Origin of the sequence: Pseudomonas sp. 14P_5.3_Bac1 (genome assembly GCF_025466135.1) — a bacterium.
Taxonomy (GTDB): Bacteria; Pseudomonadota; Gammaproteobacteria; order Pseudomonadales; family Pseudomonadaceae; genus Aquipseudomonas.
This window is the reverse complement of sequence record NZ_JANLOF010000056.1, coordinates 228,989-286,659: the sequence shown is the minus strand read 5'-3', so window position 1 is coordinate 286,659 and position 57,671 is coordinate 228,989. Positions and strand designations below refer to the sequence as shown.

General features: G+C 59.0%; 47 protein-coding genes, 1 tRNA gene and 2 pseudogenes (2 of these 50 running past the window's edge). 33 read left to right on the top strand and 17 right to left on the bottom strand.

Annotated elements, in window-relative coordinates; genetic code table 11:
* A protein-coding gene (locus NTD89_RS13655; RefSeq protein ID WP_119738306.1) for a hypothetical protein crosses the window boundary here: on the bottom strand, positions 1–338 show its 5' portion. It extends 250 nt beyond the left edge of the window; only the first 338 of its 588 coding nucleotides appear in the window; its start codon is at positions 336–338; the stop codon falls past the left edge of the window.
* 16 nt (positions 339–354) lie between these two features.
* Positions 355–966: a hypothetical protein gene (locus NTD89_RS13650; protein WP_124416142.1), complete on the bottom strand. Its 612-nt coding sequence runs from the start codon at positions 964–966 to the stop codon at positions 355–357.
* Between the two features lie 198 nt (positions 967–1,164).
* Between NTD89_RS13650 and NTD89_RS13645 the strand changes: the two genes are divergently transcribed.
* From NTD89_RS13645 to NTD89_RS13615, 7 genes are all read left to right on the top strand, one after another.
* Entirely contained in the window at positions 1,165–1,329 is a 165-nt protein-coding gene (locus NTD89_RS13645) for a hypothetical protein (protein WP_262208207.1), read from the top strand.
* 89 nt (positions 1,330–1,418) lie between these two features.
* The gene (locus NTD89_RS13640) at positions 1,419–2,099 is read left to right on the top strand and encodes a CsgG/HfaB family protein (protein WP_010214228.1); all 681 of its coding nucleotides are present in this window, start codon (positions 1,419–1,421) and stop codon (positions 2,097–2,099) included.
* A 29-nt stretch (positions 2,100–2,128) separates the two neighbouring features.
* A complete protein-coding gene (locus NTD89_RS13635) occupies positions 2,129–2,491 on the top strand; it encodes a DUF4810 domain-containing protein (RefSeq protein ID WP_106577341.1) in 363 nt (120 codons plus the stop codon).
* Positions 2,488–3,138, top strand: coding sequence for a DUF799 domain-containing protein (locus NTD89_RS13630; RefSeq protein ID WP_145159672.1), 651 nt, complete (start codon positions 2,488–2,490; stop codon positions 3,136–3,138). Before NTD89_RS13635 ends, NTD89_RS13630 begins: the two co-directional genes overlap by 4 nt.
* Positions 3,139–3,358: 220 nt before the next feature.
* Positions 3,359–4,999, top strand: a complete 1,641-nt coding sequence (locus NTD89_RS13625; RefSeq protein WP_262208204.1) for a vWA domain-containing protein — start codon at positions 3,359–3,361, stop codon at positions 4,997–4,999.
* A 152-nt stretch (positions 5,000–5,151) separates the two neighbouring features.
* The gene (locus tag NTD89_RS13620) at positions 5,152–5,724 is read left to right on the top strand and encodes an RNA polymerase sigma factor (RefSeq protein WP_145159676.1); all 573 of its coding nucleotides are present in this window, start codon (positions 5,152–5,154) and stop codon (positions 5,722–5,724) included.
* On the top strand, positions 5,721–6,314 hold the full coding sequence (locus NTD89_RS13615) for a hypothetical protein (protein WP_262208202.1): 594 nt from the start codon (positions 5,721–5,723) through the stop codon (positions 6,312–6,314). Before NTD89_RS13620 ends, NTD89_RS13615 begins: the two co-directional genes overlap by 4 nt.
* A 198-nt stretch (positions 6,315–6,512) precedes the next feature.
* Here the strand turns inward: NTD89_RS13615 and NTD89_RS13610 are convergent, their stop codons facing one another.
* Complete coding sequence (locus tag NTD89_RS13610; protein ID WP_262208200.1) at positions 6,513–6,734, bottom strand: hypothetical protein; 222 nt, start codon at positions 6,732–6,734, stop codon at positions 6,513–6,515.
* Between the two features lie 1,090 nt (positions 6,735–7,824).
* Between NTD89_RS13610 and NTD89_RS13605 the strand changes: the two genes are divergently transcribed.
* Both NTD89_RS13605 and NTD89_RS13600 read left to right on the top strand, forming a co-directional pair.
* The gene (locus NTD89_RS13605; protein WP_262208199.1) at positions 7,825–13,632 is read left to right on the top strand and encodes an ATP-binding protein; all 5,808 of its coding nucleotides are present in this window, start codon (positions 7,825–7,827) and stop codon (positions 13,630–13,632) included.
* 65 nt (positions 13,633–13,697) lie between these two features.
* Positions 13,698–15,494 carry a hypothetical protein gene (locus NTD89_RS13600; protein ID WP_262208198.1) on the top strand — a complete coding sequence of 599 codons (1,797 nt, stop codon included), beginning with the start codon at positions 13,698–13,700 and terminating at the stop codon, positions 15,492–15,494.
* A gap of 116 nt (positions 15,495–15,610) precedes the next feature.
* Here NTD89_RS13600 and NTD89_RS13595 read toward each other — a convergent pair.
* From NTD89_RS13595 to NTD89_RS13585, 3 genes and pseudogenes are all read right to left on the bottom strand, one after another.
* Positions 15,611–16,450 (bottom strand): annotated as a pseudogene (locus tag NTD89_RS13595) (chromosome segregation protein SMC).
* 91 nt (positions 16,451–16,541) lie between these two features.
* Positions 16,542–17,854: pseudogene (locus NTD89_RS13590) on the bottom strand (DUF927 domain-containing protein); the annotation flags it as partial.
* Positions 17,855–17,952: 98 nt separating this feature from the next.
* Positions 17,953–18,029, bottom strand: a tRNA-Arg gene (locus NTD89_RS13585).
* 371 nt (positions 18,030–18,400) lie between these two features.
* Here NTD89_RS13585 and gabD point away from each other — a divergent pair.
* From gabD to NTD89_RS13570, 3 genes are all read left to right on the top strand, one after another.
* A complete protein-coding gene (gene gabD, locus NTD89_RS13580) occupies positions 18,401–19,843 on the top strand; it encodes an NADP-dependent succinate-semialdehyde dehydrogenase (RefSeq protein WP_262208197.1) in 1,443 nt (480 codons plus the stop codon).
* 179 nt (positions 19,844–20,022) lie between these two features.
* Positions 20,023–21,300, top strand: a complete 1,278-nt coding sequence (gene gabT, locus NTD89_RS13575) for a 4-aminobutyrate--2-oxoglutarate transaminase (protein WP_262208196.1) — start codon at positions 20,023–20,025, stop codon at positions 21,298–21,300.
* 139 nt (positions 21,301–21,439) lie between these two features.
* The gene (locus NTD89_RS13570) at positions 21,440–22,642 is read left to right on the top strand and encodes a response regulator (protein WP_262208195.1); all 1,203 of its coding nucleotides are present in this window, start codon (positions 21,440–21,442) and stop codon (positions 22,640–22,642) included.
* Between the two features lie 52 nt (positions 22,643–22,694).
* On the opposite strand, the gene NTD89_RS13565 is transcribed toward NTD89_RS13570, so the two are convergent.
* On the bottom strand, positions 22,695–23,696 hold the full coding sequence (locus NTD89_RS13565; protein ID WP_145159695.1) for a GGDEF domain-containing protein: 1,002 nt from the start codon (positions 23,694–23,696) through the stop codon (positions 22,695–22,697).
* Positions 23,697–24,153: 457 nt separating this feature from the next.
* A complete protein-coding gene (gene desA, locus NTD89_RS13560) occupies positions 24,154–25,338 on the bottom strand; it encodes a delta-9 fatty acid desaturase DesA (protein ID WP_242201455.1) in 1,185 nt (394 codons plus the stop codon).
* A 165-nt stretch (positions 25,339–25,503) separates the two neighbouring features.
* Between desA and dibA the strand changes: the two genes are divergently transcribed.
* The 6 genes from dibA to NTD89_RS13530 all read left to right on the top strand — a co-directional run bounded on the left by dibA (position 25,504) and on the right by NTD89_RS13530 (position 31,872).
* On the top strand, positions 25,504–27,414 hold the full coding sequence (gene dibA / locus NTD89_RS13555; RefSeq protein ID WP_262208193.1) for a phosphodiesterase DibA: 1,911 nt from the start codon (positions 25,504–25,506) through the stop codon (positions 27,412–27,414).
* A 303-nt stretch (positions 27,415–27,717) separates the two neighbouring features.
* Entirely contained in the window at positions 27,718–27,900 is a 183-nt protein-coding gene (gene oscA / locus NTD89_RS13550; protein ID WP_003170956.1) for a sulfur starvation response protein OscA, read from the top strand.
* A gap of 74 nt (positions 27,901–27,974) precedes the next feature.
* Positions 27,975–28,985 (top strand): sulfate ABC transporter substrate-binding protein, encoded by a 1,011-nt coding sequence (locus tag NTD89_RS13545; RefSeq protein ID WP_106577355.1) that lies wholly within the window; start codon positions 27,975–27,977, stop codon positions 28,983–28,985.
* A gap of 198 nt (positions 28,986–29,183) precedes the next feature.
* Positions 29,184–30,002, top strand: a complete 819-nt coding sequence (cysT, locus tag NTD89_RS13540; protein WP_003218141.1) for a sulfate ABC transporter permease subunit CysT — start codon at positions 29,184–29,186, stop codon at positions 30,000–30,002.
* 13 nt (positions 30,003–30,015) lie between these two features.
* Complete coding sequence (gene cysW / locus NTD89_RS13535; RefSeq protein ID WP_003218139.1) at positions 30,016–30,888, top strand: sulfate ABC transporter permease subunit CysW; 873 nt, start codon at positions 30,016–30,018, stop codon at positions 30,886–30,888.
* 3 nt (positions 30,889–30,891) lie between these two features.
* Positions 30,892–31,872, top strand: coding sequence for a sulfate/molybdate ABC transporter ATP-binding protein (locus tag NTD89_RS13530; protein WP_145159703.1), 981 nt, complete (start codon positions 30,892–30,894; stop codon positions 31,870–31,872).
* A gap of 121 nt (positions 31,873–31,993) precedes the next feature.
* Here NTD89_RS13530 and NTD89_RS13525 read toward each other — a convergent pair whose 3' ends face one another.
* Entirely contained in the window at positions 31,994–32,521 is a 528-nt protein-coding gene (locus NTD89_RS13525) for a DUF962 domain-containing protein (protein ID WP_262208190.1), read from the bottom strand.
* Between the two features lie 83 nt (positions 32,522–32,604).
* Between NTD89_RS13525 and NTD89_RS13520 the strand changes: the two genes are divergently transcribed.
* Together NTD89_RS13520 and NTD89_RS13515 are read left to right on the top strand one after the other, a co-directional pair.
* Entirely contained in the window at positions 32,605–33,291 is a 687-nt protein-coding gene (locus NTD89_RS13520) for a Crp/Fnr family transcriptional regulator (protein ID WP_262208188.1), read from the top strand.
* A 38-nt stretch (positions 33,292–33,329) separates the two neighbouring features.
* Positions 33,330–33,695, top strand: coding sequence for a response regulator (locus NTD89_RS13515; RefSeq protein ID WP_119738264.1), 366 nt, complete (start codon positions 33,330–33,332; stop codon positions 33,693–33,695).
* A gap of 458 nt (positions 33,696–34,153) precedes the next feature.
* Here the strand turns inward: NTD89_RS13515 and NTD89_RS13510 are convergent, their stop codons facing one another.
* A complete protein-coding gene (locus tag NTD89_RS13510; protein ID WP_145159709.1) occupies positions 34,154–35,158 on the bottom strand; it encodes an AraC family transcriptional regulator in 1,005 nt (334 codons plus the stop codon).
* 101 nt (positions 35,159–35,259) lie between these two features.
* Here NTD89_RS13510 and NTD89_RS13505 point away from each other — a divergent pair, with 101 nt between their 5' ends.
* Entirely contained in the window at positions 35,260–36,339 is a 1,080-nt protein-coding gene (locus NTD89_RS13505; protein ID WP_262208184.1) for a fatty acid desaturase, read from the top strand.
* Here NTD89_RS13505 and NTD89_RS13500 read toward each other — a convergent pair.
* The 3 genes from NTD89_RS13500 to NTD89_RS13490 are packed head-to-tail and all read right to left on the bottom strand — an operon-like array spanning position 36,311 to position 40,346.
* Positions 36,311–37,921: an arylsulfatase gene (locus NTD89_RS13500; protein ID WP_262208182.1), complete on the bottom strand. Its 1,611-nt coding sequence runs from the start codon at positions 37,919–37,921 to the stop codon at positions 36,311–36,313. The two genes, NTD89_RS13505 and NTD89_RS13500, sit on opposite strands and share 29 nt — an antisense overlap.
* A gap of 14 nt (positions 37,922–37,935) precedes the next feature.
* On the bottom strand, positions 37,936–38,751 hold the full coding sequence (locus tag NTD89_RS13495; protein ID WP_242201435.1) for an ABC transporter ATP-binding protein: 816 nt from the start codon (positions 38,749–38,751) through the stop codon (positions 37,936–37,938).
* Positions 38,748–40,346, bottom strand: coding sequence for an ABC transporter permease (locus NTD89_RS13490; RefSeq protein WP_262208181.1), 1,599 nt, complete (start codon positions 40,344–40,346; stop codon positions 38,748–38,750). Before NTD89_RS13490 ends, NTD89_RS13495 begins: the two co-directional genes overlap by 4 nt.
* 288 nt (positions 40,347–40,634) lie before the next feature.
* Between NTD89_RS13490 and NTD89_RS13485 the strand changes: the two genes are divergently transcribed.
* Positions 40,635–41,636, top strand: coding sequence for an ABC transporter substrate-binding protein (locus NTD89_RS13485; protein WP_262208179.1), 1,002 nt, complete (start codon positions 40,635–40,637; stop codon positions 41,634–41,636).
* Between the two features lie 97 nt (positions 41,637–41,733).
* On the opposite strand, the gene NTD89_RS13480 is transcribed toward NTD89_RS13485, so the two are convergent.
* Positions 41,734–42,654: a LysR family transcriptional regulator gene (locus NTD89_RS13480; protein WP_262208177.1), complete on the bottom strand. Its 921-nt coding sequence runs from the start codon at positions 42,652–42,654 to the stop codon at positions 41,734–41,736.
* Between the two features lie 182 nt (positions 42,655–42,836).
* Here NTD89_RS13480 and NTD89_RS13475 point away from each other — a divergent pair, with 182 nt between their 5' ends.
* Positions 42,837–43,742, top strand: coding sequence for a TauD/TfdA dioxygenase family protein (locus NTD89_RS13475; RefSeq protein WP_262208175.1), 906 nt, complete (start codon positions 42,837–42,839; stop codon positions 43,740–43,742).
* 134 nt (positions 43,743–43,876) lie between these two features.
* Here NTD89_RS13475 and NTD89_RS13470 read toward each other — a convergent pair whose 3' ends face one another.
* Positions 43,877–45,484, bottom strand: coding sequence for an alkaline phosphatase family protein (locus tag NTD89_RS13470; protein ID WP_262208173.1), 1,608 nt, complete (start codon positions 45,482–45,484; stop codon positions 43,877–43,879).
* A 105-nt stretch (positions 45,485–45,589) separates the two neighbouring features.
* A complete protein-coding gene (locus NTD89_RS13465) occupies positions 45,590–46,534 on the bottom strand; it encodes a LysR family transcriptional regulator (RefSeq protein WP_145159728.1) in 945 nt (314 codons plus the stop codon).
* Between the two features lie 155 nt (positions 46,535–46,689).
* Here NTD89_RS13465 and NTD89_RS13460 point away from each other — a divergent pair, with 155 nt between their 5' ends.
* A complete protein-coding gene (locus NTD89_RS13460; RefSeq protein ID WP_145159730.1) occupies positions 46,690–49,005 on the top strand; it encodes a TonB-dependent receptor in 2,316 nt (771 codons plus the stop codon).
* Here NTD89_RS13460 and NTD89_RS13455 read toward each other — a convergent pair.
* Positions 48,976–50,175, bottom strand: a complete 1,200-nt coding sequence (locus NTD89_RS13455) for a CynX/NimT family MFS transporter (RefSeq protein ID WP_262208171.1) — start codon at positions 50,173–50,175, stop codon at positions 48,976–48,978. The genes NTD89_RS13460 and NTD89_RS13455 overlap by 30 nt on opposite strands.
* A 110-nt stretch (positions 50,176–50,285) precedes the next feature.
* Here NTD89_RS13455 and NTD89_RS13450 point away from each other — a divergent pair, with 110 nt between their 5' ends.
* The 9 genes from NTD89_RS13450 to NTD89_RS13410 form a co-directional block, all read left to right on the top strand.
* Entirely contained in the window at positions 50,286–51,137 is an 852-nt protein-coding gene (locus NTD89_RS13450) for a LysR family transcriptional regulator (protein WP_262208169.1), read from the top strand.
* A 396-nt stretch (positions 51,138–51,533) separates the two neighbouring features.
* Entirely contained in the window at positions 51,534–52,352 is an 819-nt protein-coding gene (locus NTD89_RS13445; protein ID WP_262208167.1) for an energy transducer TonB, read from the top strand.
* Between the two features lie 51 nt (positions 52,353–52,403).
* Positions 52,404–53,126: a MotA/TolQ/ExbB proton channel family protein gene (locus tag NTD89_RS13440; protein WP_262208252.1), complete on the top strand. Its 723-nt coding sequence runs from the start codon at positions 52,404–52,406 to the stop codon at positions 53,124–53,126.
* A gap of 1 nt (position 53,127) precedes the next feature.
* A complete protein-coding gene (locus tag NTD89_RS13435; protein ID WP_145159738.1) occupies positions 53,128–53,529 on the top strand; it encodes an ExbD/TolR family protein in 402 nt (133 codons plus the stop codon).
* A gap of 307 nt (positions 53,530–53,836) precedes the next feature.
* Positions 53,837–54,418, top strand: coding sequence for an alpha/beta hydrolase (locus NTD89_RS13430; RefSeq protein WP_262208165.1), 582 nt, complete (start codon positions 53,837–53,839; stop codon positions 54,416–54,418).
* Between the two features lie 49 nt (positions 54,419–54,467).
* A complete protein-coding gene (locus NTD89_RS13425; RefSeq protein ID WP_262208164.1) occupies positions 54,468–55,406 on the top strand; it encodes a sigma 54-interacting transcriptional regulator in 939 nt (312 codons plus the stop codon).
* Between the two features lie 124 nt (positions 55,407–55,530).
* Entirely contained in the window at positions 55,531–56,313 is a 783-nt protein-coding gene (locus NTD89_RS13420) for a MetQ/NlpA family ABC transporter substrate-binding protein (RefSeq protein ID WP_145159742.1), read from the top strand.
* A 489-nt stretch (positions 56,314–56,802) separates the two neighbouring features.
* The gene (locus NTD89_RS13415; protein ID WP_262208162.1) at positions 56,803–57,468 is read left to right on the top strand and encodes an amino acid ABC transporter permease; all 666 of its coding nucleotides are present in this window, start codon (positions 56,803–56,805) and stop codon (positions 57,466–57,468) included.
* On the top strand, positions 57,449–57,671 hold the beginning of the coding sequence (locus tag NTD89_RS13410; RefSeq protein WP_032884905.1) for an amino acid ABC transporter permease. 437 nt of this gene lie beyond the right edge of the window; the window shows 223 of its 660 coding nt (coding positions 1–223); the start codon lies at positions 57,449–57,451; the stop codon falls past the right edge of the window. Before NTD89_RS13415 ends, NTD89_RS13410 begins: the two co-directional genes overlap by 20 nt.

Here is a 57,671-nt window from a genome sequence, read left to right as displayed (position 1 = left end):
GCCATGCTGAACTGTTCGTTGTTATACAGCTTGGCGTCAGCGTAAATGTCCGAGTCCACTTTGTCAGTGCTTACCCGCGCGAAGCGGTTGGACTGGCGGAAGGCATCCGCCACAGCTTTTTCCCATAGCGCTGCCGGGGCGCCGGCGGCGGCGTTGGCGGGGCCACCGTTGACCTGGTTCAGCGCTGTGGTGCGCACAAATGCGCTGGGTTTCTGTGCTGGCGCGTTGGCGGTCGGCGGCCACGTCTGCACCGGTGGCAGTTCGTGTTGCGAGTAGGACACGCAACCGCTCAGCAAGATCGCGGCGAGGACCAGGCTGTGCTTGATCAATCCTTTCATGTGTTGCTCCTTGAATTCAGGGTTTGGCCAGTTTGGCGGTAGCGGTGTCGAGCAGTTGCGCGACCAGTTTGTTCAGCTGCTGGGCGCCCATCGACGGTGCCCAGTATTCGCCGCCATACAGACCGACGTTGTGTTCGAACTTGAGCGCTTGCTCGGCCGTGGCCAGTTCTTTGCCGTTGCGGTCGACGATCACCAGGTTGCCGGCCACGTCGAAGCTGTCGACGTAGATCGGCCCGTTGACCCAGATCCAGATCGTCAGCGTCAGCAGTGCGCCGGGTATGTAGGCCGGGTGCGGTGCGCGATGGCCTTTGAGTGAGGTCATGTTGAATTTGAGCACCACGTCGTTTTCTTCCAGGCGCGTGGGGTACTCGGTGACCTGCTTGAAGTAACCCGCCGCGCGCACGTACTGGTTGAGCTGGGCCGTGAGCGAGCGGCTGATCGCAGTTTTGTTGGCCTCGTTGACGTCGGCGGCGTTCACCGTCACGTCAGCGATTTGTGCACTGCGCGGGCTGCTGGCAGCAGCCGGGTGGAGCGGGGCACCGATGGGGCCGGTGACGGTGTAGGAGACGCAGCCGGTCATCGACAGCGTCGCGATCAGGGCCGCAGCCCTCAGGAGGGTGTTCAACACGCAATATCCCTATTTAATGAGCAAGCCAAGCCAGTGTCTCGACCGGTGGCTGTGAAACTTGAGGTGGGCGCGCAGCTTAGCAGGCCGCCGTTGGGCGGCGAACTTCACGGTGGCGGCAAAACCGCTTGAGTACATCGGGCAACCCCGTAAAATGCCGCGGCATTGGCTACATCGCATTTTTCAAGGACGAATCAAGCAATGCGCACTTCTGCTTTTCTCCCCGTCACCTGCCTGATGGCGGGCTGCACTTTCCAGCCGGGCCGCTGCGCGTCGGTCATCCTTGCCAAAACACCTGCCTGCTGGCCCGACACCTTTGATGTTGAGGTACTGGGCAAGATCGCGCGTTTTTTCAGCAAGTTCTGATCGCCGCGACAGCGTAGTTGACGTACACAACAGTCCCTCCCGCGGGTTCACCCGCTGCAACCGCGGACCTCTCACCCTAGGAGCACCCTGTGAAAACACTGTCCAAAATCCTGCTGTCTGGCCTCACCGCCGCAGCGCTGCTGACCGTGGCCGGTTGCGCCACGGAGAGCAACCGCGCGATGCCGGTAGAACAAGTCGCCAGCGCCAACGTCGCCTATTCCGGCGTGCGCGTGCCGATTGCCGTGGGCAAGTTCGATAATCGTTCGAGCTACATGCGCGGCATCTTCTCCGACGGCGTTGACCGCCTCGGTGGCCAAGCCAAGACCATCCTGATCACCCACCTGCAGCAGACCAACCGCTTCAGCGTGCTGGACCGCGACAACATGGGCGAAATTTCCCAGGAAGCCGCGATCAAAGGCACCGTACAGAAGCTTAAAGGCGCGGACTACGTAGTGACCGGCGACGTCACCGAGTTCGGCCGCAAAGAGACCGGCGACCGCCAGCTGTTCGGCATTCTTGGCCGTGGTAAAACCCAAGTGGCTTACGCCAAAGTCGCGCTGAACATCGTCAACATCAGCACTTCCGAAGTGGTGTATTCCACCCAGGGCGCCGGTGAATACGCCCTGTCCAACCGTGAAGTCATCGGCTTTGGCGGCACCGCCAGCTACGACTCCACCCTCAATGGCAAGGTCCTGGACCTGGCCATGCGCGAAGCCATCAACCGCCTCGTCGACGGCATCAACGCCGGCGCCTGGAACCCGCGCAACTGATCAGCAGCACCTCAAGGAGCAGTACACGGATGAGCAAGGCAGTGAAGTTGGCGCTGATGCTGACAACAATCGCGACGGTCGCCGGGTGCCAAACGGCGCCCCAACCCCTGTATCAGTGGGAAAGCTACCAGCCGCAGGTTTACGAGTACTTCAAGGGCGAGCCCAAGGAAGCGCAGGTTGAGGCGCTGGAGCGCGATCTGCAAAAGATCAACGCCAGTGGCCGCAAAGCGCCGCCGGGTTACCACGCCCACCTGGGCATGCTGTACATGACCATGGGCAAGGATGACCAGATGGTGCAGGAGTTTCGCACCGAGAAGGCCCTGTTCCCCGAGTCTGCTTCCTACATGGACTTTCTGCTGAAAAACGCCAAGACCGGAGTCGCCACCAAATGAGCCTGTTAAAACTCACGGGCGCCTTGCTGGCCCTGGCCTTGCTCGGCGGTTGCGCAGCGCCCAAGACCATCGATTACACGGCATACAAACAGGCGCGGCCGAAGTCGATCCTGGTACTGCCGCCGATCAATGAGTCGCCGGAAGTGCAGGCGTCCTACAGCCTGGTGTCGCAGGTGACGTACCCGCTGGCCGAAGCGGGCTACTACGTGTTGCCGATTGCCCTGGTGGACGAAACCTTCCGCCAGAACGGCCTGACCACCGCCAACGACATCCAGGGCGTGGCACCGGCCAAGCTGCATGACATCTTTGGTGCGGACGCGGCGCTGTACATCACCGTCAGCGAGTACGGCACCAAGTACATGCTGATCTCAAGCGACACCTCGGTGACGGCCTCGGCCAAACTGGTCGATCTGCGCACTGGCACCACGCTGTGGACCGGTTCGGCGCGGGCGTCGAGCGAGGAAGGCAACAACAATGGCGGCGGCCTGGTGGGCATGCTGATCACGGCGGCGGTCAAGCAGGTGATCAACAGCTCCACCGATGCCGCGCACCCGATTGCCGGCATCACCAGTGCGCGCCTGCTGTCGGCGGGGCAACGCACCGGGATTCTGTACGGTCCGCGTAATCCGAAGTACGGCACCGACTGATCCGGGTACTGAAAAGGCTGTAGATCCAATGTGGGAGCTGGCTTGCCTGCGATAGCATCACCTCGGTTTAACTGAAAAACCGAGGCGTTTGCCTCGCAGGCAAGCCAGCGTCTACACACTTGCACAGTGATCGAGGTGTTATCCGACTCCGTTTAACCCGAACCCTCCACACCTTGCGTCTGACCTTGTGAACGGATCATTCATTCACGAGGTTCAGCCCATGTCCCGTCCGCTGCTTTTCCTGTGCCCTGCTGCCCACGGCTTTACCGTTACTTTGCTGGTCGCGTTGGCCGGTTGTGGGTTGTCTTCTTCCCGTGATGCCGCCAAGCCTGAGCACGCTGCACCTGTCGCCGAACTGCAAAGCGCGCCGGTACAGGGTGCGCTGAGCAAACGCATGCCGATGCCGGCGCCAATGGCCATGCGCATGGTGAGTCAGGATTCAGCGGCGATGGCCTACCGCAGCGAGCCTCGTGAGCACTACGCAAACCTGCCGGACAACCCGGTGCACCGCGTGGCCGAAACGCCCGTCTCGACCTTCAGTGTCGATGTCGACACCGGCAGCTATGCCAACGTAAGACGCTTCCTCAACCAAGGCCGTCTACCGCCTGAAGGTGCTGTGCGATTGGAGGAAATGGTCAATTACTTCCCCTACGACTACGCACGCCCCACCGACGGCTCGCCGTTTGGCGTGACCACAGAGATCGCCGCCACACCGTGGAACCCGCACACTCAGCTGCTGCGCATCGGCATCAAGGCGTCCGACCGCACCGTCGCGGAGCTGGCGCCGGCCAACCTGGTTTTTTTGGTGGATGTGTCCGGCTCCATGGACCGCCGCGAAGGCTTGCCGCTGGTGAAAAGCACCCTGAAATTACTGGTGGACCAGCTCCGTGACCAAGACCGTGTGTCGCTGGTGGTGTATGCCGGTGAGTCTCGCGTAGTGCTCGAACCCACCTCCGGCCGCGAAAAAGCCAAGCTGCGCAACGCCATCGACCAACTCACAGCGGGCGGCTCCACAGCCGGCGCATCCGGCATCGAACTGGCCTACCAGATGGCCCGCGCAGGTTTTATCGACAAGGGCATCAACCGCATCCTGCTGGCCACTGACGGTGACTTCAACGTGGGCATCAGCGACTTCGACAGCCTCAAGCAGATGGCGGCCGGGCAGCGTAAAAGCGGCGTGTCGCTAACCACCCTGGGCTTTGGTGTGGATAACTACAACGAACACCTGATGGAGCAATTGGCCGACGCGGGCGATGGTAACTACGCCTACATCGACAACCTGCGCGAAGCGCGAAAAGTCCTCGTCGACCAGCTCAGTTCAACCCTGGCGGTTGTAGCGCGGGATGTGAAATTGCAAGTGGAATTCAACCCGGCCCAAGTCAGTGAGTACCGACTGCTGGGCTATGAAAACCGCGCCTTGAAACGTGAGGATTTCAACAACGACAAGGTGGATGCCGGCGAGATCGGCGCAGGGCATACCGTGACGGCGTTGTACGAAATTGTCCCGACGGGCCAGAAAGGCTGGCTGGAGCCGTTGCGCTACGCCGCTGCGCTGGCGACTGAACACACTTCCACCGAGTTGGCGATGCTGCGCGTGCGCTATAAGCCGGCAGCGGGCGGCGACAGCCAATTGATTGAGCGGCCCATCAGCAACCAGGCGACCAAGGCCAGCGACGACCTGCGCTTCTCGGCAGCCGTGGCAGCCTTCGCCCAACAGCTCAAGGGCGATGGCCGCTACACTGGCAGCATGAGTTTGCAGGACACCGCCGCACTGGCCCGCTCGGCCCGAGGCGATGACCCGTTCGGGCTGCGCAACGAGTTCGTGCAACTGGTGGAGTTGGCGCAGAGTCTTAAGCACTGATTTTGCCTGCAGCGCCGATCCAATGTGGGAGCTGGCTTGCCTGCGATAGCATCACTGCGGTGTGACTGAAACACCGAAGCGTCTGCATCGCGGGCAAGCCCGGCTCCCACAGGTAATCTGCATTGATCCATCGAAAGGAGTTCGCCACCTACATGGCCGTACCCGATGATTCACCCAGCGACGAAGCGCTGCTGGCCCGCTACCGAGCCGGTGACGGCGCCGCGTTCGAGGTTTTGTACGCGCGCCATCGCCAAGGTTTGTACCGGTTTCTGGTGTCGCTGAGCAACAAGGTCGAACTGGCCGAAGAGGTGTACCAGGAAACCTGGCTCAGCCTGATCCGCAGCACCACCCAGCCACAAGGTCGGGCGAGCTTTCGTACGTGGTTGTTCCAGATTGCCCGCAACCGCTTGATCGATCACTGGCGCAAGCACGGTATCCACAACCCGCTGCACGACAGCTACGATGAGCAACTGCACGCCCAGCCCGACGACAGCGCCGGCCCCGAGCAGCAACTGAGCCTGAGCCGCGACCAGGCGCGCCTCGACGCAGCGTTGCAAGACTTGCCCGAAGACCAGCGCGAAGTCTTCCTGCTGCGCCTGCACGGCGACCTCGAAGTACCGCAAATCGCCGCCCTCACCGGTGCCCCGCTGGAGACCGTCAAAAGCCGCCTGCGCTACGCCCAGCAGAAACTGCGCCGCCTGCTGGCCGAGGAGATACCCGCATGACCGACCCCCGACACACCCAGGACCCCGACGACGTGTTGCTCCAACACTTTCGTCAACACAGCACAGGCGAACCGCCTGCGTCCCTCGACGCCTTCATCCTCAACACCGCCCGCCGCGAAGCTCCAACGCCGCCGCCGAGCCTTTGGCAACGCTGGCTGAACGCCTGCCGCCAGCCGCGCTGGCAGATGGCTTTCGCCACCGTCGCCGGCGTGGCGCTGATGATCGGCGTGGTAATGCGCTCACCCGTGCCGCAACCGGAGATCTCCACCGCGACCTTCTCCGCGCCTCATCAGGAAGCCGCGCGCCCACTTGTCGAAGCGTATTCGGCACCGGCCCCGGCGCCCATGGCCCGCATGGCTACCGCACCGCCGGTTCAGGCTGAGGTCGCCGGCGCAATGGCGGATGAGCCGGCCGCGAAACTCAGCAAGCGTGCGGTGGCGTTGCCATCATTGGAGGAGGGGTTGCAGCAGATCGTGGAGCTGCGCCGGGCTGGAGAAACCAGAGCGGCCGATGAACAGCTGCTGGCGCTGCATAAGCGCTTTCCCAAGGAAGACTTGCCGGCGCGGTTGGAGGCGTTGCAGAAACGTTAATCGACACCCACGAAAAAGCCCCGGGTCTTTCGACCTGGGCAGTAATAGGCCTTTATTCATTGGGCATGTTTGGTGGTGCTTCGGTTAGGCATACACGTGGGCATACACGGCGCTTCCTTCTAGCAGCTTTTTCGAGGTATCCCCGTAGGGTAAAGCAACACCAAATGGTGGCTGATGTGTTGCCATCTAGCTGAGTAGTTACTTCTTCGTTCGACCTTCTGCCGCCAGTGAGGCGAGCGCAAGGGTGATGAATCCTGCATTTCCATCTAGGGTATCCAGTGTCCCTCGAATGTTCTGTGCCACTTCTGTAGATCCTATTTGCTCAACCCAGTTTGACAGCTCCTCGATAGCTGCCCCCAGGACCAGCTGGTTTTCATTCATGCGCTTGGGTAATGAAGCAAGCAAAGGGGTGTCTTCCATGATGTTCTCCCGCCGTGTTGTCAGGTAGTCAATCTACCTCGAGCCAGTGGCATTGCATATCAACTGTCCTCACCACCTGGTGATCAGAAATCACGCCGACCATCTTGATTAACTAGAGGCCAACAATGTGTTGTAGGGCCAATTTGGAAAGACAGCATGAGAGTACACACCCAGCCCACCTCAAAAACTGGTGTAACCGTTGTTACGAGTGTTACGCCTTGCACCAAACGCCCGTTTTCATTGGCTTTCACGGCTGTTACACAGCTGAGCTGCATCGCGTACATCGGATGTAACGTTGCCCGTGTGTGTAACGCTAAAGTCAGCGTCCGGGTGCTGTGGGCAGGTGCTTTGCGCTCCAACCTACCGAGCGAATTTCAATGGTTCCGCCTCTCGATGAGAGGAAATCACGCTGGGGACCCTGAGAGGTTTCGCTTCACACGGGGCATGAAACCCGCGGGATTGAGTTAGTGGGAGGATCTTAAAGTTACTGAAATTTCAATCGTTGAAATTGAAAGGTTGCCACAGGAAAAAGACCATTTTTACTGCATTGGTACGATGAAAAATTGTGTGGATGATGGTGAACACTCCACAAGGTCACCTCGGCATCATTTTTAGAGCTGAAGGTGCGGGAAAGCTTCCTACGCGCTGAGCGCGTGATTTTCCCTGGGCGTGGGTGTGGCGGGCACGTGCTTTCAGCATCCAAGGTAAGTGTAATAGGTGTTACACGTGTAACTGGTGTGTTGGCCATGCTTAACTTGTTGATTTAATTTGATATTATTGGCTTTACGCGAATCCGGCGAAGTCGCTATACCCGTGTGGGAAATGCCGAGAGTGTGTAACACTGTTGAAATTAAGACGTAATTCCATGTGAAGCTACGGCTTAAACATCTCGTTACTTCTTCGGTTTTAGTGTCCAGCTTTTCTTAGATCAAGCATAAGGGGGGCTGATCATGAATCTTGTAGATTTTGTTCTCAGCATTGGCTAAATTGGCTGAACGCGCTTAAAAAGCCACATATAAAATAAATTACGATCGCCATCAGTGGACGGTCGACCTTAAGCGAAGTCAATTGCTACCTATGGAAAGGGCATATGAACAAAATTTCTTCTATTGAGTTTGATGTTTCCAGAGATAGTCATCCATATGTTGGCATTTGGCCTTTTTCTGCTGATGGTTTTTTCCCTTCTGATATATTTTCCCCTCAACATCTATATGATGTTGTTTTCAAATTGTGGCCTGCTCATTTTAATTGCCCTGCCGCAACAGTTCGGCGAGCAATTAGAGCTCATTTAAAGCGTTACGCTCCTCACGCCCTAAAAACTACTTATAGAGACTCGATCCAAAGAGATACCGCGATGGCAAATGCTTTCGCATCCATATACTCTTCTCGTATTAGAGCGAAAGAACTTACCTTTCATAGGGAAAGTCTAGGCAGATTCGGTCGTGTAAGCAAAAAAAGTAGTGTTTTGGAACCAGGCAGTACTTTTGGGGAGCTCATAGGTCACAGCTATCACGAGGATAATGAATTAAATCCTCTGTTTAGATGGTTTTTAGATTGTGCTCAGCCAAGGCATGAACTTGAAAGAGAAAGGTATTTAACTGGAGACTTACTAGCTGAGGGTATTAAAAAAACCCCATGTCCTAAGCCGGTAAATAGCATCGAGTTTGCTAGGCTCGTGTTGGTGTATGCTTCATTGTCTAAATCGTTTGATGAGCAAGTATTGCTTGTAGAAACGGCACAGTTATTAGGCTGCACCCATCTAAATGGGTTGGCGAGAGCGCAGTTTGAAGGCGGTGAGTCAATCGATATCGATTGTGTAGATGTAGGACATAATGTCGAACTGCCTAAGCTTATGAAGGGGGTATCAAAATCAAGTCATGAATGGCAACCTGATTCTGATTCATTGCGATCCGTTGAGGAATTTGATTCTGCTATTTCTGCCTTCTTTAAGGCGAAAGAATTAGTCTCTGAATGGGATGGGGGGATAATTTCAGATCTTATTACTATTTCAGACGATAGGTGGAGAGCTATTTCAAGTGCAGTGCAGGAAGCGAGAGAATCATCCAAAAGTGTTGTAAAATGTCGCTTGAGAATACAAGAGTTAGACGCTGCGCAGTGGGAGTTGATTCTCAAAAGGGTTGATGTTGAGCAAACTTGTAGTAAGCATGTTCCGGCGAACGATGAGGAGTTGGTGGCAGGCTTTTTGTTGTTGTGCAGAATAAAAAATGCTTTAGATGAATTAAATCCTTCATTCAATCAGCTTGAGGTTTGGAAGGGGTCGCTTGATGGCGTGTTGACTCTGTCGAAGTTGGAGGAATTAATTAATTCGATAAGCGCAGAGTATAGCGATAGGTGCGAGCGGCGTATTTTTAGAGAGTCGTTTAATGAGTATGTGAAAGTAGTCCCTCCAGCCCTTTTAGGGCGGTATCTTTCGGGGTTAGATGGAGTAGAGCTAAGTGCACTAATCGACTCGTATGGTAATGATCGCTGGTTGGTGGGTGATGCAATACTCATAAGAGCAGCGCTGGATAAGACTAGCACGATTCCCAGTAGCGTAATGGACGTTCTTCTGGCCGCCGGGCTTGTAGAAAAAAGAAGAGCTCTGCTGCATTTTGTCGATCCTAGTTCTGCAATTCTAAAAACAAACTTAACATTTCGAAGAGTTGTTGCTGTTGAGCGTTTTCGGGATATATTTTTATTTGAGCCTGTTGCGCAAATACTCGACCCATCATCCGGTCTAAATGACGTTGAATTGGTTGGTCGTAATGTTTATGAACTTGCGGAGCTGATATCGGTAAACTCCAGCCTTTTGTCAACTGGTGCTGATGTTTCGCGTTTGATACGGCAAAATTCTAATGATGAACGCGCGTGCACTGCTCTGAAAGAATTCGCTAATACGCCAGTCACTATGCAAGGAAACTTCCGAAGGCTTAAGGAAAAAGCTAGAGATAAGTTGCTAAAAACCGCTTTCAAAAATGATGAGCCAGTGGTGAAACAGGCTCTTATCTTGATTGAGGATATTCAAAGTGATGACTTTACAGATGGTTTGTTTTTTGAACTTCAAGAGGAGCGTCCGGATGACAGCTTGGAGCAGCGCCATCGAGAACAGCTAACTCGATATGTTTCTCAAATGGATCGTTTGTTAAGAGACTTTGTCTCAGAGGTACAACATAGGCCCGATGTCAGAATGAAGAGTGTCGCGTCGAAGCTTAGAAAGCTGCACCGACAGCTAAGAAATTCCGACGATATCGGGTCGTTGGAGTGGTTAGAGGGGCAAATTGCAGAACTGCTCAGCAATCCGGCCAGTGGGAATAGTATTCCAACATTGCGCGGAAAATCTGAAGATATTAAAAGTTCTAGATGGACTTCAGAAAATACGTCGTGGGCTACAGATTTTATAGAGTTGCCCGAATTTTATTTTGAAGCCTCAATTTCTCCATGGGATGTGGCTGTTGCATCGTTATATTGGCGGGCATTAGGGAGTGCGCCTGAAGGGATGCAGATAGCTAAGAAGTTGCTGGAGTGTGAAGAGTGTCAAGGCGCAATAAAGTTTGCCAAGGAACTGAATGATAAAGCAGTAAGTAGTTATGTGTTGGACGCTGTATCTCCGCAGATTGACGCCCTCACTCTGAGGGTGGGCAAGTTGATCGCTGAGCATGGTGATAGCGCCCTAGAGGGAATTGAGGAGTATAAACTATACAAGTCAGCTTTAGATTTGTTCGATTTGAGCGCTGCGAGCGAGCATCTAGAGCTATTAGAATTAATAACATCCGATATTAATAAGGGAGATCCTTTCGATTCAAGTCAGAATCAGGAGCGGCGGCTGACTCTTTTACGTTATTTTGGCTTGATTGGCTCTCCTTTGGAAGATCCAGTGCCAATTGATGCGAAACTAGAAGCGCTTTGGTTGAGTGTTATGAACGCTCATGTATTAGAGCGACTACATCTGACTGTTGTTGAGAAGGCCCTTGACAATATTGACAATGCCGAAGATAGCTTTGCAGCTGTAATCTCGAACTTTAAAGAGGGTAATCAAAATCCTGATCGGTGGCTGCCATCAAATACGGCTGCTGATTTTTCGGATTTTGTCCGCGAACCAGCCGAAGTGTTAGCGTCATGGGCAAGATCGGCGCCAATGTATATTCCTTCAGAGCAACGTGCCTCGTATATAGTCTGTGAGTGGTTTATAAGCTTTGTAGTGGAGCGTTCGAGATCAATACATCAGCTAGAAGAGGCTGATAGTTTGAATTCTGCTATGGATCGGATTTTTGAAGTTTCCGCGATTATTGTTAATGCACCTCGTCCAGCCTTATGCTTAACACAGCTGCGTGAAACCGGTGAGGTGCCTGATGAGCTCGTTGACTTGGCTATCGACCAGAACGGCGCAGGTGACGATAACCATTACTCAACTTACGGTAAACGTAGGCTGAACGCTCAAAATGAGCCAGGAGCGGATAGCTCTGAAGCATCATTGGAAGTTATGGGGCTTGTAAAAAGAGAACAATGGTTGGAAGCCAGTGAAATTTGTTCAAAGTTTGATGCGAGCGGAAGTGAAAAAACGAATACGTTGTTCAACATGACTGATGTGTTTCACGCTCTTTCGGATGAAACAGAAAAGCCTAGTGTCAATTTAGTCGACAAGCTGGCGACAGCTGCGACATGGCTTTCCACATATAACGAGTACACTGCACTACTTCCGGAATCGAGAAGAGTGGATCTAGCATTTCGTGTGCTTACTGGTGTCGTTGCCGCCGATAGCGGGGATGAGATGGTTCGCGTGCCAGCTGCTAACGGCGCATGGACAGAGATATTGGGACGCTCCTCACCTTTTAGGAAAATGTTAGTAACTGGAGTGGCGTATCGGGTTGAGAAGGTACTGGAGGCGCTTTTAACTGGGTGTTTGAGCATCCAGATAGCCGAACGGCTTTGGGATGCTGCGACGAACATAAATGACCCTCATACTTACCGTACTCCACTTCTAACATTTCTTTATGAGCATGGCGCGTCTGACGCATTGGGTAGACTTGCAGCCAAATACGATCCGGCTATCGCTGCTAGACTTTCCCAGCTTTTTGAGTTAAGGCTGGTAGCCTCAAACCGACCAGATCTGATACCGGTGGCGCAGTCGGTTGCAGATCAAGTCGTCACCGCGGCGAAAAGTGTGCCCTTTAGAACATTTGTTAAAGAGCTACCTACCGCAGCTCAAGTAGTGAAGCCTAACCTAAGCGTTGAGTGTGAGGGAGAGCTATGCTTAAGGGAGTCAACTAAGGGTACTGTCTTCGAATTACCAATTGTGGTTACACCGCAAGGTCTGGTACCTGTAAAGTTGGAGGCTACTCTGTTTGATGGTGATGACGCCGTTTTTGAAGAGGACACGTTGCGCTCTGAGCTTTCAAGCCGTCCGTTGTACTTCGCTAGTGAGTTTACACTGCGAATTAAATTTGGCTCATCATGGTTTGTTAAAGGAAGTAATCCTCGCGACAGTGTAAGAGTAAGGGTCCGTGCAAAAACAGTAACAGATGAGTTTTTTGTGGAGGATATCGTTTGTAGAGTTCGCTCGTACGACTCTAGGGGGTATAACGGTACTGATCTTAATACTGATACTTTGCTCGATATATATCCTGGTGTAAGCAATACTCCTGCAGTCGAGGAGGCGTTTATCGGTAGACATGATGAGTTGGAGTGTTTGAATCAAGTGCTAGTTTCCGCGCGTAGGCCTAGCCCAGTATTGTTAACTGGTATGCGGCGTATCGGCAAAACTTCACTGCTATTTGCATTTCATAATCGTTTGCGGCAACCGGGTAATTCAACAGCTATAAGCTTTTACCTTTCCTTGGCTGAGCGAAGAGTAGAGTTTGTAGGTCATGATCGTTCTGTATCGGCCACTATTTTCCGCGCTATTTCTCATGGGCTTGTACGGCCCAATCTTTCAGCGACTGATCAAAACCATGCTTTGTGCACACGAATTCGTCAAAAATTTGATGGCGACTGGAAAGCTGCAAGAAAGGCAATCCAGGAGTGCTTCGACGAAGAAAGTCTATCTGACTCGCTTATAGCACTGAGTGAAAAAATTCTAGACTGGACAGGCGCACCTTCAGAGCGATTTATTTTATTAATTGATGAAGCCGAGTCTTTGGTAGCCCCATATCAGGCTGGTGGGAACAAGAAGCTGGAGTTGGAGCAACTACTCCAAAGCCTTCGTGAAATCTCCCAAACCACCGGTTCAATAGGAATTTTGCTTTCAGGTAGCAATCATATTAACGTTTTCGCCAGGGAGTATAAGAACGCTTTTTTTGGCAGCAGCCAGCTCATTGAGTTAGCAGGATTAAAAGATGCTAAAGAAGCGGCCGCTTTAATTGCTCCTCATCGAGTATCAATTTTTGTTCAATTCGAAACGCCAGCTATCGAATACGCCTTCTCTCTGTGTGCAGGAATGCCGCAGTTTCTCTGGCAAGTTGGCGCAACCGTTGCGCATTTGGTCAGATCCGGGGCTGCAACAAAAAAAGACGTTAGGATGGCTGTGGCGGCTTTAGTTGGAGAAAGAAAAGCAGAGTTACCGTTTAAGTCTTATGAGATTCTTGAGCCAATTGACAGCATGTTGGCCCTGGAAAGTGCTCGAGAGCGAGATCTGCTTTGGATGCTTCTTTATCGTATTGCAAACGCTAGCTCGCTCGTTGCGGAAGATGCAACTGTTCCGTTTGTAATAGATCATGCACTCGCGGCCTTGGAGGAGCGCTCAGCTTGGAATAGGCGTCTTCGAGCTTTGGTTGACCTAAAAATACTGCGCATGGATTCATCATCAACAATTCGTTTTCAAGTTCCTCTTTTTGCTGAGGGATTCAGAGCTAAAAAATATTGGCAGGAATACAATATTAGGCTTCAGGGAGTTGCAGTATGAGACGAAGTTGTGAATGGTTTTCGGATCGTGCGGATATGATATGGCGTGCGCAACCAGCTAGATCTATGCTGCTGTTGGTTCCTCAAGGTTGTGATGAAACCGCTGCTTCAACATTGGTTCGTGAGTGGACTTTACGCAACTTTAAGTTGCCCTCGGCTTATAAAGATCATAGCCCTGTTTGTGTTGCCTTGACTTCAGATAGTATGCAGTCATGTGCTCACTTCGCAAATACTTTTGCAAAGCGCCTATGCCGACCTTTGAGTATTGAGCTTGAAGCAGATCCCGATGACTATCCAACCGATACGATTCAATTAGCTGTTGAAGGCTTATTGGATGCGGGATATTACCCTATTATTGTTATTGAAAGATTTCATGCTTTCGCTTTGATTAAAGACTCTGGCATGACATCTGTGTTGTCGGGCATGCGTTCTCTTGAGCACGCAGGCCAGCTTACAACCCTAGCTTTTTCACCACTTACTTACACGATGATCCGTCGGTTAATGCAAGATGGGCAGCCATTCCTGAACTCTGTGTATGGCGATAATCACGACCAAGCTTTTATGACGCCTATCTCTCGGGAGGACTTTGTTCAGTACGCAATTGATCGAGGTATAACGCACGGGCGCGCAAATTGGTTATATGTTCGCGGAGGTGGTCCAGACGCGGTATATAGCACTCTGATTGATGTTTCGTCCTCTCCGGACTCTCTCATAATTGAAAAGTGTATTGATCGGATCGGCGATACTCTAGATAAGTTTTTAGAGCGCTCTTTTGCCACGGGGGTTGAGGACCAGGATTTGATTTTGTCTACTTTGGCGGTGGGTAGACTGCTAAAGCAACAGGTCTCATTTTTAGCAAGCAACCCTCTCTCTCCTTTTTTGATGAAAAAGACTGCTGATGGTAATACGGTCTGTAGTTCTCAAATTTTAGCAAGAAAGATATTGCGTAGAGACCAACCGAAGTGGTCTTTGTATGGTGAGTGTCTTCAGGCAATAGGTAGTGGAGAATATCAAAAGGCTGGAGACATTGCTCGTTGCCTAGAGGATGACGATTCGAGGTTAACGGTATTTAAAAACGTGGTTCTCCTACGCTCAGCTCTTTTCTCTAGGCCGGGATTAGGGCTGCTAGGTATTGAGTGGGGAGTTGTAGGTAGGCTCGCAGATAATATAATAGATTCTAAATCCCGCGTGCCAGATGATATCTTAGAGTGGACTCATTCAGTGTCAGAATGGGCTAATTTGATTGTTAATAATGGAGAAGGCGCGATTAATAGATTGCAAGTTGATGCGCTAACGTCTTTAGCTGCGAATAAAAATGTTAGGATTGTAGTTTTGTATATGGTTTATTCATTTGTTAAAGAGGTTTCGTTGTTAGAGTCACCTTCTCAGCGTATTCTCCATTTGGTCAATATTCCAGAGGCTATATTGCAAACCATTGCGTCTGGATTTTGCGATATAGATTATAAAAAACCCACAGAGCCATTTCCGGAAGCAAATTACAGTGAGTTTTTTAGCGGGGTAAGCGAATTTTTGGTTCCTTCTCCAAACCAAAAAATGACGCTTACTTCGCTATTAGTTGTTGTTCCTGCATTGCTATCTTTTCGTGAGCTGAAAAATTGCGAAGCGTTTACGGATAGGAAAAACATAAAGTCTTTGCAGCAAAAACTCGTAGATTGCGTTAGAAATCCGGCTTCTCACACCATTGTTGACTTTTTAGAAAAGGATTCAAGGTTTTTATTGGAGTTGTGTTTAAATTGGGTAGAAAGCTGGATCAGAATGGAAGGCTTTCAGGAGTTCGATGATTTGCCTGTGGTTCGCAATACTCCAACTTCCGAAGATATCGCTGCGATGCTTGTTGGTTGATTGAGGTGAGATTTCGATAAAAGTAGATATCTGCTTAGACTGGATGTGTTAGTGGTGCGCAGATGAGAATTAAGAAAGCCGACAGGTGTCGGCTTTTTAGTCCATTTGGTAGATATCTACATTGCGAGAAGGTCTTGTAGGCGATGCTGGCTGCTACGATCTGCTATATCACCCCATTCCCAATTACCAAAATTCTCACCAAGTTGAGGAATATCGAGATTGAAGAGTGATGTTAGATCCCGATTAAAAATCATGCGAGAAGCAGCATAAAGCTTGCCGCCCACGCCGAGCAGTGCCTTGGCCGCTTCATTCCACTGTTCCTCCAACATGTCATGAGCGAGATCTAATGCCTTTTTCTCTATCTTTTGTTGCTCTTCCTGAGCCTTGGTGATGTGTCGGTCGACAATGACCAGCTCTTGCTCAAGGGCGGCGATGATCAGGAGCTGGCGACGATGTTGTTCAGTCGCGGCAGTGAGGCTTTTTGCCGCTTTCGGTGCGTCACTGCTGGCAGATTTCTCACCCTCTACATCGCCCCATACCACCGCCTGAGCTTAAGCGGTAGCTGCGGGGGTCTCTGCTTGGCGCGCACTGGCTATTTCCTCTTGCGCTTGCTGACGCACTTCCTCCAGGCGAGTGCTAAGACTTTGTCGTTTTGAGCTCGATTTCATCGGCAGCCCAGTTCGCTGTGTCGGCGGTGTAGTCCGTCATGAGCGCGTCGCAGTTGGCGAGGTTCTCACGGCGGTTAATCTTCGGGTTCAGCCGGTAGAGTTCCATATCCAAAGAATCAATCTTTCTTTTCGCTCGTTGTACTGGTCGCGCTCTTCACGTTCCCGGCCCTGCTCAATCGTTTCGGGGTTTTCTAGGGCCATTTCATAGGGAATCAGGGCGGCTCGAAGGCTCTCTATCTCACTGGTCACTTGGTCGCGGCGGTCTTTCATTTCTTGAATTTCGTTCATTTGATTGGTCTCTATTTGATTCGATAGTGGAATGGTTGTGCGGCTGGCGGGACCGGAATTAGCCGGCGCTACCTCCGTCAGTAGGCTGCCGTTAGCCGGCCTGTGCCTCGCTTTCATCCGTCCCCGGTACCGTCTTCACCACATAGCAACGCTGGGTGCCCAAGCCAGGCAAGCGGACGGCGCAGGAGGCTTTGCCGTCCGGCCCGGGCTTAAGAACACTTCGGTGTATCAGCTCCTTGTTCACGGCGTTGATGTTCACGCCTTTGAACACCTCGGAGCGCCAAGCCTCCGGCAACACGTAGTAGGTGCTGGTGGTATGCAACGAGTCACCGAGGCCATGCTTCAGCGTCTTGCGAAAGCCCAACCGATCAATCGTGCGTGGGCCGTGCTCATCGATCTTGGCGGCGGCAGATTCCCAGCGGGTAAAGCGGCTTTCTCCAAAACGCTCGATGACCTGTCTCAGCCGCGCCAAAATCGCATCGCCCTCGAAGTTACCGGCGCCGCCGCGTTCGGCCAGCCACGCATGCAGACAAACCCGTGCGGCGGTAGTGGCTGTGCCATCCGGCCAGCCGGTGACGCCAAAAGCGGTAGCCAACTCTCCGGCCGCTGCTGCGAGGCCAAAGCGAAGGGCGGCACGTTGGGCTTGCCCACTGGCCGATGCGGGCAGGTTTTGGGTGATGAACTGCTTCACCGTGCGGCGAATGATCACCGTCCATCTGAGCATTTCGTCAGGCGCGCACAGTGCATGCAGGAAGGCGGTGAGGGGGGGCCGTAGTATTTGGCGACACGAGCTTTGAGCGCATCGGAGAGGGCGGCAGCGTCCTCAAACCCGTTCAGCACATCGAATATACCGAGGCCTTTGCTGGCATCCGCAGGCACGGCGAGCATGCGCACCTCCATACCGGCTTTCAGCTCCTTGTTGGCATCCGCCATGTGCTGCGCCAACGTCTTCTCTCCCGTAGAGAGAAACAGCAAGCGCCACTCCTGCACCTGTCGGCCCGCTTGTCCTCGATCGTTCGCCCGTGCCTTACCGGTGCCGTTGCCGAGCATGTACACCGTTTCGCCAATTATGCGCGGGTCACACATACCGATTTCATCCAGCACCAGGAGGCCGTCTGAGTGCGCGGCGGCGAAGGACTCCAGGGCGTTATCTGTTGAGCGCCAAGAACGCACCAGCCGCGGCCCGCCATAAACCGAGGCAGCGACTTTCAGCTGAGTGGTCTTGCCGCCGGAGCTGTCGCCTTCGAGGTGGAAGCCGCCCGACTCATGTCCAAGCAGGTTCAGCAACGGGCCTGCAAAGGCCACAGAGGCGGCAAACGCCGAGCGATGGTTACCAACGCACAGTGCGCCGAGTTGCTGCTGCCATTGCTGCAGAGCGCGCGTTTCGCTGATGGGTGTGAGCTGCTCACAGTCTTACCAGCCCAGGCGCGTTACCAAACGTGCTATCGGTCGCCCACAAAAAAGCCCCAGGTCTTTCGACCTGGGGCTTTTTCGTCTGTATCTGGTGCACCCGGCGGGATTCGAACCCACGACCCCTGCCTTCGGAGGGCAGTACTCTATCCAGCTGAGCTACGGATGCTTGTGCGGGCGACATCATACCCATGTCGTCCTTGGGCGTCCATGCCGGTCTTTGGCCGTTTGTGGGTAGGAATTGGCTGCACAGAGGCCCTGCGCCGGGCGCCGGTGGTCGAGGCGCTGGAACCCGGCCGCATCACGCTGATCAGAAAGATTCGGCAAATGCGCCGTTTTCGTTCTTTTTTTCGAACAGACTATTGCCCTGTACCCCCATTGATCCTAGGATTCGTTTGAGATTTCAAACGCTCTGTCTCCCGTGCGCTCTTTCACTCTTGCCGCGCGCTGGGGCTGATTTCCCTGACGGCAGCCCACAAGGCGCCTTTCAACAACTCTAATTCGCTCCGCGTGCGCGCGGTGCTGTTAAGGAAAGCCGACATGCAGCTCAAAGATACCCAGTTGTTCCGCCAACAAGCCTTTATCGATGGCGCTTGGGTCGATGCGGACAACGGTCAAACCATCAAGGTCAACAACCCGGGCACGGGCGAGATTCTCGGCACCGTGCCGAAGATGGGCGCCGCCGAAACCCGCCGCGCTATCGAAGCCGCCGACAAGGCGCTGCCGGCCTGGCGTGCGCTGACCGCCAAGGAGCGCGCCAACAAGCTGCGCCGTTGGTTCGAGCTGCTGATCGAAAACCAGGACGACCTCGGTCGCCTGATGACCCTGGAGCAAGGCAAACCGCTGGCCGAAGCCAAGGGCGAAATCGTCTACGCCGCTTCCTTTATCGAGTGGTTCGCCGAAGAAGCCAAGCGCATCTACGGTGACGTGATTCCCGGCCACCAGCCCGACAAGCGCCTGATCGTGATCAAGCAGCCCATCGGCGTGACCGCTGCAATTACCCCGTGGAACTTCCCGGCCGCGATGATCACCCGTAAAGCCGGCCCGGCCCTGGCCGCCGGTTGCACCATGGTGATCAAGCCGGCTTCGCAAACGCCGTTCTCGGCCCTGGCCCTGGTTGAGCTGGCGCACCGTGCCGGTATCCCTAAAGGCGTGCTCAGCGTGGTCACCGGCAGTGCCGGCGACATCGGCGGCGAGCTGACCAGCAACCCGATCGTGCGTAAATTGTCCTTCACTGGCTCCACCGAAATCGGTCGCCAGCTGATGGCCGAATGCGCCAAGGACATCAAGAAGGTCTCGCTGGAACTGGGCGGCAATGCGCCGTTTATTGTGTTCGACGACGCGGACCTGGATAAGGCTGTCGAAGGCGCGATCATTTCCAAATACCGCAACAACGGCCAGACCTGCGTCTGCGCCAACCGCCTGTACATCCAGGATTCGGTGTACGACGCGTTCGCCGAAAAACTCAAAGTGGCCGTGGCCAAACTCAAGATCGGCAACGGTCTGGAAGACGGCACCACGACTGGCCCGCTGATCGACGAAAAAGCCGTGGCCAAGGTTCAGGAGCACATCGCTGATGCCCTGAGCAAAGGCGCCAAGCTGTTGGCCGGTGGCAAGGTGATGGAAGGCAACTTCTTCGAGCCGACCATTCTGGTCGACGTGCCGAAAAATGCCGCCGTGGCGAAGGAAGAAACCTTCGGCCCATTGGCGCCATTGTTCCGCTTCAAAGACGAAGCCGAAGTGATCGCGATGTCCAACGACACCGAGTTCGGCCTGGCTTCCTATTTCTACGCCCGCGACCTGGGCCGTGTGTTCCGTGTGGCTGAAGCTTTGGAATACGGCATGGTCGGCGTCAACACCGGGTTGATCTCCAACGAAGTGGCGCCGTTTGGCGGCATCAAGGCGTCGGGCCTGGGCCGTGAAGGCTCCAAGTATGGGATCGAGGATTACCTGGAAATCAAATACCTCTGCCTGGGCATCTGACCGGCAAGAGCTTGCAGCAAACGCAGAGGGCACGAGAGCGCTGACCCTTTGCGTGTTTCACACGTTATTCGTAGTGGCCGGGAAAGCTGTGGCAGTCGATCATCGCATGCTGCCGTAGTTGCCTCCCCGCCACGTATTCCTTGGACCGCGCCACCCGATGAGTGGCGAATGAGGACTTTATGAGCAAGACCAACGCATCCCTGATGAAACGCCGCGAAGCCGCTGTACCGCGCGGTGTTGGCCAGATTCACCCGATCTTCGCTGAATCCGCGAAGAACGCCACCGTGACCGACGTTGAAGGTCGCGAGTTCATCGACTTCGCCGGCGGTATCGCTGTGCTGAACACCGGCCACGTGCACCCGAAAGTCATCGCCGCCGTGACCGAGCAACTGAACAAGCTGACCCACACCTGCTTCCAGGTTCTGGCCTACGAGCCTTACGTGGAACTGTGCGAAAAAATCAACGCCAAGGTGCCAGGCGATTTCGCCAAGAAAACCCTGCTGGTCACCACCGGTTCCGAAGCGGTTGAAAACGCCGTGAAGATCGCGCGTGCAGCCACTGGCCGTGCCGGCGTGATCGCCTTCACCGGCGCCTACCACGGCCGCACCATGATGGCCCTGGGCCTCACCGGCAAAGTCGTGCCGTACTCGGCCGGCATGGGCCTGATGCCAGGCGGCGTGTTCCGCGCGCTGTTCCCGAACGAACTGCACGGTGTGAGCGATGACGACGCCATCGCCAGCATCGAACGCATCTTCAAAAACGATGCCGAGCCGCGTGACATCGCTGCCATCATCATCGAGCCGGTGCAGGGCGAAGGCGGTTTCTACGTCGCGCCTAAATCCTTCATGAAGCGCCTGCGCGAACTGTGCGACAAGCACGGCATCCTGCTGATCGCCGACGAAGTGCAAACCGGTGCCGGCCGTACCGGTACCTTCTTCGCCATGGAGCAGATGGGCGTCGCCGCCGACCTGACCACCTTCGCCAAATCCATCGCCGGCGGCTTCCCGTTGGCCGGTGTGTGCGGCAAGGCTGAATACATGGACGCCATCGCCCCAGGCGGCCTGGGCGGCACCTACGCCGGTAGCCCGATCGCGTGCGCCGCTGCATTGGCAGTGATGGAAGTGTTTGAAGAAGAGCACCTGCTGGACCGCTGCAAGGCTGTCGGCGAGCGCCTGGTGACTGGCCTCAAAGCCATTCAAGCCAAGTACCCGGTAATCGGTGAAGTACGTGCCCTGGGCGCGATGATCGCGGTCGAGCTGTTCGAAGGTGGCGACAGCCACAAGCCGAACGCTGCTGCCGTCGCCTCCGTGGTGGCCAAGGCGCGTGACAAGGGCCTGATCCTGCTGTCCTGCGGCACCTACGGCAACGTGTTGCGCGTACTGGTCCCGCTGACCTCGCCAGACGAGCAGTTGGACAAAGGCTTGGCGATCATCGAAGAGTGTTTCTCCGAGCTGTAAGCGGAACCTGATTTGATCGACAGAAAAAACCCGCTTCGGCGGGTTTTTTTGTGCCCGATGCAGCACATTCAGGCCGTGTTCATTGTACGTAGGCAGCGTGATTGTCTAAGGTTGCAGCATTGCCGATGGAGCGTGCTGGATGACTGCTGTTGATTTACCGGCTGTACCCCGAGTGTTGATTGCCGAGGCGGACCCTTGGTCGCGGGATCTGCTCAAGCAAGTGCTGTTGAATGTGCGCTGCGACGCACGGCTGGATGTGTGTGCTGATGGGCAGCAAGCAGCCACGCTGTTGCGAGAAAAAACCTACGACCTGATTCTCGCGGATTGGGAGTTGCCGGGCGTCGATGGCCTGAGCCTGCTGCGCAGCGTGCGCCAGAAGCGCCGTTCGCTGCCCTTTATTCTGTTGAGCAGTCGCAATGACAGCGCCAGCGTGCGCGAAGCCTTGCCCCTGGCGCCGACGGCGTACCTGACCAAACCACTGAACATGGAAGGCCTGACCCAGCGCCTTCAAGACCTGCTGCTCAACGACGGCGAAAGCGTGTACTGCGAAATTGCGCCGCTGGCGCCGGGCATGACGTTGCCGGTGTTCCTGGAGCGCCGCCGCGAAGCCTCTGACGGTGCGCCGTTGCGGGTGGATGTAAAAGACGCCGTAGAGCACAGCCTCACGCCGGATGGCCTGGACCTCGGATGCCTGGAAGACCAGGTGCGCATGGACCCGCAAATAACGGCCGTATTGATCGCCGCCGCCAACAGCGCCGGCCATCACGGCACGCCGGTGCAAACCCTGGCCGCCGCGCTGCACACACTGGCGGCCGGGCAGAGCATGAACCTGATTCTGGGCCTGGCCCTCAAGCACAACGTGGTGCTGGGCGACCCGGCGCTGGTGGCCTATGCCGAGCGCCACTGGCAACTGTCCCAAGACACTGCCGACTATGCTCGCCACCTGGCGCGCATGCTGGAGCTGGACCACGAGCGCTGCTACAGCGCCGGCATCCTGCATCGGTTGGGCGACTTGGCGTTGTTGCGCTGCCTGGAAGACTGGCGCCAGGGCGGCGGGGCGTTGGATGACGAAGCAATTGGCGAGTCTCTGGCTACCTACGGTGCGGCCTATGGTTCGGCATTGCGCGCGCGTTGGCGTTTGCCGTTGGAGCTACGCCAGTTGATTGCGTCGATCTATTCACTCGAAGGCGGGGTGTATTCGCGAGAATCGCTGGTGATGAACCTCGCGGCGCAGATGGCGCGGCTGACCGAGCGTGAAGGGTTGGAAGAGCTGGCCAGCAGCAAAACGGCGCGCTTGCTGAAGGTCGGGTTGTCGGAGTTGACTCGGGTACGCAAGGCCTAGCCAGCAACGAGGTCACGTGTGGGAGCCGGCCCGCTCCCATCGTTGAGTGCCGTTAACTCGCTATGACGCGGTTCTTGCCTTGGCGTTTGGCCTCATACATCGCCGCATCCGCGCGCGCAAACAGGCTGTCCAGAGACGCATCTTCTTCGCGCAGCGTAGCCAGGCCCTGGCTGACGGTGACGGTAAATTGCCGCCCTTCGTAGCTGAAACTCAGCGCCTGGATTTCCTTGCCCAACCGCTCGGCCACTTGCAATGCCATGTGCGGCGCACAACCGGGCAGCACGGCGGCGAATTCTTCGCCACCGATGCGCCCGAACAGGTCGCCACGGCGCAGTACGCTGCGACCGCTCTCGGCGATACGCCGCAACACCTGATCGCCCTCCAGGTGGCCGTAACTGTCGTTGACCTCTTTGAAGTTATCAATGTCCAGCAACAGGAACGCCAGCGTTGTGCCTTGGGCGCAGGCGCTGTCGAAGGCCAGGTTGGCGCATTCGAAAAAGTGCCTGCGATTGCTGCTCTGGGTCAGTACGTCGGTGGTGGCGAGTCGGTGCAGTTCCAACTCCATCTGTTTCTTTTCGGTGATGTCTTCGGCCATGCCGACCACGATCACCGGCCTGCCGGGCTCGACCTGCTGGTTGATATAGCATTTGTCGCTCAACCAGCGAATCTGCCCGTCGGCGGTAATGATGCGGTACTCGCGGTCCTCCACGGCGCCTTGCTCCAGCACGCGAGCGAGGCTGTATTCAGCGTAATCGAGGTCTTCGGGGTGAACGCTGTTGCGCCATTCGCGGTGGTCGGCCAATAGCAGACCGGCCGGACGGCCAAACACTCGCTCGTAGGCCGGGCTCACGTACAGCACTTGGCGCGTTTCCCAGTCGATGGCCCACAGCACGGCATTCACGCTGACCAGCAGTGAGCTGAGCAGTTGCTCGCGCTCACTCAGCCGCTCGACTTCACCCTGGGCGTGCATGAGCGCCAGCAAGGTTGCCGCCGCAGCCGGGCGGGCAGGCTCAGCTGTGGGGGCATCGGGCAAGTAAGGCTTTTCGTGAACCATCGGTACAACTCTCTCTGGGCGCGCCGCAGGATGGAGCAGCGGTCACTACAAGGGGTCACCATGATGGCGAAGTGTTCTTTGAGAGAGGGGAATTGCGGTGAAGTTCCGTGAACAGGCTGACTAAGAAATGACGTCAGAAACCGGTTGTAGGCCGATTTTCGCGGTGAATAGGCTGGTTTTGGTGATTAGTTTTACGGTGGTGAGGGTGCTTGCTGTGGCAGGCGGGCTCGCTGTGGCGAGGGGCTTGCTGTGGCGAGCGGGCTTGCCCCGCGTTGGGCTGCGAAGCGGCCCTGAAACCTGGCACTGCGGTTTGTCGGGAGAAATGCGGTGGTTTTTATTGGGGCTGCTTTGCAGCCCAACGCGGGGCAAGCCCGCTCGCCACAGGGAGCCCGCCTGCCAAGGCCAACCCGCCCTGCCACGGCAAGCCCGCTCACACGAGCGGGCTGTGAATGCCCGATCAGGCCGCTGCAGGACGCAGCGAATAGGTCTTCAGCTGGTGGGCAAAATCGCGCAGGGACTGAATGCCGCTGGCCTCGGCCTCGTGCACCCATTCCTTGATCGCAGCCAGCATGTCGTGGCCATTGGAGCTGGTTTTCAGCCAGATCTGCTGCAGCGCCAGGCGCTTCTCGTAGATCACGGTGAGCGCATGGCTGTGTTCCAGCAGGCTCTGGATACGCACGTGGTGGCGGTCATCCAGCAAGCTGGTTTCACGCGACAGCAGGCGTTTGGCACGGTGGAACTGATGACGCACCGAGTGATCGACCTTCTCCAGCTCTTGCTTGACCAGCGGGCCGATCACCAACTTGCGGTACTGGGCCATGATCTGAAAGCGGTTGTTGAGGATCGCCATGGCGGTGTCCATGTCCAGATGGCCTTTGCCTTCGACACGGTGGGCGATGGGGGCAACGCGCTGCACCTTGGCCAGGCGCAGGAAGCTGAAGACTTTGATCCACGCCCAACCCAGGTCGAATTCCCACTTTTTCACCGACAGCTTGGCCGAGTTGGGATAGGTGTGGTGATTGTTGTGCAGCTCTTCGCCGCCGACGATGATGCCCCACGGCACCAGGTTGGTCGCCGCGTCACGGCATTCGAAGTTGCGATAGCCCACGGCGTGCCCCAGGCCGTTGATCACGCCGGCAGCCCAGAACGGAATCCACATCATCTGGATCGCCCAGATGGTGATGCCGATGGTGCCGAACAGCATCAGGTCGATGACGCCCATGATCGCCACGCCCAGCAGCGGGTAAGGCGTATAGATCTTGCGCTCGATCCAGTCGTCCGGGCAGTTCTTGCCGTAGATGCGCAAGGTCTCTGGGTTTTCGGCTTCGGCGCGGTACAGCTCGGCGCCTTTGCGCAATACGGTGGACAGGCCTTTGACGACCGGACTGTGCGGGTCGTCGACGGTTTCGCATTTGGCGTGGTGTTTGCGGTGGATGGCGGTCCACTCGCGGGTGTTCTGCGCCGTGGTCAGCCACAGCCAGAAGCGGAAGAAGTGTTTCAGGCCGGCATTGAGCTCCAGGGAGCGATGGGCTGAATAGCGGTGCAGATAAACCGTGACCCCAACGATGGTCACGTGGGTCATCAACAGAGTGACTGCCACCAGTTGCCAGGCTGACAAGTCAAGAAAACCGTTGTACCACATAGGCTGTATGGCCCTCAGATAAAGAAAAAAGCAGCTCACGCATTATCACTAAGCCTACAGAGAAAACCAGCCGCCCTTTCAGATAGAAGTGACTGGATGTTTCTTATTCTATAATCCGCAGCCTTTGTAGGGCGATTTTGTTTTTTGGTAAGGATTACTGACCATATGCTGTTTTCATACCGAGGTGCCCTGCGTGTGGGGCTGGTATACCTGCTGGTTTCCATTGCGTGGCTCCAGCTCAGCCATCATCTATTGATCGACTTTCTCGATGACCCTTGGGAACTGGAGCGCTGGCTGCAGGTGCGCGGCTATGTCTGGGTGGGGCTCAGCGCGCTGACCCTGTCTCTGATTTGCGCCCGTTTTGCCCGTGCTCACCAACTGCAGCAGCCGCTGAAAGAAAACCGCGAGCGCCTGCGCCAGGCGGCTGCCGTGTTCGATTGCACCCGCGAAGGCGTGCTGGTCACCGACGCCCAAGGGTTGATCGTGCACGTCAATCGGGCGTTTATCGAGATCACCGGCTATCGCCGCGAAGACGTCATGGGCGAGCGACCAAGCTTGTTCAAGTCCGGGCGCCATTCGTCGAATTTTTATCAACAGATGTTCCAGACGCTGCAACGCACCGGCGAATGGAGCGGCGAAATCTGGAATCGGCGCAAAAGCGGTGAAATTTATCCACAGTGGCAAACCATCCGCGTCATCCAGGATGACCAAGGCAAGGTCAGCCATTATGTCGCCGTATTTTCCGATATCAGCGCGATCAAGGATTCCGAGCACGAACTGGCGCACCTCGCCCATCACGACCCGCTCACCGACCTGCCCAATCGCCTGCTGTTCACCGACCGCGCCGAGCAGGCGCTGGCCTCGGCGCAAGTGCACAAACGCGGCTGTGCCTTGCTGTTGCTGGACCTTGATCACTTCAAGATCATCAACGACAGCCTCGGCCATAACGTCGGCGACCAGTTGCTCAAAGCGGTCGGCGAGCGGCTCAAGGGGCTGTTCGGCCCCGGGGTGACCCTGGCGCGCCTGGGCGGCGACGAGTTCGCCGTGCTCGCCGAAAGTTGTCCACAGGTGGTGCAGGCCGCCGCCATGGCCCAGCGCATGCTCGACGCGATGAAGCAGCCGTTCATCTTTGACGGCCACCAACTGTTTATCAGCGCCAGTATCGGTATCAGCCTGTTCCCCAGCGATGCCCTGAGCGCCCAGCAGTTGCTGCGCAATGCCGATTCCGCGCTGTTCAAGGCCAAGAGTGCCGGGCGCGAAAGCTACGCGCTGTACACCGAAGAGCTGACCGCCCATGCGCAGAATCGCGTGGAAATCGCCAGCGAACTGCGCCGCGCCCTCGACCAGCAGGAGCTGCGCGTGTATTACCAGCCGGTGCACAACCTGCAGGGCAGCCGCCTGATCGGCGTCGAAGCGCTGGTGCGCTGGCAACACCCGGAGCGCGGTCTGGTGCCACCGGGCGATTTCATCCCCATCGCCGAACGTACCGGGCTGATTGCCGACATCGACGCCTGGGTCATGGACCAGGCCTGCCGCCAGATGTGCCAATGGCTGGCCGATGGCGCGCCGCTGAGTTTTATCGCGGTGAATGTCTCCAGCCGGCTGTTTGCCCGGCGCGAGTTGTACGAGCAAGTCGCCCAGGTGCTGCACGCCACCGGCCTCGATCCGGCGTTCCTGGAGCTGGAAGTCACCGAGAGCGCGGTGATGGATGATCCGGAAGTGGCCCTTGAGCAGCTGCACCGCCTGCGTGAACTGGGCTTGCGCCTGGCCATCGACGACTTTGGTACCGGCTATTCGTCACTGCTGCGCCTCAAGCGCCTGCCGGTGCAGAAGCTCAAGATCGACCAGGGCTTTGTCGCCGGGCTGCCATGGGATGAGGACGATGCGGCGATTGTGCGCGTGGTAATCGCCCTGGCGAAAAGCATGGGCATGCAGGTGCACGCCGAAGGCATCGAGCAAGTGGAACAGGCGCGGTTCTTGTTGGAGCAGGAATGCGATATGGGGCAGGGGTATTGGTTCGGGCGGCCGATGCCGGCAGGCGAAATTGATTGGGCGCGTGCGCCGGCAATCCGATAGGCACACCTCGGTCAATGTGGGAGCCGGGCTTGCCCGCGATAAGGGCCTTTCAGGCGAAATATTTCGTGCCTGACACACCGTCATCGCGGGCAAGCCCGGCTCCCACAGGCTTCAGCCGCGCCTGGGTATCAGTATTTTCAGTACCAAAACCTTCGCAACCCCACGTCCTGCCAGAAAATTCTTTCTGGTTATATAAACATTCTTAAATAGTATTTTTAAGAATATCCGCGCTTATCTACTATCGCCCTCACGCCGCAAGCAGTGCCGCCACTGCCAGGCACTATTCATTTCAGGAGCGAGACCATGAGCGCATCTCTACGTAGCGTCGACGGCCAGGACGAAGCAGCCATTTTGCGTGAGATCCAGAGCGCCTTGCGCGACCTGCGGTTTGGCGCGGTGGAAATCACTGTGCATAACGCCCAGGTGGTACAGATCGAACGCAAGGAAAAATTCCGTTTGCAGAACCCGGGTAACAAACCGAGCTGAGCAACAACGGCGATTCGCATGCTAGACCCGCAACTATAAGAAAAAGCCAACACCCAGAATTTCAGGAGCCTTCTATGTCGTCGATTCGCCGTTACGCCCTGGCCGCACTGGCCAGTGCCGTGTTTGCCGGTTCCGCTGTTGCCAAGGACTACGAGTTGCTCAACGTCTCGTATGACCCGACCCGTGAGCTGTACCAGGACTACAACGCTGAGTTCACCACCTTCTGGAAACAGTCCCACCCCGGCGACAACGTCAAGATCCAACAGTCCCACGGTGGTTCGGGCAAGCAAGGCCGTGCGGTGATCGACGGCCTGCGCGCCGACGTAGTGACCCTGGCCCTGGCCGGTGACATCGACGAAATCGCCAAATTGGGCAAGACCCTGCCGGAAAACTGGCAGACCCGCCTGCCGGACGCCAGCACGCCCTACACCTCGACCATCGTGTTCCTGGTGCGCAAAGGCAACCCTAAAGGCATCAAGGATTGGGGCGACCTGATCAAGAAAGACGTGTCCGTGATCACCCCGAACCCGAAAACCTCCGGCGGCGCCCGCTGGAACTTCCTCGCCGCCTGGGCCTATGGCCTGAAAGCCGGTGGCAGCGAAGCCAAGGCCCAGGAATACGTGAAAGAGCTGTTCAAGCACGTGCCGATCCTCGACACCGGCGCGCGCGGTTCGACCATCACCTTCGTCAACAACGGTCAGGGTGACGTGTTGCTGGCCTGGGAAAACGAAGCCTTCCTGGCGCTGAAAGAAGACGGCGGCGCCGACAAGTTCGACATCGTTGTACCTTCGCTGTCGATCCTCGCCGAGCCGCCAGTGGCCGTGGTCGACAAGAACGCCGAGAAAAAGGGCAACACCGAAATTGCCACCGAATACCTCAAGCACCTGTACAGCCCGGCTGGCCAGGAGATTGCGGCGAAGAACTTCTACCGCCCACGCGATGAGAAAGTCGCCGCCAAATACGCCCAGCAGTTCCCGAAACTGGACCTGGTGACTATCGACAAAGACTTCGGCGGCTGGAAAACTGCCCAACCGAAATTCTTCAATGACGGTGGCGTGTTCGACCAGATCTACTCGGCGCAGTAAGCCAAATTAAACTGTAGGAGCCAGCTTTCTGTGGGAGCCGGGCTTGTGTGGAAGCTGGCTTGCCTGCGATAGCATCACCCCGGTGTGACTGACACACCGAGGTGCCTGCATCGCGGGCAAGCCCGGCTCCCACAGAAGAGCCAGCTCCCACACAAGCTCGCTCCTATAGTGGTATCTACCCGCTAACCAAGGACTCTTATGTCGCGTCGTATTTCCCCCGTCATACCCGGCTTCGGGCTGACGCTGGGCTACACCGTGGTGTACCTCAGCCTGATCGTACTCATCCCCCTGGCGGCGATGTTTGTACACGCCGCTCAACTCACTTGGGATCAGTTCTGGAACATCATCTCTGCACCGCGTGTGCTGGCGGCGTTGAAACTGAGCTTCGGCACGGCGCTGTATGCCGCCATCATCAACGGCGTGATCGGTACGCTGCTGGCCTGGGTGCTGGTGCGCTACACCTTCCCCGGCCGCAAGATCATCGATGCGATGATCGACCTGCCCTTCGCACTGCCCACCGCCGTTGCCGGCATCGCACTCACTGCGCTCTACACCCCCACCGGCCTGGTCGGCCAGTTCGCCGCTGACCTGGGCTTCAAAATCGCCTACACCCCGCTGGGCATCACCCTGGCGCTGACCTTCGTCACGCTGCCATTCGTGGTGCGCACGGTGCAGCCGGTGTTGGCCGATATCCCTCGGGAAATCGAAGAAGCCGCCGCGTGTCTCGGCGCCAAGCCCTTGCAGGTGTTTCGCTACATCCTCGTGCCTGCGTTGCTGCCCGCCTGGCTGACCGGCTTCGCGCTGGCCTTCGCCCGTGGCGTCGGTGAGTACGGCTCGGTGATTTTCATCGCGGGCAACATGCCGATGAAAACCGAGATCCTGCCGCTGCTGATCATGGTCAAGCTCGACCAGTACGACTACCACGGCGCCACCTCCATCGGTGTGCTGATGCTGGTGGTTTCCTTTGTTTTGCTGCTGCTGATCAACTTGCTGCAGCGGCGCATCGAACACCCATAAGGAGGCGCGGAACATGTCCCAATCGTCTATTTCCGCCGCGTCTTCGGCCAACGCCGCCCGTCGTGGCAGCGCGGTGTCGCGACGCATCCTGATCAGCCTCGGCTGGCTGGTGTTCTTCCTGTTCCTGCTGCTGCCGCTGTTTATCGTGGTGTCCCAGGGTTTGAAGAACGGCCTTGGCGCGTTCTTCACCGCGATCCTGGAACCCGACGCGCTGTCGGCACTGAAGCTGACGGTGATCGCCGTGGTGATTTCGGTGCCGCTCAACGTGGTGTTCGGCGTCAGCGCCGCCTGGTGCGTGAGCAAATACTCATTCCGTGGCAAGAGCATCCTGGTCACGCTGATCGACCTGCCGTTCTCGGTGTCGCCGGTGATCGCCGGCCTGGTCTACGTGCTGATGTTCGGCGCCCAGGGCTTCTTCGGCCCGTGGCTGCAAGACCACGACATCCAGATCGTCTTCGCCTTGCCGGGCATTGTGCTGGCGACCATCTTCGTGACGGTGCCGTTCGTGGCCCGTGAACTGATCCCGCTGATGCAGGAGCAGGGCACCCAGGAAGAAGAGGCCGCGCGCCTGCTCGGTGCCAATGGCTGGCAGATGTTCTGGCACGTGACCGTGCCGAACATCAAGTGGGGCCTGATTTACGGCGTGGTGCTGTGTACGGCGCGGGCGATGGGGGAGTTCGGTGCGGTGTCGGTGGTGTCCGGCCACATTCGCGGCGTGACCAACACCTTGCCGCTGCACGTCGAGATCCTCTACAACGAATACAACCACGTTGCCGCGTTTGCCGTCGCGAGCCTGTTGCTGATCCTGGCGCTCTTCATCCTGCTGCTCAAGCAGTGGAGCGAGAACCGTATCAACCGCCTGCGCAAAAGCGCCGGTGAGGAATAAGTCATGTCGATTGAAGTCCGTAATGTCAGCAAGAATTTCAACGCCTTCAAGGCCCTGAACAGCATCAATCTGGACATCCAGAGTGGCGAGCTGGTGGCGTTGCTGGGCCCATCCGGCTGCGGCAAGACCACCTTGCTGCGCATCATCGCCGGCCTGGAAACCCCGGATGCCGGCAGCATCGTGTTCCACGGTGAAGACGTGTCCGGCCACGATGTACGTGATCGCAACGTCGGTTTTGTGTTCCAGCACTACGCGCTGTTCCGTCACATGACCGTGTTCGACAACGTCGCGTTCGGCCTGCGCATGAAGCCGAAAAACCAGCGCCCGAACGAAAGCCAGATCGCGGTCAAGGTTCACGAGTTGCTGAACATGGTGCAGCTGGATTGGCTGTCGGATCGCTACCCGGAACAACTCTCCGGTGGCCAGCGCCAGCGTATCGCTCTGGCCCGCGCCCTGGCGGTCGAGCCTAAAGTGTTGCTGCTGGATGAGCCGTTCGGCGCCCTCGACGCCAAGGTGCGTAAAGAGCTGCGCCGCTGGCTGGCGCGTCTGCACGAAGACATCAACCTGACCTCGGTGTTCGTGACCCACGACCAGGAAGAGGCCATGGAAGTCGCCGACCGCATTGTGGTGATGAACAAGGGCGTGATCGAACAGATTGGTTCACCGGGCGAAGTCTACGAGAACCCGGCCAGCGATTTTGTGTACCACTTCCTGGGGGATTCCAACCGCCTGCATTTGGGTGAGGACCAACACGTGCTGTTCCGCCCGCATGAAGTGTCGTTGTCGCGCCATGAACTGGAAGACCACCACGCGGCTGAAGTGCGGGATATTCGGCCGTTGGGCGCCACTACACGGGTGACGCTCAAGGTCGAAGGCCAAAGCGAGTTGATCGAGGCCGAAGTGGTCAAAGACCACGACAGCCTGACTGGTCTGGCGCGTGGCGAGACCTTGTTCTTCAAACCCAAGGTCTGGCAAAAAGCCTGATCCCACTGCAAAACCCCTGTGGGAGCGGGCTTGTGTGGGAGCTGGCTTGCCTGCGATAGCATCACTGCGGTGTGACTGATACACCGAGGTGCCTGCATCACAGGCAAGCCAGCTCCCACATTCAGACCTTGCTCGGCTTTAGATCGCGGCGTTCTACCGGGCCGGACCGCGCCTCAATCTGCTCCTTGATGTCATGCCGCAACCCCAGCACAAACGCCAACTCCGCGACCACAAACAACGGCCCCACAATCAATCCCGACACATCATCCACAAACGCCGGCTTCCTGCCTTCGTAGTAGTGCCCGACAAACTGAATCGCCCAACCCACCACAAACATCCCGATGCCGCTGCCCAGCCACACCGCTGTGCTCTGTGCCGCCAGCACATGCCCGGCCCACACCGCCAAGCCCATCAACACCGTCATCAGCACGCCCAGGGCCAGTTCCAGGCGCAAGTAAAACCATGCCGAAAACAGCGCGAGTAGCACTGCCGGAGATATCCACAGGCTACCGACGGCCCATTCGGGGCGCGACAACAGCACCGCCACGGCGACCACGATTAACGGGATACCGACAAAGTGGCTGGCGATATTGCGCGGGTCGCGGTGATAGGCGGCGTATTGACTGAGGTGCTCGACGAGGCTTTTCATTGTTGTTCCTCCTGTAGGATGCTTGATCATGCCCTGCCAGCCTGTGACTGACTGTCAGCTGGGCGACAATCTTCGGAGTTCGCATGGACACAGAGAAATGGCGCTCGCAGCTGGCCAGCGGTCATTGGTTCAGCCACTTGCCTGCCTCTTTTCAGCATAGCCTGCTGGCCAGTGCCCGGCAGCGCCAGCTGGCGGCGGGGCAATACCTGTTCAAGCGCGGCGACCCGCCCTGTGGCCTGTATGCGGTGCTCGACGGCACGCTGCGCATCAGCGCGGTGAACGAACACGGTAAGGAAGCGCTATTGAGCCTGGTAGAGCGGCCGTATTGGTTCGGCGAAATCTGCCTGTTCGACAGCTTGCCGCGCACCCACGACGCCTGCGCCGTGGGGCCGTGCACGCTGTTGCAGGTGCCGCAGCAGGCGCTGCTGAACATTCTTGATGAGTCCCCGCAGTACTGGCGCGACCTGGCCTTGCTGATGAGCCAGAAACTGCGCCTGAGCTTTATCAATATCGAGCACCTGAGCCTGATGCCGGCCTCGGTGCGGCTGGCGCACCGTTTACTGATGATCGTTGAAGGTTACGGCGATACCGAGCACTCAAAACGTGTGCTGCAACTGCCCCAGGAAGACCTGGCGGCGATGTTGAGCCTGTCACGCCAGACCACCAACGCCTTGCTCAAGGACCTGCAAGCCCAGGGCGTCGTGCGCCTGGGCTACGGGGAAATTGAAATCCTCGATGCTCATCGCTTGCGTGAGGCGGCGCAGACCTGAGGGTGATAGCCTGCAAACCTGATCAATCGAGGTGTGTTATGCGCGTGCTGTTAGTGGAACATGAAACCGAAGAGGCACAGCGGATGGCCCGGGGTTTGAACGAGGCCGGCTACACCGTGGAGGTCGCAGCCAATGGCATGGCCGCGTTGCGCTTCGTGGAGAGTACCGAGTACGAGCTGGTGATTCTGGATGTGATGTTGCCGGGCTTGAACGCCTGGAAGTTGCAGCAGGCTATTCGGTTGAAGGGCGAGACGCCGGTGTTGTTCCTGACCACGCCGGGCGGGATTGAAGACCGGCTGCGCGGGTTGGAATTGCATGAAGATGATTATTTGCTCAAGCCCTTTGATGCCAAGGCGTTGGCGGCGCGGGCAAGAAAGTTACTGCGCCGCGATCGTGGGCGCTGATTGATCCAGGATGTGCATGGCCTGATCCACCGCCTTCGCGAGCAAGCCCGCTCCCACCTTTTGATTTGTTAACGCACTCAAATGTGGGAGGGGGCTTGCCCCCGAAGGCGCTGATTGATCCAGGATGTGCATGGTCTGATCCACCGCCTTCGCGAGCAAGCCCGCTCCCACCGTTGACTGCATTCACACATCAAAATGTGGGAGGGGGCTTTCCCCCGAAGGCGCTGATTGATCCAAGACTTGCATGGCCTGATCCACCGCCTTCGCGAGCAAGCTCGCTCCCACCTTTGACTGCATTCACACATCAAGATGTGGGAGGGGGCTTGCCCCCGAAGGCGCTGATTGATCCAGGATCTGCAGGGCCTGATCCACCGTCTTCGCGAGCAAGCCCGCTCCCACCTTTTGATTTGTTAACGCAGTCAAATGTGGGAGGGGGCTTGCCCCCGAAGGGGCCCTACCTAACGCAACCCATCTCGAAACTGCCCCGGCGTCATCCCCGTCCAGCGCTTGAACGCCCGATTGAAACTGCTGGTATCGGCAAACCCAAGCAAGTGGCTGATCTCGGCCAATGAGCACTGTGGATCCCGCAAGTGCAGCAGCGCGAGATTCTCCCGACATTCATTGAGCAACGCGTCAAACCGGCAGCCTTCATCGGCCAGATGCCGTTGCAAGCTGCGCAAACTCAAATGCAACGCCTGGGCGATCCGTTCGGCACTCGGCTCACCCTCCGGCAATTGCGCCTCGATGGCCGCGCGCACCTTGCGCTCCCAGGTCAGCGGTTGCAGCTGGGCGAGGGTGCGTTTGAGCACGGTTTCATTGTGTTCGGCCAACTCCGGGTTGGCGTCATCCAAGTGGCTGTCGAAGTCCCGCGCGGCAAACTCCAGGCGGTCTTCCTCGGCGCCAAAGAACACCGGTGCGCGAAACACCGTGTGCCACGGCGTGGGATCGGCCGGCTCCGGGCGCTGCAGGTACACCGCCAGCGGCGCGTACTCACGGCCCAGCCGATTTCGGCAGGTGCGCACATAGATCGCTGCAAACGCATCAATCGCTTCCAGCGCCGGTGCCGGGCTGCCAACGGGTTGCAGCAGGCGAAAGCAATAGCGCTCGCCCTCTCGACTAAGCTCCAGCGTCAGGGCATCGCTGACCACTTGGTGATAACGCACGATCCGCTCGAACACCTCGCGCAAGCTGCCGCTGGCCACCAACGCATAACCCAGCGCATGAAAGGTGGTCGGGCTGACAAACCGCGACACCCGCAAGCCGATGGCCGGGTCGCCGCTGGCCTGCACGGCCAGTGCCCATAACCGAGTGGTGGCCGACAACGGATAGCGCGCGTTGGGGTCGTCCATCTGCTGCGGGTCGAGCCCGGCTTGCGCGCACAGGGCGGCGCTGTCGAGGTCCAGGGCGTCGAGCTGCTTGCGCAGGGCGCGGGTCCAGCTGGCGAGGGAAGTGGCTTCGGGCATGACGATTGGCGCTTGCGGTCAACAGGTTGGCGTGTGGGGCTGATGCCCTGGCGCACCGCTTGGGCCAGGATGCATCAATCAATAACCAAGAGGATGGAAGCATGGACGGTACTTCTGCAAGTCCCCAGCAGATGAACGCACAACAGCGTTCAGCGCATATCCGTGACGTGGTGCTCGCCGAAGGGGCCAGATTACGCCAGCAGCACCCCTGGCTGCGGCACCAGGACGCCCTGGGCGCGGGCATTCTGGCGTTTGCCTTGCTGGGCATGCTCGGCTCGGCGGCGCTCTACATCACCGGCCACATGGCGTGGTGGGTATGCCTGTTGCTCAATGCCTTCCTCGCCTCGCTGACCCACGAGCTGGAACACGACCTGATCCACAGCATGTACTTTCGCAAGCAACGCCTGCCCCACAACCTGATGATGGGCCTGGTATGGCTGGCGCGGCCGAGCACCATCAACCCGTGGATACGCCGGCATCTGCACCTCAATCACCACAAGGTGTCCGGCACCGAGACCGATATGGAAGAACGCGCCATCACCAATGGCGAACCGTGGGGCCTGGCGCGGTTGCTGATGGTGGGTGACAACTTCATGTCGGCGTTCATCCGCATGCTGCGCGCCAGGACCTGGAAGCACAAATTCAACATCCTCAAGCGCTCGCTGTTGGTGTACGCGCCCTTGGCGCTGCTGCATTGGGGCGCGTGGTATGTGTTTTTGGGCTTTCATGCGGCCAATGGCATTGCCAGCCTGATGGGCGCGCCGATCGCCTGGTCAGCTGGCACCTTGCAGGTGATGCAGGTGATCGACATCGCCGCCGTGGTGATCATTGGCCCCAACGTGCTGCGCACCTTCTGCCTGCACTTTGTCAGCTCCAACATGCACTACTACGGTGATGTGGAGCTGGGCAATGTGATCCAGCAAACCCAGGTGCTCAACCCGTGGTGGATGTGGCCGCTGCAAGCCTTTTGCTTCAACTTCGGCAGCACCCATGGCATCCACCATTTTGTGGTGAAAGAGCCGTTTTACATCCGCCAGATGACCGCCAGGGTGGCGCACAAGGTCATGCGCGAGATGGGCGTGCGCTTCAACGATTTCGGCACCTTTGCGCGGGCCAACCGCCTGGAACCGCAGGCCCGCACACAGGCCGGGCTCAATCCGGCTGAAACGGCGACGCGCTGAGCACCACGCCGGTCTCGTCCACGTACTGCTGCCAGTGGCCGATCAGGGTCTCGAGTTTGTCCGGGTGACTCAAGGCCAGATCATGGATTTCTCCGGGGTCCTGGCCCAAGTCATACAGTTGCCACGTCGCCGGCCCTGCCGGGCCTGGGATGTACACGGCTTTCCATTGGCCCTGGCGAATCGCACGGCGGCCGAACAGCTCCCAGCCGGTGACGGTATGTTCGTCGTGCACCTGGGTGGTCTCGCCGGACAAAAAGCCCAGCCACGACTTGCCCCGCAACGGCGCCACTGGCTTGCCGCGCCAGTGCTTGCCGGGGTGGCGTACACCGGCCAGGTCCAGAATCGTCGGCGTAATATCCATCACCGTGCCGAACCCATGGCTGATCCGCCCGTTGAGTGCCAGTGGCGGGTAATGCACCAGCGCCGGCACCCGAATGCCACCCTCGGTGGTAAACGCCTTGAACAGCCGCGAGGGCGCGGTCGCCACCTGCGCCCATGACGGCCCGTACCAGACGTAGGAGTTGGCACGGCCGATGTTTTCCAGGCTGTTGTCGTAATGCTGGTTGAGATAGGTCAACAGCTGCGGCCCGAACGTGGGGAAGGCTTCCAGCAGCGCGCCCTCGGCGCCGTTATCGGACATGAACACGATGAAGGTATTGTCCAGTTGCCCCTGGCGGCGCAGGTACTCCACCACCCGGCCGATGTTCCAGTCCATGCGCTCGACCATCGCCGCATACACTTCCATCGCGCGGGCCGAGAGCTGGCGCTGTTCATCGCTCAAGGCCGCCCATTGGGTGTTCAGCTCAATCAGCGGATGCGGCTCGACATGGGCGTCGATCAACCCCAGCGCCTTGAGCTTTTCCAGGCGTTCCAGGCGCAGCACTTCGGGACCGGCGTCGTAGCGGCCACGGTATTTTTCGACAATGTCCGCCGGCGCCTGCAACGGCCAATGCGGCGCCGAAAACGGCAGGTAAGCGAAGAACGGCCGCGCCTGGTCGCGCTCCTTGAGGTACTGCAGCAGCTTGTCGCCAAACGCATCGGAGGAATAGAACCCCTCGGGCAGTTGCGCGACGAAGGTGTCGTCCTCGATGTACAGCGCCGGGGTGGATTTGAGCAAGCCTGGCGTGTCGTCGTCATAGGTCGGCTCAAAGCCATAGTGGTTGGCGGCGCCGGGCAACAGTGAGAACGACCGCTCGAACCCCCGCGCATGCGGCGCCAGTTCGGCGGTGAGGCCCAGGTGCCATTTGCCGCTCATCAAGGTCTGGTAACCGGCCTCGCGCAGCAGCTCCGGCAGCGCCACGACGTTGTCGTTGAGGTAGCCCTCGTAACCCGGTTTGCCGATCAGCTCCGGCGTGAGCGCCTCGGCCATGGTGCCGATGCCAGCGATGTGATGGTCGGTGCCGGTCAGCAGCATCGAGCGCGTGGGAGAGCAGGTCGGCGCGGTGTGGAAGTCGGTCAGGCGCAAACCCTTGAGCGCCAGGGCATCCAGGTGCGGCGTAGAGATTTCCCCGCCAAACGCACCGAGGTCGGAAAAACCCATGTCATCGGCCAGGATCACGAGAAAATTGGGACGTTGCGGCATCACGGCACTCCTCTTCAGCAGGCAATAAAGGCCAGCGGCAGGTCGCGAATCTGTTCGCGCACGGGCGGCTGATAGTGGTCATCGCTGATCAGTTCATGCAGCAGTTCTTCGCGCAGCTGGTGGAATTCGAAGCTGCTGCGCTGGCGCGGATGGGGCAGGGCGATATCGACGATTTGCTTGATCCGCCCAGGCCGGGGCTCCATCACCACCACGCGGTCGGCGAGGAAAATCGCCTCTTCCACGTCGTGGGTCACCAACACCGTGGTGATCCTGGCGCGCGCGCGGATCGCCAACAGCTCGTCCTGCATTTGTTGGCGGGTCAGTGCGTCAAGGGCGCCGAACGGCTCGTCCAGCAGCAGGATGCGCGGGCTGGCGACCAGGCCACGGGCGATCGCCACCCGTTGCGCCATGCCGCCGGACAGCTGATGGGGATAGGCGCGGGTGAAGTCGCTCAGGCCCACCAGCTCGATAAAGTCGCTGATGCGGCGGTTGCGCTCGGCTTCGCTCAGCGGCTCGTTGACCAGACCCAGGCCGATGTTTTGCGCCACGGTCAGCCAGGGGAACAGGCGGTGCTCCTGGAACACAATGCCGCGCTCGCCGCCGATGCCGTCTACGGCCTTACCGTCGACCTGGATGTCGCCGCGAAACTGCGTATCGAGCCCCACCAACAGGCGCAGCAGGGTGGATTTGCCGCAGCCGCTGGAGCCGACAATTGCGACGAATTCGCCCTCGGCAATCTCCAGGTTGAATTCACGAATGGCTTCCAACGCGAAGCCGTCGACGTCGAAGGACTTGCCCACATGGTTGAAGCGGACGATAGGTGCGTTCATGCGTGTCTCCAGCGGGTGGCGCGGGTTTCGATGCGTTGGCCGATAACATTGAGCGTGGCGCCGGTAAGGCCGACCAGCAGCATGCCGCCCATGATCACGTCCATGCGCAGCAGTTGCTGGGCGCCGATCATCAGGCTGCCGATGCCGCCATTGGACGGCATGAAGTATTCCGCGCCGATGGTGCCGAGCCAGGCGTAGATCAGGCTCAGGCGCAGGCCGGCGAAAATCCCCGCCGCCGCGCCTGGCAACACCAGACGGCGCAGGCGTTGCAACAGGCTCAGGCGCAACACTTGCGCGGCCTCGCGCAGTTGCGGCGACAGGTTGAGCACGCTGCGTTGGGTGGCGATAAACAGCGGGAAAAACGCGGCGAGTGCGATAAACACCGACTTGGCCAACTCGCCCAGGCCGAACCACGCGGTGAGCAATGGCACCCAGGCAAAAATGGCGATCTGGCGCAGTGCGGCCAAGGTCGGGCCGAGTACGCGCTCACTGCGTCGCGACAGCCCCAGCCACAGGCCCATTGCAAAGCCCAGGCCGCCGCCCAGCAGCAGGCCGCCCAGTGTGCGGCCCAGGCTTTTGCCCAGGGCGCCGGACAGGCTGCCATCCCGCACGCCGGCGCCTGTGGTTTGCAGCACCGTCCATGGGCTGACCAGAATATTGGCGTCCACCCAGCCCTGCTGCGTCGCCGCCTGCCACAACGCTACCAACAGCAGCGGCAGTAACCACGGTTGCAGGCGCTGCCAGCCTTGATAGCGCGGCCCGCGACGAATCTGCGCGGTGGCCGGGTGCGGCCAGTGCACCCATTTGCGATCCAGCCAGCCGATGCCGCGGTCCATCACCACGCCCAGCACGCCGATGACCACGATGCACACGAACACGATGTCGAGCATGAACAACTGGCGCGCCCAGACCATCAGGTAGCCGATGCCTTCACTGGACGCCAGCAACTCCACCGCCAGCAACGACGTCCAGCCGGCTGCCAAGGCCAGGCGTACCCCGGCCATGAATGCCGGCAGCGCGGCGGGCAGGATCAGGCGGCGGATCAACAGGTGCGGGGGCAGGCGCAGCACGCGGGCGGCTTCACGCAGGTTGGGCTGGGCATCACGCACGCCGACCAGGGTATGCAGGGTGACGGGCACTACGATTGCCTTGACCAGCACCACCAGTTTCAGGGTTTCGCCGATGCCGAAAAACACCATGAACAGCGGAATCCATGCCAGGGTCGGCACTTGCGACAGCGCGCTGAAGGTTGGAAATATCAGGCGCTCCGCGCGGGCGCTGAACCCCAACAGCGCGCCCAAAAGGGCGCCTGCGCCGACACCGGCCAGCAGCCCCCAGAACAAACGCTGCACGCTGATCGCCAGATGGCTCCACAACTCGCCGCCGGCCAGTTCCACGGCGCTGCTCCAGACCAGCGAGGGCGGCGGCAGAATCTGCTCGCTCATCCAGTGATTGCGGCTGGCCAGCCACCACAGCGCAAACAGTCCCAGCGGCAGCAGCCAGGGTATGAGGCGTTCGCTCAATGTCGGCCAGCGCGGCGCGGCGTCTTTGCCGGTGGCCGCCAGAGGTAGGCTCAGAAGTGAAATTCGGGCCATGGAGGACCTCCGTTGTCGCCGTGGGCGTTATGTGATTTCGATCTTATAAAAATGCAATCAAGATGATTGTGGGATAAGAAAAATCATTTAAAGCCTCTGTCCGACACGCATCCAATGCATTCGAAGAATATTTTCAATGCTGTTTATGCATATCCCTCTGGAGCCTGCGTTTTAGCTCGCATAGTCCAAAAAGCTATTAAATTGTGAATTTATAGTATTTAAAGTTTTGATCGGGCTGTGCCTACTTTCTGCTCCCCAGGCGACCGTCGCCCACCAGGAGCTGCGCTTATGAAACTGCCCTTCAAACGTCTGATCAGCCTGTTCGCCGGCACCGCCCTGGCGGGGTTGGTGCACGCTGCCGATCTCACGGAAATTCGCATCGCCGTGCCCGACCTCAGTGCGGGCAGCCAGCACAGCGGCGGTGGGGTGACCGATGTACTGCAAAGTCAGCAGATCTTCGAAAAGGCCTTTGCCGACCAAGGCATCAAGATTCAGTGGAATTACTTCAAGGGCGCAGGCCCGGTGATCAATGAGGCCTTTGCCAACGGCCAGGTGGACCTGGCTTACCTGGGCGACCTGGCGGCGATCATCGGTCGCTCCAATGGCCTGGACACGCGCTTGCTCAGCGCCTCGGCGCGTGGCGTCAAGCATTACCTCGCCGTGGTGCCAGGCTCCGGCATCAAGACCTTGCAAGACCTCAAGGGCAAGCGCGTCGCCGTGTTCCGCGGCACGGCCAGCCAGTTGTCATTCGACACCGCGCTGGCCAGCCAGGGTTTGAGTGAGAAGGATCTGAAAGTCATCAACCTGGACTTCAGCGCCGCCATTGCCGCCCTGGCCGCCAAGCAGATTGACGCCACCTGGGGCGGTTCAGGCCTCACGGCGCTGCAAGCCAAGGGCCTGGCCGAAATACCGCTGACCACCAAGGACATCGGTGGCGCCGGCAGCGTGCAGGCGGTGCTGGTGGGCAGTGCCAAGTTTGTGGATGAACACCCTCAAGCCGTGGCCACGTTGCTCAAGGCTCAGCAGCAGGCGGTGCAGTGGTTGACCGATGACAACAACAAGCAGGCTTACATCGACCTGGTGTCGGGGTTGGCCAGTTACCCGCCGGTGATCCTGACCAACGATCTGAAAGACCAGAAACTCAGCGAGATTTTCCCCTCGACCCTGGACCCGGTGTTCCTCGGCAAATTGCAGGACGCGGTGGACTTGGCGTCCAAGGAGCGGCTGATCCGCAAGTCGTTTCAGGTGAGTGATTGGGTGGCGCCGAACTTGGCGGCGGCGGGGCTCTGAGGCTGGTGGTGGCTGGGTTATCGCCATCGCGGGCAAGCCCGCTCCCACAGGGGAATGTATTCCAACTGTGGGAGTGGGCTTGCCCGCGATGAGGCCTTCAAACCGCCACACTCACCTCCTGCCTGTCCACCGCCACCAACGTCTCAATCATCGCCTTGGCCGCCGGCGACAACCGCGATCCGGTGCGGCTGACAATCCCGCAACGCGCGCTCATGGTCTCCAGGTTCTGCGGCAGGTTGCGCCAGTGCAGCAGCATCAGCGAGCCCTGGGCGATGTCTTCGGCAAACGCCTCTTCAGTGCCCACGCCAATCGCATCGGACTGCAGCACGATCTTCACCAGCGCCGGGAAATGCTCGGTCTGAATGCTCGGTGAAAAGTCCATGCGCCCACTCAGGTTCGCCAGCAGTTTGCGAATGCCCTGGGAGATCAACGGTGAGGCCAGCGGGTAGTCGAACATGTCGTTGGTCGACAAGCTGTCCTTGGCCAATAGCGGGTGCCCCGGTCGGCAAAAAAACACCCCGCGCTTGGGCGTCAGTGCGCGGGTCTGGAAGTTCGGGTCGGCTTCGAACTGGCGAATGTCGGCGATAAAAAATTCGATCTCTTCACGGCTCAAGGCGCGGCTGAGTTTCTCCCAGTTGTCCACCTGGAAACTGGTGCGGATTTTCGGGTGCGCACCGATAAACCGTGCCACCGCATCCGGCACCAGTTTCACGGCCGGCGCCGGGCCGGTGCCAAAGCGCAGGTCACCGGCATCGAGTTTGGTCATGCGCGTCACTTCACTGCTCAGCAGGGCGGCGCCATGCACCAGGCTCAAGGCGTGTTGCAGCACCACCTGGCCCTCGGGCGTGGGGCGCAAATCCTTGTTGCCGCGATCGACCAGCACGCAGCCGAACTCTTGCTCCAGCCCTTGAATGCTGCGGCTGAAGGCGGGTTGGGTGATGCCCATGGCGTCCGCTGCGCGCACGAAACTGCGGTGTTCGTTGAGGGCGATGAAGTAGCGCAGTTGGCGAAGATCCATATGCTTTCCCGGCATTTGAAAAATAGGTCGAAGGCATTTGCGACCCAGGGAGCTGAGGTTTTAAATGCAAGCTATTATTCCGTCAACGAAGCATTGATTCATTTGATAGATCTAAAATGCATATCAATAGAGCGTTGCCGGAAAGCATCCCCACCATCAGCAGGCACATGAGGGTCTTCACCATGAGCAACGCCGCATTAGCCGTTCAACCCGTCGCCCAGGCGCTGGACATCCACCCGGTTGCTGGTCGCATCGGCGCCGAGATCCGTGGCATCAAACTGTCCGGTGACCTGGATGCCGCCACCGTCGACGCCATCCAGCAAGCGCTGGTGCAGTACAAAGTGATCTTCTTTCGCGAGCAGACCCACCTTGATGACCAGAGCCAGGAAGCCTTCGCTCACCTGCTCGGTGAGCCGATAGCCCACCCGACCGTGCCGGTGCGCGACGGCACGCGGTTCCTGCTGGAACTGGACGGCACGCGCGGCCAGCGCGCCAACTCCTGGCACACCGACGTGACCTTCGTCGACGCCTACCCGAAAGCCTCGATTCTGCGTTCGGTGCTGGCGCCAAAATCCGGTGGCGATACGGTATGGGCCAACACCGCCAGTGCCTACAACGACCTCAGCGTCGAGCTGCGCGCCCTGGCCGACAACCTGTGGGCGATACACAGCAACGAATACGATTACGCCGGGCGCAAGCCGGACGTAGCGGTGGAAAAGCTTGAGGAGTACCGCAAAATTTTCACCTCTACGGTGTACGAAACCGAACATCCAGTGGTGCGTGTGCACCCGGTCAGCGGCGAGAAAACTTTGCTGCTGGGGCACTTCGTCAAGCGCCTCAAAGGTTATTCCCAGGCGGACTCGACGCAGCTGTTCAACCTGCTGCAAAGCCACGTCACCCGCCTTGAAAACACCGTGCGCTGGCGCTGGAATGCCGGCGACGTAGCGATCTGGGACAACCGCGCCACCCAGCATTACGCGGTGGATGACTACGGCACCCAGGAACGCATCGTGCGCCGGGTAACGCTCAAGGGCGACGTGCCGGTGGGTGTGCAAGGGCAATCCAGCAAAACCACCAAAGGTCTCTAAGCGAACCCAGTTCCAAATGTCGGAGCAGGTCTGTGTGGGAGCTGGCTTGCCTGCGATAGCATCGCCGGGGTGTGTCTGATACACCCAGGTGCCGGCATCGCAGGCAAGCCAGCTCCCACATGGGTTTTTGGTGTTTACCAGACGCCTATCTGCACGACCTTCTCTGCCTCTGGCTCACCATACCGAAAGCGTTGGCCACGCAGCGCGATCTCTGCATGGCTGATAGTGGTGCGCCGTTTCAACCCGCGCAGCCACTCAAACAAATACCCCACGTGCGTCTCGCGCACCGCCGCATAGGCCGGGTCGGCGCCCAGGTCGTGCAACTCCTGTGGATCATTTTCCAGATCAAACAGCTGTGGGCGAAAGCCGTCATACGCCAGGTACTTCCAGCGCTCGCTGCGCACCATGGTCATGCGGCAGCGGTCGATGGGCTGCTCCAGACGCTCGCGGGCCGGGGCCTGGAACGCATAGTCGTATTCGGCGATGGCGTAGTTGCGCCAAGTGATGTCCTTGCCGTGCAACAGCGGGATCAGCGAGCGGCCCTCCAGGCGGTGGTCAGCCGCTGGCAGTCCCAGGGCGTCGAGGAAGGTTGGCAGGGCGTCGATGGTTTCCACCAGGCGTGCGTCCACTGAACCACGGCTGATGTCGGCGCTGGCGCGCGGGTCGCGCACGATCAGCGGAACGCCCACCGCAGGCTCCAGCAGAAATTCTTTTTCACCGAGGAAGTGATCGCCGAGGAAGTCGCCGTGGTCGCTGGTGAACACGATCAGCGTGTCGTCCCAACGGCCGTTACTTTGCAGAAAATCGAACAGCCGCCCGAGTTGATCGTCGACCTGTTTGATCAGGCCCATGTAGGTCGGAATCACCGTCAGCCGCACCTCATCACGGGAGAAATTCAGGCTCTCCTGGTGCTGGCGGAAGGCGTGGTAAACCGGGTGATCGCTCGTGTGTTCAGGTTGAATGGGCGCCTGGATATGCTCGGCGCCATACAGCGCGTGGTACGGCGCCGGGGCGATATAGGGCCAGTGCGGCTTGATGTAGGACAGGTGCAGGCACCACGGCTGCTCGCCGTGTTCGGCGATAAAGTCGATGGCGCGGTCGGTGGTGTAGACGGTTTCCGAATGCTCCTGCGCCACGCGCGCAGGCTTGCCTGAGTGACGCATGTGCCAGCCGCTGAGGATTTCACCGTTTTCACCGGCGGCGGCATTGGCCCATTCATGCCACGGGTTGCGGCCGTCGTAGCCCTGTTCACGCAGGTAATGGGTGTAAGGCGCGGACTCGCGTTTGTCGTCGAACAGTGGGCTGTCTGGGTAAATGCCGTCGTGGCGCATGTACGCGTCAAACCCGACCTCATTCAGCGGCTCGGCCTGCGCGCTGTCGGGGTCGATCTTCAGGCGCTGCAGGGCGTCCAGATTCGGCGTGGCGTGGGTCTTGCCGACCAGTGCGGTGCGGATGCCATGGGGGCGCAGGTAATCGCCAATGGTCAGCTCTTCGAGCGGCAGCGGCACCGCGTTCCACGCCACCTGATGGCTGCTGACATAGCGCCCGGTGTAGGCCGACATCCGCGACGGCCCGCAAATGGTGCCCTGGGTGTAGGCCCGGCTGAAGCGCACGCCGGCAACGGCGAGGCGGTCGATATTCGGCGTGTGCAAATGCGCATGGCCGTAGCACGACAGGTAATCGCGGCGCAGTTGGTCGCACATGATGTACAGCACATTGCGCACGGGGTTTGGTTGAGACATGGGGCTTCACCGAACAGAACAAAGGTGACGGTTTTCGCTGTTCGGAGGGGCACTGGCAAGTGCATTTGAGGACTGGGTTTTATGCAGGGAATGCATGGGTGCTACTCAAACAGCGACATTCTCCAATGCACACACATCCTCATCCAACTCATCAATCTGCTTGATCTGCTCAATCATCGCCTCCGCCAGCGGCGACAACCGATACCCCGCGCGGCTGACAATCCCGTAGCGCGTATAGCGCTCTTCCAAGTCTTCAGCCAGCCCATCAATCGTCAAGCACACCAACTCGCCGCGCGCCATGTGCAGCACATCGCTGTTGGCGCTGACGATGCCGATAGCGTCCGAACGCAGCACCACGCCCATCAGGCTGTAGCCGTTTTCGCATTCCACATTGGGCAGGTAATCCGGCCGGCCGCTGAGGTCGACAATGACCTTGCGCAGGTTCGGCGGGCGGATGGTCACGGCCAGTGGATAGCTCATCAGCTCGGCGGCGCTTACGCTGCTGCGCGTGGCCAACGGGTGCCCGACGCGGCAGCAGAAATACCAGCGCCGCGCGCGCAGGCGGTGGGTGTGATAGTCCGGGTTGGCCTCGAAATGGCGGGTGTCGGCGACGAAAAATTCGAACTCTTCGCTGAGCAGGCGCTTGCTCAGGCTTTGCCAGTCATCCACCTGGAACTGCACACGTGCCTTGGGGTAACGCCCGATAAAACTGCCGATGGCGCGCGGGATCAACCCGGCCGCCGGTGCCGGGCCGCAGCCGAAGCGCAATTCACCGGCCTCAAGGCCATTGAACTGGCTGATCTCGTTGGCCAGTTGCTGCGCGCCGCTGACCAGCCGACGCGCATGTTCGAGCAGCACCTGGCCCTGCTTGGTGGGCGCCAGGTCCTTGCGGCCACGGTCCACGAGTTGGCACCCGGCGCTGTGTTCAAGCGCCTGGATGCTGCGGCTGAACGCCGACTGCGAGAGGTTCACGGCCAACGCCGCCGCGACAAAACTGCGCTGTTCAGCGAGGGCGATGAAGTGGCGAAGTTGGCGCAGATCGATATGCATTTTTCACATCAAAAATATCCGGGAAATGCATTGGCTATGCATTAGGTCGACTCCTTATAAAGGCTATCTCTTATGCAGTAAATGTTCGTAAAAACATAAATAAATAACCTAATGGAATATTCGATAGGGAATATTTCCGAGGTCCGGAGCCGCTTATGAGTCTGTTGAAGTCCTTGCCGATGGCCATGTTACTGGCCGGCAGCACCAGTTGGTCGCCGACCCAGGCCGCCGAAACACCCGCGCCGGCAAGCAAGGGCGAAAACGCCAGCGGCCAGCTTGAGACCGTCACTGTGACCGCCCGGCGGCGTACCGAAAGCGCCCAGGAAGTGCCCACGCCCATGAGCGTCATCGGCGGCCAGGCGCTGGAGAGTCAGCGGGTCTATCGCATTCAGGATTTGCAGCAGTTGGTGCCCAGCGTCAACGTCGCCTATATGCATGCGCGCCAGTCCAGCGTGTCGATTCGCGGCTTGGGCAACAACCCGGCCAGCGACGGCCTGGAAGGCAGCGTGGGGCTGTACATCGACAACGTGTACCTGGGCCGGCCGGGCATGGCGGTGTTTGATTTGATGGACATCGAACAGCTGGAAGTGTTGCGCGGCCCGCAAGGCACGCTGTTCGGAAAAAACACCACCGCCGGCGTGATCAATATCAGCACCCGCGCGCCTAGTTTTACCCCGGAGCGCAGCATCGAAACTTCGCTGGGCGAGGACGGTTATTTCCAGACCAAGGGCACCATTTCGGGCCCGCTCACCGATGACCTGGCCGGGCGTTTTTCGGCCTATCGCACGCGCAGCGACGGCGACATCAAGAACGAATACAACGGCCACGACCTCAATGGCGGTTCACGCCAGGGCTTTCGCGGGCAGTTGCTGTACAAGCCCAGCGAGACATTCAACCTGCGCTGGATCGGCGACTACAACGAGGAAGATTCCAGCGCCGGCACGCGCGTGCTGTACAGCACCGGGCCGACCATCAATGGCACCAACCTGTATCAATCGCGGGCGACGGCGGCGGGAGCGACACTGGTGGATGGCACCCACCGCAAGGTCAATCTGGACAACGACCAGCACGTCACCGTGTTCCAGGGCGGCACGTCTGTGGAGGCCAACTGGACCCTGCCCAGCGACTTCACCCTGACCTCGGTCAGCTCGTATCGCTGGTGGAATTTCACCCCGCGTAACGACGACGGGCTCAACGTGCCGGCGGCGTATAACGCCGGGGTGTCGGTGGAAGATAAACAATGGTCCCAGGAATTCCGCCTGGCCTCGCCTACCGGTGGCTTCTTCGACTATGTGCTCGGCGCCTATTACTTCGGCAATTCGCTGGATAACAAATCCTTTGCCTACTACGGGCCCAAGGCGGATATCTGGAACGGCACGCCAACCGGCGCGTTGAACAATGTGAGCAGCGTTGGCAACGGGCATATCCGCACCGACAGTTTTGCCCTGTTCGCCCAAGGCACCTGGCACCTCACCGAGCGCCTGGATTTCACCGCCGGCCTGCGCGGCACCTATGAAGAGAAAAGCGCCTGGGTCACGCGCAATGCGCCAGTGGGTGGCGCGGCAGTGACCGGCGCGGCGGCCACAGCGCGGCGCGGGCGTGCCGGGGTGTACGACTCGGGCGACCTCAGCCAGTACAGCGCAACGCCGTCGGGGCTGCTGAACCTCAGCTATCACTTCAATGAGAACCTGCTGGGCTACGCGACCTTGTCTCATGGCGAGAAATCCGGTGGGGTCAACCTGGCCGTGGGCTCCGCGCCGACCGCCGGGGCCGACTCACTGTTGATCGGCACCGAGCGCGCCAACAACGCCGAGCTGGGCTTCAAGAGCACGCTGTGGGACCGCCGCCTGCAGCTTAATGCCAACCTGTTCTGGACTCAGGTCAACGGCTACCAGACCAACGCCTACGACCAGGACAACCGCGTGCAATACCTGACCAACGCCGGCTCCGTGCGCTCGCGCGGGGTTGAAGTGGAAAGCACGCTGGTGCCGCTCAAGGGCCTGACGCTGAACCTCAACGGCTCGTTCAACGATGTGAGTTACCTGTCTTACAAGGATGCGCCGTGCCCACCGGAAGTCAGCCTGCGTCCGGGCGCGCCGGCGTCCTGCGACCTGACCGGCCACCAGGTGGTCGGCGCATCCAAGTGGATCGCCAACGCCAACGGTGAGTACAAGTGGAACCTGGATAACGGCTTCGAACCCTACGTAACTGCCAGCTACGCGTTCCGCTCCAAAGCGGTGGGCACCGTGGAGGATTCCGACTACGGGCAGATCCCCGCCTACGCCGTGGTCAACCTCTCCACCGGCCTGCGCGGCAACTATCAGCAAGGGCAGTGGGACGTGTCGTTGTGGCTGAAAAACGCCTTCGACAAAACTTACTACACCACCCTGTGGACCGGCGGCAACGGCGGCTACGAAGGCCTGCTGGGCACACCGCGCACGTTAGGCGTGACCGGGCGCTATGACTTCTGATGTGCTGCGATAGGTGGCCGGGCTGAACACCCGTGTCACCAGCAGCATAGCCACCGCGGTCACCGTCAGCACCACCCAGGCGCTGACAAAGCCGCCGGTGAGTTGGCGCAGCCAGCCGGTGAGCCACGGTGAAATTGCGTTGATCAGAAAGCCCACGCCTTGCACGAAGGCGGCCAGTTGCCCGGCCTGGCGTGGGTCGCGGTGATGGTCGAGGGTCAGCAGCAGGCTCAGGGCGAAACACGCGCCCAGGCCGAAGCCGCACAGCGCCACCCACAGGTGCGGATAGTCCAGCGGCGCGATGATCAGGCCCAGATAGCCGATGGTTTGCGCCAACAGGCTGATGCCCAGCAACGGACGACGGTCGACACCGCGTTGCGCCAGCACCGGCATCAACAGCGCGGCGATCACCTGGAAGATGGTCATAAAGGCCAGCAACGAACCGCTCGGCAACACGCCCCAGCCCAGTTGCTGATAGTACGCAGGCAGCCACGCCACCAGGCTCATGTAGCCGCAGTTCACCAAACCGAAATACAGCGCCAGCAGCCACGCGCGACGATTGCGCAGGCCTTTGAATGCGGGCGCCATGTGAGGATTGCGCGGCGCACCCAACGGCAACCAGGCCCACAACAGCAACGCCCCCAGCGCCGGCAACAGCCACACGCCCAACCCCGCCTGCCATTGCTGGAAATGCGTGGCCACCACCGGGCTGAGCAGTGCGGCCAGCCCGCCGCCGGCCATCAACGACGCTGAATACACACCCATCGCCACCGGCACCCGGTGATGGAATTCGCGCTTGATCATCGCCGGCACCAACGCCTGAATCAGCGCCACACCGGCGCCGCCGATCAAGGCCGTGACCAGCAACGCCGACGCCTGGCCCATCAACCAGCGCGCCAGGCACGCCAGCAGAATCATCATCAAGCCCAAAGCGATACCGCGCCGCTCGCCCAGTCGCGCCTCCACGCGTACGCCGACCAGCGCCACCAGGCCCATGCACACCACCGGCAGGCTGGTAAGCAGGGCGCTGCTCTGGAAACTCAGGCCTGTGGCCTGGCGAATCTCGCCGAGCAACGGGCTGATGGAACTGAGGATCGGCCGTAGGTTCAGGCCAAGCACGACCAGCAGGCCCCAACCGGCGAGTCTGCTCATGAATGAAGGGTTGAGCGGCATGCAAGACCTTTTCGGTGTGCAAAAGAGGCAGGAAGTATGGGCAGCTCGCGAGGTATTCTGAAATTAAATATAACCATGCCAACCAGTGGCAAACGCAATGGTGAAGCGCCATGTTCGACCCCGTGTTGTTACGCAGTTTTGTCGCCGTGGTGGATTGCGGCAATTTCACCCGCGCCGCCGAGCGCCTGCACGTGACCCAGTCCACCGTGAGCCAGCAGATCCGCCGCCTGGAGGAGGCCGTGGCGTGCCAGTTGCTCGACCGCGATCAGCGCCGCGTGGTGGCCACCGCCGAAGGTGAACGCTTGCTGGCGTACGCGCGGCGCATCCTCGCGCTGCATGAAGAGGCTGCCGACGTGCTGATCACTCAGCAAAGCGACGGCGTGCTGCGCCTGGGGGTGCCAGAAGACTTTGCCGCTGAACGGCTGATGCCGTTGCTGTCGTCGTTCGTGGTGGCCTACCCGCGCGTGCGCCTGGAAGTCACCAGCGGCCTCGGCCCGGAGCTGCAGCGTCAATACCGTGCAGGTGAGTTCGACGTGTTGCTGGTCAAGCAAATGGGTGACAGCGACGACTGCCTGGCGTCGTGGCCGGAGCCCCTGTGCTGGGTCGACAGCCGCAGCATGCCGTCCTTGGGCCGCGACCCGTTGCCCCTGGTGGCGTTTCCGGTGGGCGGGTTGTATCGCAATGAAATGCTGCATCACCTGGAAGTGGGTGGCTGGCGCTGGCGCATCGGCTATTCCAGCGCCGGCCTGGCCAGTGTGTGTTCGGCAGTGGCGGCGGGGCTCGGCATCAGCCTGTTACCACGCCGGGTGGTGCAGCCTGGGCACGTGGTGCTCGGCGAGGACAGTGGGTTGCCCACGGTGCAAGGCGTGCGCCTGGCGTTATACGGCCGCAGCGGGTTGGGCGCAGCCGGGCAGACGTTGCAACGTCAATTGCTCGAGTTATGCGCCAACAGCCCAGCGTAAAGCTGTCGCCGAGCGCCGCGTTCGTGGCGAGCGGGCTTGCCCCGCGTTGGGCTGCGTAGCCGCCCCAAAACCTGCCAAACCGATATGCCTGACAGCGCGTTATCTCCCACTGGGTCTGCTGCGCGACCCAACGCGGGGCAAGCCCACCCGCCACAATCGATGCCTTCACTGAATATTTTGTATGCCTGAAAAGCATTGAAAAACAGCACCTTCGCCACAGGCCGCGCAGGCCGTGGCTTTGGCGTTTCAGGATGTTTCTCATATTCAATTTAGATCTATGTATAACTTTAAAGATTACTTTAAGAGATAAGCGTCTGGCCCCGATGATTCAGCCCTCGACGGCCGCCAAGGCAGGCCTGTCGGTTTTTTTGTGTGAAGACCGTAGGGAGTGAATCAATGGGCAATGTCCAGACCGCCGCCAGTGCACCCGAGGCGCAATGGCGCCAGGCACCGGGTGGTGAGTTGGTCGACCTTGGCCGGCCGCATCGGGCGCCGTTGGGGCAGTTGCGTTTGCAGAAAACCCCGACGCGCTTCTCTAGCCGTCGCGAAGGGCTGCTGCTCGGCTTACTGGTGTTGGCGCTGCACGGTGCGGTGATCTATTGGGTGAGCCAGAAGCCGACGCCGGTATTGCCGATTGTGCCGCCGGAAATCCCGCCGATGACGATCGAATTTTCCCAGCCGGCACCGCTGGTGGTTGAACCGCCACCGCCCGTGCCGCCGCCACCGCCACCTGTGGTCGAGCCACCGCCGCCGGTGGTGGATGAGTTGGCTGCCAAGCCGGTGCCGCCAAAACCGATTCCCAAGCCAAAACCCAAACCGGTGCCCAAGCCCGAGCCCAAGCCTGCACCCAAACCGGTCGAGCAACCGCCCGCGCCACCTACGCCGGCGCCGCCTGCACCGCCCGCGCCAGCCGCGCCACCGTCGCCGGCCTCGGTTACACCTGCCTCGGCGAACGCCGCGTACCTGAAGAACCCGGCGCCGGAGTACCCGTCACTGGCCCAGCGTCGCGGTTGGGAAGGCACGGTATTGCTCAGGGTGCATGTGTTGGCCAGCGGCAAGCCGGGCGAGATCCAGGTCCAGAAAAGCAGCGGTCGCCAGCAACTCGATGACGCCGCACTGACCGCCGTGAAGCGTTGGAGCTTCGTGCCGGCCAAACAGGGCGATGTGGCCCAGGACGGCTGGGTCAGCGTACCGATCGATTTCAAGATTCACTAACTATTCGGCAGCGGTGTGTTGGACACGCCGCGACCTGCACAGAGGGAAAACATCATGGCATTAGCATCTCCAGTTGAATCCATCGAAAGCGCGGTGATCTGGCTGCTGGTGGCCTTTTCGGTCGCCACCTGGGGCTTCGCCTTGCTCAAGGGTGTGCAGTTCGGTCGCCTCAAGGCCCAGGATCGCAAATTCCACAAACAGTTCTGGGCGGCGTCGAGTCTCGACTCGGCCGCCGAACTGGCCGAAACCCAGCCCGGCGCCGCGGCGCGTGTGGCCCAGGCCGGTTACGCGGCGATCCAGGTCGGTGACGCGCCACATGCCGCGGACCTGAGCCAGGCCATCAACCACCAGGACCGCCTCGAACGCGCCCTGCGTCAGCAGATCGTGCGTGAGCGTCGCTCGCTGGAAACCGGCCTGGCTGTGGTCGCCAGTATCGGCAGCACCTCGCCGTTTATCGGCCTGTTCGGCACCGTGTGGGGGATCATGCAAGCGTTGAAAGGCATCAGCGCCGCCGGCTCCGCCAGTCTGGAAACCGTGGCCGGCCCGATTGGTGCGGCGCTGGTGGCCACCGGTGTGGGGATCGCCGTCGCGGTGCCGGCGGTGCTGGTCTACAACTATTTCCTGCGCCGCCTGAAGCTGACGGCTGCTGACCTGGATGACTTTGCCCACGACTTCTACAGCCTGGCGCAGAAAAACGCCTTCCGCGTGCTGCTGCACCCTGCGCTGACCAAAAGCGCGGCCGGCAACCCGCAGAAAGTGAAGGAGGCGTCCTGAGATGGCCTTTTCCACACAAGACAGTGACGAGGTGCTGAGCGAGATCAACGTCACGCCGCTGGTGGACGTGATGCTGGTGCTGCTGGTGGTGTTTATCGTCACTGCGCCGCTGTTGACCAACGCGATTCCGATCAACCTGCCCAAGACCCAAGCCGTGGCGCCGGTTGAGCAAAAGGACCCGCTGGTGGTGAGTATCGACGGCGCCGGCAAACTGTTTATCAACAAGGACGAAATCCAGCCGGACCTGCTGGAGTTCAACCTGCAGGCGGCCAAGGCCAAGGACCCCGATGTGCGGGTGCAACTGCAGGCTGACAATGGAGTGAACTACGGCGAAGTGGCGCGAGCCATGGCGTCTATCGAACGCGCGGGGATTACCAAGTTGTCGGTGATTACTGCACGTTAGTTTCAAATGCCTCGACAATTTTTTGGCCGTCTCCTTGGCAGGGTGCGGCCTTTTTTTTGCCTGGAATTCCGTTGAAGCTCGATGTGAAATGAGGTCTATGTGGGAGCGGGCTTGCTCGCGAATACGGTGGGTCAGTAGCAGATGCGCCGACTGATGCACCGCATTCGCGAGCAAGCCCGCTCCCACATTTTGATCTGCGATGGGTTTGAGATTTTGGTTATTAATAAATAGCTTCTTATTCCTTAACGAATATAACCCCCATCCCTATACTGGTCAGCAACGTTAAACGCTGCAGGAGGGCACACCCATGCACAGCGAGTCGATTCGTTATCTGATCGTGCCGGGCTGGCAAGGATCGCCAGAAGATCATTGGCAAACCTATTGGCAGAACAGCCTGCCCAACAGCGCGCGGGTGGAACAGGCCGATTGGCTGACGCCGCGTCGCGAAGACTGGGTGGCCGCACTCGCCGAGGCCATCGCCGCCGACAGCACTCCCGTGATCCTGATCGCCCATAGCCTGGGTTGCATCACCGTCGCGCATTGGGCCGCCACTGCGCCGGTGCACTTTTTGCGTCAGGTCCGCGGCGCTTTGCTGGTGGCTCCGGCGGATGTCGAACGCCCGGCCTGTTCACCGGCCTTGCGCAACTTCGCGCCGATCCCGACCGACCTGCTGCCGTTTCCCAGCCAAGTGGTCAGCTCCGACAACGACAGCGCGGTCAGCGCGCCGCGGGCCCTGGAACTGGCGCGCAATTGGGGCGCGGAGGCCGGGATTCTGTCCGGCGCCGGCCATATCAATGTGAAGTCCGGCCACCAGCGCTGGGAGCAGGGCTTCGCCTACCTCTATCGCCTGCAAAACCGCCTTGAGCACCACGCCCGGCGTACTGCCTGAACATTTTTCAACGCCCCGTCCCTGAGTGGATTTGGGGCGGGAGCCTGCCATGAGTCATGAAACCTTCGGCCAGCCCTTGCTGACCTTCCCCGACGCCGAAAAAAGCCCGCTGAGCATCCGTGCCAAGGCCCTGGTGTTTGTCGACCCGCGCTCGCGCCAATTACGTGAAGACCTGGAAAGCCTGGCGCCGCGCGCCTTGCCGGTGTTGATTCGCGGTGAGACCGGCAGCGGCAAGGAGCTGCTGGCGCGGCATATTCACCGTGGCAGCGACCGCACTGGGTTGTTTGTCTCGGTCAACTGCGGCGCGATCAGCCCCACTTACGCCGATGCCGAGCTGTTTGGCTACGCGGCCGGCAGCCACAGCGGCGCGGCGAGCAGTCGGGCCGGGTGGTTCGGGTCGGCCAACGGCGGCACCTTGTACCTGGATGAGATCGGCGACTTGCCGTTGCCGATCCAGGTGAAATTGCTCGCCGCCCTGGAAAATCACGAAGTCACCCGCGTTGGCGCCCACCAGCCCAGCCCGGTGGATGTGCGCCTGGTTGCGGCCACCAGCATCGACCTCGCCCAAGCCGTGGCGGCGGGCAAGTTTCACGAGCGTCTGTTCCATTACTTGAGTGAAGGCCAGCTCGACCTGCCCGCGCTGCGCGAGCGCGTCGGCGACATTCTGTCGCTGGCTGAATATTTTCTCGGCATCTACAGCCAGCGCCTGGACCTGCCGGTGCCGCTGATCAGTGATGCCGCCCAGCGTGTGTTGGAACTCCACAGCTGGCCGGGCAATACCCGCGAGCTGGAAAACGTTATTCACTTTGCGTTGCTGGTGAGCAGTGGTGATGAGATTTTGCCCGAACATCTCAACCTGCCGGTGGCGGGCTCGCCACTGGAACAGGTGCAGCGGATCTTCGCGAGTGCCAGCGCCGCCGAGCGGCAAATCTTGCTCAGCTTTCTAAATGAACAGCAGCTACATGAGCAAAATGGAATATCAAAGTGAATAAAAGATATTGTTCGGGAATAAAAAATCTAGGTATTGTCCACTCCACGCCGCGATAGCACTTCGCTGGCACACCATAAAAACGGTCGTCAGAGACGCCCCGGAATTTCGATAAGGACACTGCATGAAAAAGGTTCTGTTGTTTACCGCACTGGCGGCTGCCCTGACTGCAAGCTTCGCCCAGGCCAACGAGAAACTGGTGGTTGCCGCCACGCCGATCCCGCACGCCGAGATCCTTGAGCTGGTCAAACCGACCCTGGCCAAAGAAGGCGTGGACCTGGAGATCAAAGTATTCACCGACTACGTGCAACCTAACGTGCAAGTGGCCGAGAAGCGTCTGGACGCCAACTACTTCCAGACCCTGCCGTACCTGGAAAACTTCAACAAGGGCAAGGGCACCAACCTGGTCACTGTGGTCGGCGTGCACGTTGAACCTTTCGGCGGTTATTCGAAGAAGATCAAGAATATTTCCGAACTCAAAGATGGCGCCACCGTGGCCATCCCGAACGAAGGCTCCAACAGCGGCCGCGCCCTATTGCTGCTGCAAAAAGCCGGTGTGATCACCCTCAAAGACCCAAGCAACGCCCTGGCCACGCCGAAAGACATCGCCAGCAACCCGAAACACCTGAAATTCAAAGAGCTGGAATCGGCGCTGTTGCCACGCGTGCTGGACCAGGTTGACCTGGACTTGATCAACACCAACTACGCGCTGGAAGCTGGCCTGAACCCCGCCAAAGACGCGCTGATCATCGAAGACGCCAAGTCGCCATACGTGAACTTCCTGGTGGCACGCCCGGACAACAAGGACAGCGACGCTATCCAGAAGCTGGCCAAGGCCCTGACCAGCCCTGAAGTCAAAGCGTTCATCGATTCCAAGTACAAAGGCGCTGTCGTACCGGCGTTCTGATGTAAACCAAACCCCCTTCAAGGTTTGAACGCCGACGGCTCACATAGCGTCGGCGTTTTTTTCGCCTGGAATTTGGAATGCAATAAATGTGGGAGGGGGCTTGCCCCCGATAGCAGTGGTTCAGTCAATGCATCTGTGCCTGACATACCGCTATCGGGGGCAAGCCCCCTCCCACATTTGATTTGCGCAGGCTTACATGTTTTTTGTGTTGACCGCCCGGCGCAACGCCATCAGCCACTTCACCAGCTCCTGCGGATCAATCGGCTTCACTTCGTTCATGGTTCAATCCCTCGAATCTCAGACCCCCCAACCATAGCCGTCACCCGGACAACCCGCGAATCCGGCGGTTATCTTTTTGGGTGATATCAATATGCTATTTGGGTATTTAAATTTTAATTTTTATACCTTTAAAGTTCGCGCTACCCGGCGTTACCCACGCCGGACCGGACTGCGCCCGCTGCATTACCCTTGCGGCGTCATGGACTCAAGATGACCTTCGATTTCGCTTTTATCCTCAGCACCTTGCCGGCGTTTCTCAGCGCCGTGGGGGTGACGCTGCAAGTGGGCCTGGTCGCCATTGCCACCTCGTTGCTGGTGGCACTGATCAACGCAGCGCTGCTGGTGTTTCGCACGCCGTACCTGTCGCGCCTGGTGGCGCTGTATGTGGAGCTGGCGCGCAACACGCCGCTGCTGATTCAACTGTTCTTCGTGTACTTCGCCTTGCCGGCGCTGGGGTTCAATATCTCCGGGTTCTGGGCGGCGATCATCACCATGACCTTCCTCGGCGGCGCCTACCTCACCGAAGTGCTGCGCGCCGGTGTGGAAGCGGTGCCGCTGGCGCAGATCGAGTCGGGCAAGTCCATCGGCCTGTCCGACTGGCAGCTGCTGCGCCATGTGATCCTGCCTCAGGCCGGCATCCTCAGCCTGCCGGCGCTGTTCGCCAATTTCATCTTCCTGCTCAAGGAGACCACGGTGGTATCGGCCGTGGCGGTGCCGGAGATTCTCTACACCACCAAGAGCTACATCGCGCTCTACTACAAAACCTACGAAATGCTCGCCGTGCTGACGCTGATTTGCGTGCTGTTGTTTTTGCCGCTGTCGCTGCTGCTCAGCCGCCTGGAAAGGAGGCTCCAGCATGGCCAGTTCGGGTCTTGAGTTGTTGTGGGTGTCGTTGCCGCAACTGGGCAAGGGCGCTGCGCAGACGCTGTCGATTTCTTTCCTGAGCATCGCCTTCAGCACCGTCGGCGGGGTGTTGTACGGCGTGCTGCGCACGCTGAATAACACGCTGATCAACGCGGTGCTGCGGGTGTACCTGGAGCTGTTCCGGGCGATTCCGGTGCTGGTGTGGTTGTACCTGC

Bases quoted from the DNA above. Each gene is read 5' to 3' on its own strand.
- NTD89_RS13645 (WP_262208207.1), top strand. From the start codon at position 1,165: ATGCGCACTTCTGCTTTTCTCCCCGTCACCTGCCTGATGGCGGGCTGC.
- NTD89_RS13635 (WP_106577341.1), top strand. From the start codon at position 2,129: ATGAGCAAGGCAGTGAAGTTGGCGCTGATGCTGACAACAATCGCGACG.
- NTD89_RS13630 (WP_145159672.1), top strand. From the start codon at position 2,488: ATGAGCCTGTTAAAACTCACGGGCGCCTTGCTGGCCCTGGCCTTGCTC.
- NTD89_RS13625 (WP_262208204.1), top strand. From the start codon at position 3,359: ATGTCCCGTCCGCTGCTTTTCCTGTGCCCTGCTGCCCACGGCTTTACC.
- NTD89_RS13620 (WP_145159676.1), top strand. From the start codon at position 5,152: ATGGCCGTACCCGATGATTCACCCAGCGACGAAGCGCTGCTGGCCCGC.
- NTD89_RS13615 (WP_262208202.1), top strand. From the start codon at position 5,721: ATGACCGACCCCCGACACACCCAGGACCCCGACGACGTGTTGCTCCAA.
- NTD89_RS13610 (WP_262208200.1), bottom strand. From the start codon at position 6,734: ATGGAAGACACCCCTTTGCTTGCTTCATTACCCAAGCGCATGAATGAA.
- NTD89_RS13605 (WP_262208199.1), top strand. From the start codon at position 7,825: ATGAACAAAATTTCTTCTATTGAGTTTGATGTTTCCAGAGATAGTCAT.
- NTD89_RS13600 (WP_262208198.1), top strand. From the start codon at position 13,698: ATGCTGCTGTTGGTTCCTCAAGGTTGTGATGAAACCGCTGCTTCAACA.
- gabD (WP_262208197.1), top strand. From the start codon at position 18,401: ATGCAGCTCAAAGATACCCAGTTGTTCCGCCAACAAGCCTTTATCGAT.
- gabT (WP_262208196.1), top strand. From the start codon at position 20,023: ATGAGCAAGACCAACGCATCCCTGATGAAACGCCGCGAAGCCGCTGTA.
- NTD89_RS13570 (WP_262208195.1), top strand. From the start codon at position 21,440: ATGACTGCTGTTGATTTACCGGCTGTACCCCGAGTGTTGATTGCCGAG.
- NTD89_RS13565 (WP_145159695.1), bottom strand. From the start codon at position 23,696: ATGGTTCACGAAAAGCCTTACTTGCCCGATGCCCCCACAGCTGAGCCT.
- desA (WP_242201455.1), bottom strand. From the start codon at position 25,338: ATGTGGTACAACGGTTTTCTTGACTTGTCAGCCTGGCAACTGGTGGCA.
- dibA (WP_262208193.1), top strand. From the start codon at position 25,504: ATGCTGTTTTCATACCGAGGTGCCCTGCGTGTGGGGCTGGTATACCTG.
- oscA (WP_003170956.1), top strand. From the start codon at position 27,718: ATGAGCGCATCTCTACGTAGCGTCGACGGCCAGGACGAAGCAGCCATT.
- NTD89_RS13545 (WP_106577355.1), top strand. From the start codon at position 27,975: ATGTCGTCGATTCGCCGTTACGCCCTGGCCGCACTGGCCAGTGCCGTG.
- cysT (WP_003218141.1), top strand. From the start codon at position 29,184: ATGTCGCGTCGTATTTCCCCCGTCATACCCGGCTTCGGGCTGACGCTG.
- cysW (WP_003218139.1), top strand. From the start codon at position 30,016: ATGTCCCAATCGTCTATTTCCGCCGCGTCTTCGGCCAACGCCGCCCGT.
- NTD89_RS13530 (WP_145159703.1), top strand. From the start codon at position 30,892: ATGTCGATTGAAGTCCGTAATGTCAGCAAGAATTTCAACGCCTTCAAG.
- NTD89_RS13525 (WP_262208190.1), bottom strand. From the start codon at position 32,521: ATGAAAAGCCTCGTCGAGCACCTCAGTCAATACGCCGCCTATCACCGC.
- NTD89_RS13520 (WP_262208188.1), top strand. From the start codon at position 32,605: ATGGACACAGAGAAATGGCGCTCGCAGCTGGCCAGCGGTCATTGGTTC.
- NTD89_RS13515 (WP_119738264.1), top strand. From the start codon at position 33,330: ATGCGCGTGCTGTTAGTGGAACATGAAACCGAAGAGGCACAGCGGATG.
- NTD89_RS13510 (WP_145159709.1), bottom strand. From the start codon at position 35,158: ATGCCCGAAGCCACTTCCCTCGCCAGCTGGACCCGCGCCCTGCGCAAG.
- NTD89_RS13505 (WP_262208184.1), top strand. From the start codon at position 35,260: ATGGACGGTACTTCTGCAAGTCCCCAGCAGATGAACGCACAACAGCGT.
- NTD89_RS13500 (WP_262208182.1), bottom strand. From the start codon at position 37,921: ATGCCGCAACGTCCCAATTTTCTCGTGATCCTGGCCGATGACATGGGT.
- NTD89_RS13495 (WP_242201435.1), bottom strand. From the start codon at position 38,751: ATGAACGCACCTATCGTCCGCTTCAACCATGTGGGCAAGTCCTTCGAC.
- NTD89_RS13490 (WP_262208181.1), bottom strand. From the start codon at position 40,346: ATGGCCCGAATTTCACTTCTGAGCCTACCTCTGGCGGCCACCGGCAAA.
- NTD89_RS13485 (WP_262208179.1), top strand. From the start codon at position 40,635: ATGAAACTGCCCTTCAAACGTCTGATCAGCCTGTTCGCCGGCACCGCC.
- NTD89_RS13480 (WP_262208177.1), bottom strand. From the start codon at position 42,654: ATGGATCTTCGCCAACTGCGCTACTTCATCGCCCTCAACGAACACCGC.
- NTD89_RS13475 (WP_262208175.1), top strand. From the start codon at position 42,837: ATGAGCAACGCCGCATTAGCCGTTCAACCCGTCGCCCAGGCGCTGGAC.
- NTD89_RS13470 (WP_262208173.1), bottom strand. From the start codon at position 45,484: ATGTCTCAACCAAACCCCGTGCGCAATGTGCTGTACATCATGTGCGAC.
- NTD89_RS13465 (WP_145159728.1), bottom strand. From the start codon at position 46,534: ATGCATATCGATCTGCGCCAACTTCGCCACTTCATCGCCCTCGCTGAA.
- NTD89_RS13460 (WP_145159730.1), top strand. From the start codon at position 46,690: ATGAGTCTGTTGAAGTCCTTGCCGATGGCCATGTTACTGGCCGGCAGC.
- NTD89_RS13455 (WP_262208171.1), bottom strand. From the start codon at position 50,175: ATGCCGCTCAACCCTTCATTCATGAGCAGACTCGCCGGTTGGGGCCTG.
- NTD89_RS13450 (WP_262208169.1), top strand. From the start codon at position 50,286: ATGTTCGACCCCGTGTTGTTACGCAGTTTTGTCGCCGTGGTGGATTGC.
- NTD89_RS13445 (WP_262208167.1), top strand. From the start codon at position 51,534: ATGGGCAATGTCCAGACCGCCGCCAGTGCACCCGAGGCGCAATGGCGC.
- NTD89_RS13435 (WP_145159738.1), top strand. From the start codon at position 53,128: ATGGCCTTTTCCACACAAGACAGTGACGAGGTGCTGAGCGAGATCAAC.
- NTD89_RS13430 (WP_262208165.1), top strand. From the start codon at position 53,837: ATGCACAGCGAGTCGATTCGTTATCTGATCGTGCCGGGCTGGCAAGGA.
- NTD89_RS13425 (WP_262208164.1), top strand. From the start codon at position 54,468: ATGAGTCATGAAACCTTCGGCCAGCCCTTGCTGACCTTCCCCGACGCC.
- NTD89_RS13420 (WP_145159742.1), top strand. From the start codon at position 55,531: ATGAAAAAGGTTCTGTTGTTTACCGCACTGGCGGCTGCCCTGACTGCA.
- NTD89_RS13415 (WP_262208162.1), top strand. From the start codon at position 56,803: ATGACCTTCGATTTCGCTTTTATCCTCAGCACCTTGCCGGCGTTTCTC.